The organism is Arthrobacter sp. NPDC057013 (genome assembly GCF_042674585.1).
Lineage (GTDB): Bacteria > Actinomycetota > Actinomycetes > Actinomycetales > Micrococcaceae > Arthrobacter.
On record NZ_JBHUSE010000019.1, the window covers coordinates 1 to 56,329 of the forward strand.

At 64.3% G+C, this 56,329-nt stretch carries 53 protein-coding genes and 3 pseudogenes (1 of these 56 cut by a window edge); 44 read left to right on the forward strand and 12 right to left on the reverse strand.

Annotated elements, in window-relative coordinates; genetic code table 11:
- From ACFTSA_RS19225 to ACFTSA_RS19250, 6 genes and pseudogenes are all read left to right on the forward strand, one after another.
- Positions 1–222 (forward strand): annotated as a pseudogene (locus tag ACFTSA_RS19225) (hypothetical protein); the annotation flags it as partial.
- A gap of 90 nt (positions 223–312) precedes the next feature.
- Positions 313–3,471 carry an FAD-binding and (Fe-S)-binding domain-containing protein gene (locus ACFTSA_RS19230; protein ID WP_377953302.1) on the forward strand — a complete coding sequence of 1,053 codons (3,159 nt, stop codon included), beginning with the start codon at positions 313–315 and terminating at the stop codon, positions 3,469–3,471.
- Entirely contained in the window at positions 3,468–4,961 is a 1,494-nt protein-coding gene (locus ACFTSA_RS19235) for an NAD-dependent succinate-semialdehyde dehydrogenase (RefSeq protein ID WP_377953303.1), read from the forward strand. Before ACFTSA_RS19230 ends, ACFTSA_RS19235 begins: the two co-directional genes overlap by 4 nt.
- 187 nt (positions 4,962–5,148) lie before the next feature.
- Positions 5,149–6,396, forward strand: a complete 1,248-nt coding sequence (locus ACFTSA_RS19240) for an MFS transporter (RefSeq protein ID WP_377953304.1) — start codon at positions 5,149–5,151, stop codon at positions 6,394–6,396.
- Positions 6,397–6,637: 241 nt separating this feature from the next.
- The gene (locus ACFTSA_RS19245) at positions 6,638–7,858 is read left to right on the forward strand and encodes a multidrug effflux MFS transporter (protein WP_377953305.1); all 1,221 of its coding nucleotides are present in this window, start codon (positions 6,638–6,640) and stop codon (positions 7,856–7,858) included.
- Positions 7,858–9,054, forward strand: coding sequence for an MFS transporter (locus ACFTSA_RS19250; protein WP_377953449.1), 1,197 nt, complete (start codon positions 7,858–7,860; stop codon positions 9,052–9,054). Before ACFTSA_RS19245 ends, ACFTSA_RS19250 begins: the two co-directional genes overlap by 1 nt.
- 580 nt (positions 9,055–9,634) lie before the next feature.
- Here the strand turns inward: ACFTSA_RS19250 and ACFTSA_RS19255 are convergent.
- Positions 9,635–11,071 carry an MmgE/PrpD family protein gene (locus ACFTSA_RS19255; protein WP_377922875.1) on the reverse strand — a complete coding sequence of 479 codons (1,437 nt, stop codon included), beginning with the start codon at positions 11,069–11,071 and terminating at the stop codon, positions 9,635–9,637.
- Between the two features lie 864 nt (positions 11,072–11,935).
- Between ACFTSA_RS19255 and ACFTSA_RS19260 the strand changes: the two genes are divergently transcribed.
- Both ACFTSA_RS19260 and ACFTSA_RS19265 read left to right on the forward strand, forming a co-directional pair.
- On the forward strand, positions 11,936–12,289 hold the full coding sequence (locus ACFTSA_RS19260) for a hypothetical protein (RefSeq protein WP_377953309.1): 354 nt from the start codon (positions 11,936–11,938) through the stop codon (positions 12,287–12,289).
- A 146-nt stretch (positions 12,290–12,435) separates the two neighbouring features.
- On the forward strand, positions 12,436–12,876 hold the full coding sequence (locus tag ACFTSA_RS19265) for a hypothetical protein (RefSeq protein ID WP_377953311.1): 441 nt from the start codon (positions 12,436–12,438) through the stop codon (positions 12,874–12,876).
- 245 nt (positions 12,877–13,121) lie between these two features.
- On the opposite strand, the gene ACFTSA_RS19270 is transcribed toward ACFTSA_RS19265, so the two are convergent.
- Together ACFTSA_RS19270 and ACFTSA_RS19275 are read right to left on the reverse strand one after the other, a co-directional pair.
- Positions 13,122–13,376, reverse strand: coding sequence for a hypothetical protein (locus ACFTSA_RS19270; protein WP_377953313.1), 255 nt, complete (start codon positions 13,374–13,376; stop codon positions 13,122–13,124).
- 183 nt (positions 13,377–13,559) lie between these two features.
- Entirely contained in the window at positions 13,560–14,423 is an 864-nt protein-coding gene (locus tag ACFTSA_RS19275) for a sugar phosphate isomerase/epimerase family protein (RefSeq protein ID WP_377953314.1), read from the reverse strand.
- Positions 14,424–14,667: 244 nt separating this feature from the next.
- Here ACFTSA_RS19275 and ACFTSA_RS19280 point away from each other — a divergent pair, with 244 nt between their 5' ends.
- From ACFTSA_RS19280 to ACFTSA_RS19365, 18 genes are all read left to right on the forward strand, one after another.
- Positions 14,668–15,663 (forward strand): substrate-binding domain-containing protein, encoded by a 996-nt coding sequence (locus ACFTSA_RS19280; protein ID WP_377953315.1) that lies wholly within the window; start codon positions 14,668–14,670, stop codon positions 15,661–15,663.
- 72 nt (positions 15,664–15,735) lie between these two features.
- Positions 15,736–16,785: an ABC transporter permease gene (locus ACFTSA_RS19285; RefSeq protein WP_377953321.1), complete on the forward strand. Its 1,050-nt coding sequence runs from the start codon at positions 15,736–15,738 to the stop codon at positions 16,783–16,785.
- An 11-nt stretch (positions 16,786–16,796) separates the two neighbouring features.
- The gene (locus ACFTSA_RS19290; protein WP_377953322.1) at positions 16,797–17,723 is read left to right on the forward strand and encodes an ATP-binding cassette domain-containing protein; all 927 of its coding nucleotides are present in this window, start codon (positions 16,797–16,799) and stop codon (positions 17,721–17,723) included.
- Between the two features lie 31 nt (positions 17,724–17,754).
- Positions 17,755–19,185: an aldehyde dehydrogenase family protein gene (locus ACFTSA_RS19295; protein WP_377953323.1), complete on the forward strand. Its 1,431-nt coding sequence runs from the start codon at positions 17,755–17,757 to the stop codon at positions 19,183–19,185.
- A gap of 24 nt (positions 19,186–19,209) precedes the next feature.
- Complete coding sequence (gene iolD, locus ACFTSA_RS19300; RefSeq protein ID WP_377953324.1) at positions 19,210–21,159, forward strand: 3D-(3,5/4)-trihydroxycyclohexane-1,2-dione acylhydrolase (decyclizing); 1,950 nt, start codon at positions 19,210–19,212, stop codon at positions 21,157–21,159.
- Positions 21,156–21,944 carry an HpcH/HpaI aldolase/citrate lyase family protein gene (locus ACFTSA_RS19305; protein WP_377953325.1) on the forward strand — a complete coding sequence of 263 codons (789 nt, stop codon included), beginning with the start codon at positions 21,156–21,158 and terminating at the stop codon, positions 21,942–21,944. The genes iolD and ACFTSA_RS19305 overlap by 4 nt, the downstream gene beginning before the upstream one ends.
- Before the next feature lie 26 nt (positions 21,945–21,970).
- Complete coding sequence (locus ACFTSA_RS19310; RefSeq protein ID WP_377953327.1) at positions 21,971–23,182, forward strand: Gfo/Idh/MocA family protein; 1,212 nt, start codon at positions 21,971–21,973, stop codon at positions 23,180–23,182.
- A gap of 2 nt (positions 23,183–23,184) precedes the next feature.
- Complete coding sequence (locus tag ACFTSA_RS19315; protein WP_377953328.1) at positions 23,185–24,210, forward strand: LacI family DNA-binding transcriptional regulator; 1,026 nt, start codon at positions 23,185–23,187, stop codon at positions 24,208–24,210.
- Positions 24,211–24,286: 76 nt separating this feature from the next.
- Positions 24,287–25,219 carry an NAD(P)-dependent oxidoreductase gene (locus ACFTSA_RS19320; protein WP_377953330.1) on the forward strand — a complete coding sequence of 311 codons (933 nt, stop codon included), beginning with the start codon at positions 24,287–24,289 and terminating at the stop codon, positions 25,217–25,219.
- Positions 25,220–25,315: 96 nt separating this feature from the next.
- Positions 25,316–26,329, forward strand: coding sequence for an inositol 2-dehydrogenase (gene iolG, locus ACFTSA_RS19325; protein WP_377953331.1), 1,014 nt, complete (start codon positions 25,316–25,318; stop codon positions 26,327–26,329).
- Positions 26,330–26,332: 3 nt separating this feature from the next.
- A complete protein-coding gene (locus ACFTSA_RS19330; protein ID WP_377953333.1) occupies positions 26,333–27,118 on the forward strand; it encodes an SDR family oxidoreductase in 786 nt (261 codons plus the stop codon).
- On the forward strand, positions 27,115–28,002 hold the full coding sequence (locus tag ACFTSA_RS19335) for a sugar phosphate isomerase/epimerase family protein (RefSeq protein ID WP_377953335.1): 888 nt from the start codon (positions 27,115–27,117) through the stop codon (positions 28,000–28,002). The genes ACFTSA_RS19330 and ACFTSA_RS19335 overlap by 4 nt, the downstream gene beginning before the upstream one ends.
- Positions 27,999–28,553 (forward strand): Gfo/Idh/MocA family protein, encoded by a 555-nt coding sequence (locus tag ACFTSA_RS19340; protein WP_377953337.1) that lies wholly within the window; start codon positions 27,999–28,001, stop codon positions 28,551–28,553. The genes ACFTSA_RS19335 and ACFTSA_RS19340 overlap by 4 nt, the downstream gene beginning before the upstream one ends.
- 8 nt (positions 28,554–28,561) lie before the next feature.
- The gene (locus ACFTSA_RS19345) at positions 28,562–29,020 is read left to right on the forward strand and encodes a hypothetical protein (RefSeq protein ID WP_377953338.1); all 459 of its coding nucleotides are present in this window, start codon (positions 28,562–28,564) and stop codon (positions 29,018–29,020) included.
- Between the two features lie 3 nt (positions 29,021–29,023).
- A complete protein-coding gene (locus ACFTSA_RS19350) occupies positions 29,024–30,517 on the forward strand; it encodes a CoA-acylating methylmalonate-semialdehyde dehydrogenase (RefSeq protein ID WP_377953339.1) in 1,494 nt (497 codons plus the stop codon).
- A gap of 730 nt (positions 30,518–31,247) precedes the next feature.
- A complete protein-coding gene (locus ACFTSA_RS19355; RefSeq protein ID WP_377953341.1) occupies positions 31,248–31,661 on the forward strand; it encodes a hypothetical protein in 414 nt (137 codons plus the stop codon).
- Positions 31,662–32,147: 486 nt separating this feature from the next.
- The gene (locus ACFTSA_RS19360; RefSeq protein ID WP_377953342.1) at positions 32,148–32,690 is read left to right on the forward strand and encodes a cation:proton antiporter; all 543 of its coding nucleotides are present in this window, start codon (positions 32,148–32,150) and stop codon (positions 32,688–32,690) included.
- Entirely contained in the window at positions 32,606–33,733 is a 1,128-nt protein-coding gene (locus ACFTSA_RS19365) for a cation:proton antiporter (protein WP_377953344.1), read from the forward strand. Before ACFTSA_RS19360 ends, ACFTSA_RS19365 begins: the two co-directional genes overlap by 85 nt.
- A 369-nt stretch (positions 33,734–34,102) precedes the next feature.
- Here ACFTSA_RS19365 and ACFTSA_RS19370 read toward each other — a convergent pair whose 3' ends face one another.
- Positions 34,103–34,597 carry a MarR family winged helix-turn-helix transcriptional regulator gene (locus ACFTSA_RS19370; protein ID WP_377953346.1) on the reverse strand — a complete coding sequence of 165 codons (495 nt, stop codon included), beginning with the start codon at positions 34,595–34,597 and terminating at the stop codon, positions 34,103–34,105.
- Between the two features lie 81 nt (positions 34,598–34,678).
- Here ACFTSA_RS19370 and ACFTSA_RS19375 point away from each other — a divergent pair, with 81 nt between their 5' ends.
- A complete protein-coding gene (locus tag ACFTSA_RS19375) occupies positions 34,679–35,251 on the forward strand; it encodes an NADPH-dependent FMN reductase (RefSeq protein ID WP_377953348.1) in 573 nt (190 codons plus the stop codon).
- A gap of 262 nt (positions 35,252–35,513) precedes the next feature.
- Positions 35,514–35,726 carry a hypothetical protein gene (locus ACFTSA_RS19380; RefSeq protein ID WP_377953350.1) on the forward strand — a complete coding sequence of 71 codons (213 nt, stop codon included), beginning with the start codon at positions 35,514–35,516 and terminating at the stop codon, positions 35,724–35,726.
- A gap of 40 nt (positions 35,727–35,766) precedes the next feature.
- Here ACFTSA_RS19380 and ACFTSA_RS19385 read toward each other — a convergent pair whose 3' ends face one another.
- Positions 35,767–36,102, reverse strand: coding sequence for an alpha/beta fold hydrolase (locus ACFTSA_RS19385; RefSeq protein ID WP_377953352.1), 336 nt, complete (start codon positions 36,100–36,102; stop codon positions 35,767–35,769).
- Between the two features lie 181 nt (positions 36,103–36,283).
- A pseudogene (locus ACFTSA_RS19390) lies at positions 36,284–36,543 on the reverse strand (aldehyde dehydrogenase family protein); the annotation flags it as partial.
- A 501-nt stretch (positions 36,544–37,044) separates the two neighbouring features.
- Here ACFTSA_RS19390 and ACFTSA_RS19395 point away from each other — a divergent pair.
- The 8 genes from ACFTSA_RS19395 (at position 37,045) to ACFTSA_RS19430 (ending at position 46,866) form a co-directional block, all read left to right on the forward strand.
- Positions 37,045–38,085 (forward strand): ABC transporter substrate-binding protein, encoded by a 1,041-nt coding sequence (locus ACFTSA_RS19395; protein WP_377953354.1) that lies wholly within the window; start codon positions 37,045–37,047, stop codon positions 38,083–38,085.
- Positions 38,082–38,984, forward strand: a complete 903-nt coding sequence (locus tag ACFTSA_RS19400; protein ID WP_377953356.1) for an ABC transporter ATP-binding protein — start codon at positions 38,082–38,084, stop codon at positions 38,982–38,984. Before ACFTSA_RS19395 ends, ACFTSA_RS19400 begins: the two co-directional genes overlap by 4 nt.
- Positions 38,984–39,895, forward strand: coding sequence for an ABC transporter permease (locus tag ACFTSA_RS19405; protein WP_377953357.1), 912 nt, complete (start codon positions 38,984–38,986; stop codon positions 39,893–39,895). Before ACFTSA_RS19400 ends, ACFTSA_RS19405 begins: the two co-directional genes overlap by 1 nt.
- A gap of 106 nt (positions 39,896–40,001) precedes the next feature.
- Positions 40,002–40,952, forward strand: a complete 951-nt coding sequence (locus ACFTSA_RS19410; RefSeq protein ID WP_377953359.1) for a TauD/TfdA dioxygenase family protein — start codon at positions 40,002–40,004, stop codon at positions 40,950–40,952.
- Entirely contained in the window at positions 40,949–42,292 is a 1,344-nt protein-coding gene (locus tag ACFTSA_RS19415; protein WP_377953361.1) for an LLM class flavin-dependent oxidoreductase, read from the forward strand. Before ACFTSA_RS19410 ends, ACFTSA_RS19415 begins: the two co-directional genes overlap by 4 nt.
- 98 nt (positions 42,293–42,390) lie before the next feature.
- The gene (locus ACFTSA_RS19420; protein ID WP_377953363.1) at positions 42,391–43,992 is read left to right on the forward strand and encodes an FAD-dependent oxidoreductase; all 1,602 of its coding nucleotides are present in this window, start codon (positions 42,391–42,393) and stop codon (positions 43,990–43,992) included.
- Positions 43,989–44,390: a 4Fe-4S binding protein gene (locus ACFTSA_RS19425; RefSeq protein ID WP_377953365.1), complete on the forward strand. Its 402-nt coding sequence runs from the start codon at positions 43,989–43,991 to the stop codon at positions 44,388–44,390. Before ACFTSA_RS19420 ends, ACFTSA_RS19425 begins: the two co-directional genes overlap by 4 nt.
- Before the next feature lie 139 nt (positions 44,391–44,529).
- Positions 44,530–46,866 (forward strand): arylsulfatase, encoded by a 2,337-nt coding sequence (locus ACFTSA_RS19430; protein ID WP_377953367.1) that lies wholly within the window; start codon positions 44,530–44,532, stop codon positions 46,864–46,866.
- Positions 46,867–47,673: 807 nt separating this feature from the next.
- Here ACFTSA_RS19430 and ACFTSA_RS19435 read toward each other — a convergent pair.
- Entirely contained in the window at positions 47,674–47,955 is a 282-nt protein-coding gene (locus ACFTSA_RS19435) for a hypothetical protein (RefSeq protein WP_377953369.1), read from the reverse strand.
- Between the two features lie 613 nt (positions 47,956–48,568).
- On the opposite strand from ACFTSA_RS19435, the gene ACFTSA_RS19440 reads away from it, so the two are divergent.
- The 4 genes from ACFTSA_RS19440 to ACFTSA_RS19455 all read left to right on the forward strand — a co-directional run bounded on the left by ACFTSA_RS19440 (position 48,569) and on the right by ACFTSA_RS19455 (position 51,770).
- On the forward strand, positions 48,569–49,639 hold the full coding sequence (locus ACFTSA_RS19440) for an IS110 family transposase (RefSeq protein ID WP_377953371.1): 1,071 nt from the start codon (positions 48,569–48,571) through the stop codon (positions 49,637–49,639).
- A 17-nt stretch (positions 49,640–49,656) separates the two neighbouring features.
- Complete coding sequence (locus ACFTSA_RS19445; RefSeq protein WP_377953373.1) at positions 49,657–49,851, forward strand: hypothetical protein; 195 nt, start codon at positions 49,657–49,659, stop codon at positions 49,849–49,851.
- Positions 49,852–50,008: 157 nt separating this feature from the next.
- Complete coding sequence (locus ACFTSA_RS19450; protein WP_377953375.1) at positions 50,009–50,269, forward strand: hypothetical protein; 261 nt, start codon at positions 50,009–50,011, stop codon at positions 50,267–50,269.
- 34 nt (positions 50,270–50,303) lie between these two features.
- Positions 50,304–51,770, forward strand: coding sequence for an aminotransferase class I/II-fold pyridoxal phosphate-dependent enzyme (locus ACFTSA_RS19455; protein WP_377953377.1), 1,467 nt, complete (start codon positions 50,304–50,306; stop codon positions 51,768–51,770).
- Between the two features lie 352 nt (positions 51,771–52,122).
- On the opposite strand, the pseudogene ACFTSA_RS19460 reads toward ACFTSA_RS19455, so the two are convergent.
- Positions 52,123–52,413: pseudogene (locus ACFTSA_RS19460) on the reverse strand (recombinase family protein); the annotation flags it as partial.
- 78 nt (positions 52,414–52,491) lie between these two features.
- Here ACFTSA_RS19460 and ACFTSA_RS19465 point away from each other — a divergent pair.
- Positions 52,492–52,638 carry a lmo0937 family membrane protein gene (locus tag ACFTSA_RS19465; RefSeq protein ID WP_377923045.1) on the forward strand — a complete coding sequence of 49 codons (147 nt, stop codon included), beginning with the start codon at positions 52,492–52,494 and terminating at the stop codon, positions 52,636–52,638.
- Between the two features lie 302 nt (positions 52,639–52,940).
- On the forward strand, positions 52,941–53,213 hold the full coding sequence (locus ACFTSA_RS19470) for a hypothetical protein (RefSeq protein WP_377953380.1): 273 nt from the start codon (positions 52,941–52,943) through the stop codon (positions 53,211–53,213).
- Positions 53,214–53,401: 188 nt separating this feature from the next.
- On the opposite strand, the gene ACFTSA_RS19475 is transcribed toward ACFTSA_RS19470, so the two are convergent.
- The gene (locus ACFTSA_RS19475; RefSeq protein ID WP_377953382.1) at positions 53,402–53,836 is read right to left on the reverse strand and encodes a hypothetical protein; all 435 of its coding nucleotides are present in this window, start codon (positions 53,834–53,836) and stop codon (positions 53,402–53,404) included.
- Complete coding sequence (locus ACFTSA_RS19480) at positions 53,836–54,090, reverse strand: hypothetical protein (RefSeq protein ID WP_377953384.1); 255 nt, start codon at positions 54,088–54,090, stop codon at positions 53,836–53,838. Before ACFTSA_RS19480 ends, ACFTSA_RS19475 begins: the two co-directional genes overlap by 1 nt.
- Positions 54,091–54,305: 215 nt before the next feature.
- On the opposite strand from ACFTSA_RS19480, the gene ACFTSA_RS19485 reads away from it, so the two are divergent.
- The gene (locus ACFTSA_RS19485) at positions 54,306–54,986 is read left to right on the forward strand and encodes a TetR/AcrR family transcriptional regulator C-terminal domain-containing protein (protein ID WP_377953385.1); all 681 of its coding nucleotides are present in this window, start codon (positions 54,306–54,308) and stop codon (positions 54,984–54,986) included.
- Between the two features lie 158 nt (positions 54,987–55,144).
- A complete protein-coding gene (locus tag ACFTSA_RS19490; protein WP_377953386.1) occupies positions 55,145–55,795 on the forward strand; it encodes a plasmid pRiA4b ORF-3 family protein in 651 nt (216 codons plus the stop codon).
- A gap of 31 nt (positions 55,796–55,826) precedes the next feature.
- Here ACFTSA_RS19490 and ACFTSA_RS19495 read toward each other — a convergent pair whose 3' ends face one another.
- Complete coding sequence (locus ACFTSA_RS19495) at positions 55,827–56,087, reverse strand: type II toxin-antitoxin system RelE/ParE family toxin (RefSeq protein WP_241710900.1); 261 nt, start codon at positions 56,085–56,087, stop codon at positions 55,827–55,829.
- Positions 56,084–56,329 carry the 3' portion of a type II toxin-antitoxin system Phd/YefM family antitoxin gene (locus ACFTSA_RS19500; RefSeq protein WP_377953388.1) on the reverse strand. The gene runs 21 nt beyond the window's last position, so the window shows 246 of its 267 coding nt (coding positions 22–267); the start codon falls outside the window, past its right edge; the stop codon is at positions 56,084–56,086. Before ACFTSA_RS19500 ends, ACFTSA_RS19495 begins: the two co-directional genes overlap by 4 nt.

A 56,329-nucleotide genomic window follows, 5' to 3' on the forward strand; every position in this document is an offset into this window, starting at 1 on the left:
AACTTCCGCATCGGCTTCCTGCGCCTGGATGCCGGCGCGACCTACCAGGCCGGCCAGTTCCCGTCCATCGAAATCCTGTTCCAGACCAAGGGCCAGGTCACCGCAGGCGGCGAAAAGTACGGACCCGAAACCGGCTACGAATTCCTACCCAACGAAGGCCCCACCCCCATCAAGGCCATCGAACCCACCGAATTCCTCCGCTTCGTCCTCCACACCTTCTAAAACCACACACGACAGGCAAAGATGGGGCAGCGCGTGCTTTTGCTGCCCCGTGGATACTTACCGGCCACCGCCGAGAAGGAGCTTCTGCCCATGACGGATTCCACCAGCCGCAGGGTGTCGCTCCACCCCGAAGTTGAACCGCTGCAGCATCTCAACGGCGACGAGGGCTTCGGGCGCAGATCGGGTGACGGTCTGGACGTGCAGATATCCGGGCCCGCGTCGGCGTTGTTCCGGGAACTCGTGGAGGCAGGGCTGGTGGTGGATGCGTCGACCCGTCGGCGCTCCGAGTATTCCTACGATGCGTCCAATTATCGTGTCGAACCGGTCGCTGTCGTGTTCCCACGTTCTGTCGACGATGTGCTGGCCACTGTCGCGGCGTGCCGGACAAGCTGCACGCCGATCATCCCCCGCGGTGGTGGAACGTCCATGGCCGGTAACGCGGTCGGCCCTGGTCTCGTGCTGGATTTCTCACGGCACATGGACCGGATCCTCAACATTGATGAGGAGGCTGGGACGGTCGACGTCGAACCCGGCGTCATCCTCTCAGCCCTGTCCCGCGAGGTGGAACGCGCCACGGACGGCCGTACCACTTTCGCACCCGACCCTTCGTCCAAAAATCGCGCCACGATTGGAGGATCGATCGGCAACGACGCATGCGGCAACCACTCCGTGCGCTATGGCCGCACGTCTGACCACGTAGCAGAGATTGACCTCGTCACCTCCGAAGGTGCGCGGCTGACCGCGACCGAGACAGGCCTGCGGGCCACCGATCCGAACGACTCCTTCTCTGTCACCCGTGCGGAGACCCTCACGGCGTCACTCGCGCGGCTCGCCCATGAGAACCTGAGCGCCCTCCGCCTCGAACTCGGCAACATTCCTCGGCAGGTTTCCGGTTATCACCTTGAAAATCTCCTGCCGGAAAAGAAGTTCAATGTCGCACGGGCCGTTGTCGGTTCCGAGGGAACATGGGCCATAGTCGTAGGAGCTCGAATGAAGCTGGTACCCAAGCCAGCGGCCGCGCTGCTCGTCTGCCTCGGCTATGACGACGTCGTCGACGCAGCACGGGACATCCCCACGATCCTGGAGTACTCGCCGGCCGCCGTCGAGGGTACCGACGAAGCGATCGTCGCCACCATGCGGCACCGACGTGGACCCGATTCCGTACAGGGCCTGCCTGAGGGGCGGGCTTGGCTTTTCGTGGACCTCGACGGCGACGACCTGGACACGGTGCGCACCCAAGCGGACCGGCTGCTCACGCGGCTGGCAGTAAACGGGCGACTCATCCAGGGCCGTGCCGCTGCGGACCCCGTCGAGCGCGCGTCGCTCTGGCGCGTCCGCGAAGATGGCGCGGGACTGTCCTCCCGCCTCGCATCGGGGGGCCAGTCCTGGCCTGGCTGGGAAGACTCCGCGGTCGCGCCTGAACGGCTTGCTGATTACCTTGCGGACCTCCGCGAACTTCTGGCCGAGCACGGGCTCACCGGAGCCATGTACGGGCACTTCGGGGCCGGATGCATGCACATCCGCATTACCTACGACCTGCGCAGCGAGAAAGGCCGTGAGATCTTCCGCACGTTCACGCGCCGTGCCGCCGAACTCGTAGTCAGCCACGGCGGATCGCTGTCCGGCGAACACGGCGACGGCCGCGCCCGATCCGAGCTCCTGCCCCTCATGTACTCATCCCAGGTGATGGCCGCATTCTCCAAGTCCCGCCGGATATGGGACCCGGAAGGCATCCTGAATCCTGGCTCCATGACCGATCCCGATCCCATGGACGCCAACCTCGCCCTCGCCGGCGTTCCGCAGCGGGAATGGCGCACGACCTTCGACCTGCGCCCAGTCGGATCGTCCGGGACAGACCCGTGGGTTGACGCCGTCAGCCCAGTCGGATCGTCCGGGACAGACCCGTGGGTTGACGCCGTCCAGAGCTGCATCGGAGTGGGCCGATGCCGATCAGACGCCGGCGGCGTCATGTGCCCGAGCTACCGGGCGACCAAGGATGAGAAAGACTCCACCCGTGGACGCTCCCGCGTTCTCCAGGACATGGTCCGCGGCGCCCGCTCCGTGGGGGAGGGCTGGAAATCAGAGGAAGTCAGGGAGGTGCTGGACCTCTGTCTGGCCTGCAAGGCCTGCTCCAGCGACTGCCCCACCGGCGTTGACATGGCCACCTACAAATCCGAATTCTTCTCGCACTATTACGAGGGAAAACTCCGGCCCCTCTCACACTTCTCGTTGGGCTGGCTGCCGCGTTGGCTTCAAATCACCGGACGTATTGCCCCGGTCGTCAACGCCGTCATGTCCACGCCCCTGGCCAAAGCGGCGTCCGTCCTGGGCGGGCTCACCACGAAGCGGACAATGCCTCGCTTCGCCGGATCCAACGATTGGCGACGCGAAATCGCTATGGCCGGCGTTGCTCCGGCTCGCAAGTTCATAGACCGCGCCATGAACGACCTCGCCGACATCGCGAAGGCTCCTGCTGCCGAACAGGCAGTCCTGTTCGTCGATACCTTCACCCGGGGGTTTCGCCCCGAGGTCGCCGCCGCAGCCGCCCGCGTTCTCGTCAGCATTGGCCCCACGGAGTGCTCTGCCGACGCCTGCTGTGGCTTGACGTGGATCTCTACCGGGCAGCTGGAAACGGCCAAGAAGGTCTTGGCCAAGGCCGCGGTTGCACTCGATGACGGGACTGACCGCCCGATCGTCGTCGTGGAACCGAGCTGCGCCGCCGCGCTCCGCAAGGACCTGCCGGAACTGGTTCATACAGACCAGGCGCGCAGGGTCGCTGCCAGAGTGCGGAGCTTTGCAGCACATATTGAAGAACTTGTGCGGTCAGGCTGGGCACCCGCCCCGGCAAACCCACTTCCCAAACAGGTAGTGCTCCAGACTCATTGCCACGAATACTCCGTCTTCGGCGCTGGCAGCCAGCGCTCGGTACTCGCTGCCGCGGGTATTCCAGACGTCGTGGACGCAACTGGTTGCTGCGGCGTGGCCGGGAACTTTGGCTTCGAAAAGGATCACTTCAACGTCAGCATGCTGGTCGCCGAACAGGCTCTGGCACCCGCCCTGCGGCAGACTGCGAGGGAATCCGCGGTTCTGACCGACGGATTTTCCTGCGCGATGCAGGTCCAACAGCTCGACAACTCCCGATCGGGCCGGCATCTGGCCCAGCTTCTGGACCCCGGCACACAGGCTCTCGCCTCCCCTAACAAACACGCGCAAGACCCTCAGCGCTCTGCAGATAAGGACCCCTCATGAGCATCCAGGCAACCATCAACCCCACGACCTCACAAAGGGCACTGGACGCCATCGCCAAAGTGAGCACCAACCTGTATATAGACGGTCACTGGACAGAGTCAACATCCGGAGCCCGTTTCAATGTCATTAACCCCGCCACGGAGGAAGTCGTCGCCACCGTGGCCGACGGAGGCCCGGAAGACGCCCGACGGGCCATTGAGACCGCGGGCCGAATCCAGAAACAGTGGGCCAAAACACCGCCCCGGGAGCGCAGCGAAATCCTGCGCCGCGCCTTCGAGCTGATCATGGCCCGACAGGACGAACTTGCCCTGATCATGACCACGGAAATGGGAAAGCCCCTTTGCGAAGCTAAGGGCGAGGTCGCCTACGCAGCCGAATTCTTCCGCTGGTTTTCAGAGGAAGCTGTCCGCATCGGCGGGGACCTGACCACTACCGGCGACGGAACAACACGCGTCCTCGTCTCCAAGGAGCCGGTGGGCCCCTGCGTGCTCGTGACGCCCTGGAATTTCCCCCTGGCCATGGGCACCCGCAAGATCGGCCCCGCCATCGCCGCCGGCTGCACCATGGTCTTCAAGCCCGCCAACCTCACGCCGCTGTCCTCGCTGGCACTGGTAGACATCCTCATCGAAGCCGGGTTGCCCAAGGGAGTGCTGAACGTCGTCACCACCACCAGGGCGTCCGACGTCGTCACCCCCTGGATGGAAAGCGGAGTCGCGCGAAAGGTCAGCTTCACCGGCTCCACAGGAGTAGGTATCCGGCTCCTGGAACAGGCCGCACGGAACGTCATGCGCTCCTCCATGGAACTTGGCGGCAATGCTCCTCTGATTGTGTTCGAGGATGCCGACCTGGACTGCGCCGTCGAAGGCACCGTCGCGGCAAAGATGCGGAACATGGGGGAGGCATGCACCGCAGCAAACCGTATCTTTGTGCAGCGCTCCGTGGCCGCCGACTTCTCCGCACGGCTCGCCAAGCGCTTAGGAGCGCTCAAAGTAGGCGACGGCACAGAGGAAGGCACCCAGGTTGGCCCGTTGGTGGAAGCAAAAGCACTGAACAAGGTCCAGCAGCTCGTGGATGATGCTGTTGCCAAGGGTGCCACAGTGGTCTGCGGCGGGTATCGTCCCAAGGGCAGCGGATTCTTCTACTCCCCAACAGTTCTTTCGGGCGTCAGCCAGGACGCCGCATTAATGAGCGAAGAGATCTTTGGCCCCGTGGCCCCGGTGATTCCCTTCGACACAGAAGAGGACGCAGTTCGCCTGGCCAATGACACACCTTTCGGTCTCGCCGGCTATCTATTCACCCAAAATGTGGAGCGCGCTTTTCGCGTGGGGGAGACCCTCGAAGTTGGGATGGTGGGCCTGAATACGGCCGCACTGGCCAACCCCTCCGCACCGTTTGGCGGCATAAAGGCATCGGGCTTGGGCCGAGAGGGCGGGCGAACCGGAATCGACGAGTTCCTCGAATACAAGTACACGGCGGTCCCGCGGATGTAACTTCCCAGCGTCGGCTCCGCCTTTGGTCCGGTTGCGGGCTAAACCGTCACCACTTCGAGTGGACGAAAAAGACAAGGAAATCGGAAGGAGTTCGGCGACCAGCTAAAAGTTCCTGCCAGTAGCACCAGCCGCGGTGACAGCAGGACGCTCGTAAGCCAATCTCACTCTTCCTGAAAGGGCCACTCCCATGGTTACCTCCACAGACAACACCGCCCGTAGTCCCGGAATCAGTCCGGGATTTACCCGACTGTTGGCCTTCACCGGTGGCGCCGCTGTCGGGAACCTGTATTGGGCGCAGCCACTCCTCGGAGACATTGCTGTGGCGCTGAGCGTCTCGCCCGATACGGCCGGGCTACTGGTGACGCTCAGTCAACTGGGCTACGCCCTCGGGATATTCCTCATCGTGCCACTCGGTGACACTTTGAACCGGAGACGCATGATCCCCACAATCATGTTCTTATGCTCCTTATCGTTGGGGGCCAGCGCCGTGGCGCCGAGCTTCGTCGTCCTACTGACCACTCTTGCCCTGGTGGGTTTCACCAACATCGCCGGACAACTCCTGATCCCGTTGGCCGGGGACCTCGCCACTGACGAACAGCGGGGGCGCGTGGTCGGGACAGTGGCATCCGGGTTCCTGGTTGGCATTCTGCTATCCCGGACAGTCAGCGGAATAGTGGCGGACACCTTCGGCTGGCGCATGATTTACGTTGCGGCCGCAGGCATGATGCTTGTCCTCGCAGTCATCATGAGCCGCGCGATACCGGTCCTGCCACCTCGAGACCACATACCCTACGGCAGGCTTTTGCGCTCGGTGCTCCAGGCATCCATACGGCACCGCCCCGTGAGAGTCATCCTGGTCTTTGGGGCCGCCCTGATGTGTGTCTTCACGGCTTTCTGGACGGGTCTGACGTTCCTGCTGGCAGAGATCCCGTTCTCCTTCACAGCCTTTCAGATCGGGCTCGTAAGCCTCCTCGGCGTGTTGGGAGTGATCGGGGCTCAATTCACCGGGCGAGTGTATGACCGCGGCTGGTCCATTCCCGCCATTGCTGCCGGACTCGCCATCACGCTGATTTCCCTCGTTATTTCCGGGCTCAGCGGGTCCTTAGTCGCCGGGGTGCTTGTAGCCGTCTCGCTGCTGTCCGTCGGCGTCCAGTCCGTGCTGGTACTCCTCCAGACCCTGATCGTCTCGATAGACCCCGCAGCGCGGAGCCGCCTCAATACAGCACTCATCGTTGCCAATTTCGTCGGCGGGGCCACGGGATCAACTGTTGCCGCTCTACTCTGGCCAATCGGCCGATGGACCGCCGTCATGGGCGCTACGGCCCTTATTGTCCTCTTCGCCCTCACCATCTGGTTCCTGCAGAGAAGACGCTCTCTCGCGGAGTTGACGAGCACCTCGCCTGCCCTCCCTGCTCCCGATGAAATTTCCCTCTAACAGAAATAAGCCGGTTTGGGAGCAGGGACAGGAACGGCTTAGTTGCACGTAACCGGACCGCAGCAACGAATGTGCGATATCCTACTTAGTGGGATTTATTTAATACGTATCCTTCGGTTGGCCGCGCTTCAGGTGGAGCGGCGGGACGAACGGGCAATCCGCGCGTGACCACGAACTGTCTGGGTCCAGAGTTGGATTTCTGGTGGTTTCTGCGGCGGCTATCAGCTAGGGAGCGGAGCACATGACCAGCACTGATAACGCCGTCACGGTGCGCCCTTCAACTGTTGGCCGCCCGGTGGCGATGGTCCTCGGTCTATTGACAATCTTTGGTCCAATTACGACCAACCTGTACCTGCCTGTCCTTCCCGCTCTTACAGCAAACTTCCAAAGCACCATATCGGCGGGGCAGCTGACTATCACGGCCTGCCTGCTCGGCCTGGCGGTTGGTCAGGTTATCGCCGGCTCGCTGTCGGACCGCTTTGGCCGCCGCCGACCACTATTGGTCGGGGCGATCGTCTATGTGGTCATGTCCGGTGTCTGTGCGGGCAGCCCGACGATCGGTACGCTCATTGCTGCCAGATTCGTCCAAGGTCTGGCCGCGGCAGTGGGTATTGTTACCGCCCAGGCAGCAGGCAGGGACCTGTATTCAGGCGGCAAGCTCACTCGGTACTGCGGGCGTCTGACGGTTCTGGGTGGGATGTCAGCAGTGATCGGTCCGGTTATCGGTGGGCAGCTCGCAGCATTCGGTGACTGGCGCGGGGTATTCATTTTCTTGGCAGTGGTCGGAGCATTCGTCCTTCTCACCTCCCTTGCGTTCTTCCCCGAGACACTACCGGCGAGGTGCCGTTCAAAGGGGGGCTTCTTCCACATTCTGCGGAACTACGGCAAGCTACTCACCGACCGCACGGTCGCGGGCGCGGTACTCATTACTGGTCTCACATACTCCGCCATTTACGCATACCTGAGTGGGGCCACCTTCGTCCTACAACGAATCTATGGGCTCTCACCCCAGGAGTATTCCTTTGCCTTCGGCTTGAATGCCGTAGGGGTCATGGTTTTTGGCTTTATTGGCGGACGCCTTTCCGAAAGGTCGTCCGAGAAAAGAACGATGGTCATAGGGCTCGGTATAGCTATGGCCGGGTCCTTGGGCTTGCTTGCAACCGCCTTCCTGCACCCGCCCCTGATCGGAATTCTCATGTCGCTATTCATGCTGGTCGGCGGCGTAGCCACTGCAAGTCCTCCCGCCACGGCCCTGGCCCTGAGGGACCACTCCGAGCTCGCCGGCACCGCTTCCTCACTGGTTGGGATGGCGCGGTTTGCTCTCGGCAGTATTGCTGCCCCTCTCGTCGGACTAGGCGGGCCAGACACTGCGGTCCCCTTCGGCATTGTCACAGCTGCGTCAATCTGCGCGGCGTTGGGATGTCTAGGCTTATTCGGCAAACGCCAGAAGCTTCGGCCATGATGGCGCGCTGGCGGTTGGCACTGAGTGTGCAGGCGGTCCTGTCACAGGCTGGCTGGGTGGGGATCCGGGTAATCATCGGATACCGGGCATTATCCGAAGGTGCCGACGCCGTCTTCCTGGGTCTCTTGGCCTCATGTTTCGCGCTGCCAGCGCTGTTAGCCGCCTTACCCTCGGGCCGTCTGGCCGATAGGTTCGGGGGTTCGATCATGGCCTTCGTGGGGTTAGTGACCGCAGCCGCGGGCACTGTAACCATGCTGGCATTCCCGGGACTCCCGGTCCTGCTGGCAGCCAGCGCACTCATCGGCTTGGGCAATCTCCTGGTGATAGTTGGGCAACAGGCATTCGTGGCGCACGTAAGCAGCACGGATTCACCTGACAGCGCCTTCGGCACGCTGGCTGCCGCTGCTTCAACCGGTCAGCTCATCGGCCCGCCTGCAGTGACCCTCCTCGCCTCGCTGGGGGTCCCGGCTGGAGGGCGGCCGGACACTACTATCGGGCTCTTCGTTTGCCTGTCATTTAGTGCCCTGGCCACCCCTGCTTTCTTTTTCCTTCGACGCACGGATTCTGGGATGCGGCGCGGGAGAACGGATGCAGCGGGGGACCCGCTCACAGCCGGCGAAGTCCTAAAGGCGCCAGGGCTGTGGCGCTCTCTGGTGGTCAGTGGCGCCGTGCTTGTGACGGTAGACCTGATGTACGCGTTTGTCCCCGTCTGGGCGACTGAGCAAAGTGTAAGCGCCGCTGCAGTAGGAATGCTCCTAGGGTTGCGCGCTGCCGTTTCCGTTCTCAGCAGGCTTGGCCTGACCCGGCTAATCTGCCGCTTCGGACGAAAGGCTATGCTCATTGTTTCCATCAGCGCCGCAGTCCTGTCGCTGGCACTCCTGCCGCTGGTTGGAGCTTGGGGTGCAATCGTCGTGATGGTCGGTCTCGGCCTCGGACTCGGCATTCCCCAGCCACTCACCATGGCCTGGGTAGTATCCCTTACGGCCGCGTCCAGCCACGGCGCGGCACTGGGACTCCGGCTGACAGTGAACCGGCTGGCGCAAATCACGCTACCCATCGCCGTCGGTAGCTTCGCCGCGCCCGCTGGCGTCCTGGGAATCTTCTGGGCAAATGCAGCGCTACTCGTCGGCGCCATTGCAGTAGTTGCCGGCGCAGACGCTGCGCCGGCAACAACGAGGAAGTCTGACGCGGATTAGACGTGGGACAAAGCTCCCAGGCACTTCTGACGGGCGGAAAGGCAGGTGTCCGGCATCGGCAGCCGTCCTCGACGAGCTTAGGAAAGCAAGCAGCAGCGCCCCACTACTGAATTCCGATTCCCAACCGGACCTGGGGACATCTGGTCATGACCGTGCCCTGCCCATCCGGGACTGACCAGAGTCAGGCCCGGATGGGCAGGGCACACGAGATGACTACCAGGGCATCCCGAATGGATCGCAATCAGGCCACGAGCTCACACCGCCTCGCATCGGAGTGCTGGCTGGCGACTCATACGCAGTTGCTTCGACCTGGGTCTTGGGCACCGTCCACCATGCAGAGTCGTTGCCGCCAAAAAACTCCAGGAAGCGTCGCATCACAGCTTTGGCTAAGAAACCCGAACCGTTCATGGCTAGGAAATTCCACCCCTTACTCCGGGATCTGAGCAGTCATCAATGACTCGAATTTTCAAAAAGTCCCGTGATGAAGGATAAGTAGAACAGTCTCGGCTGCATAGACAGAGCCGTTCCGACTTCACACGTACTCGAGGAAGTCACTTGACCCCAGTCTCTAGGCACACCACTACAGGGCGGAATCGCCCAACATCTCCATGAGTGTCGCGACGTCACCAAGATTTTCCAGGTCGAGGATGGTTTCCGCGGCGGCTGTCGCTACGTCGTCGGTCAGGACTCCCTGCGCACAGGCCTTGAACTTGGTGACCAGATCAGCGTCACTCGCGCGTGACTCAGGCACATCATTTGTCATCCAGCGGGCATAGTCTGTGCTGTGAACGAAGCTGGTGCCTCTCGCGAAGACCTCGACCTGTGCTGGTCGCCGCTTGAGATTCCGGCGACCGCTTACCACCAGGTCTTCATAACGGCAGACCTCACTCCGGTCATAGACCTCATGCGAGACGCGTTTGGCGAAGGCGCGGATGTCCTCCCGGTCCAGAGTTTCGAGTGCCTGCCACTGGGGCCCCCAAGGTACACGATGGGCCGCTACGGCGAAGTTGTAAGGCAGACTGGAAGCCGCCTCGACATGGTCCTCGATATCGGTGCTGTTGTACTTTGGAAGTCCGACCAGCCCCTCATTGCGCACCACTACCTTCTCGATTTCCTCCGGCTTCAGGTCGTGCTCCTTCAGAAGGGCATCAAAGCAATCCAGCGGCGCTTGGTGCGATCCACAGCAGGGCCAATACTTGTAGCCGATCGCCTCAAAACTCCAACTCTCTCCTAATCCGACAGTCAGCTTGTCCCAATCACAAGCAGGCGACCCATTCATGGCCCAGAACCCATACTCGCCGTCGAGCACTGTGCTGTCGCCCCGGTAGCCCTTTTCAGCGAGCCGTGCGGTTACGATCCCGGCTTGTGCCGTCCATCCCGACGGGCCGTATTTCGCCATTCCAACATGAATGGTGTGGTTGTACTTGACGTGGGACGCGACCGGGGCGTGATAGCCAGCAAGGCCTAGGGCATGGGCCATGCGATCGGTATTCAGACCCATGATCCGCCCGGCACCGGCCGTCGCGCCAAACTGCGTACAGCCAACACCGAAGCTTTTTAGAGGAAGGCCGCCCGGCGTCGCCCGCAAATTGCCGAGGGAATCCGCGACGCGGCAGCTTATTTCGTGCGCGACAGCCAGCGCGACGATAAGTTCCTTTCCGGGCGCGTGGCGGATCTCAGCCATGGTCAGTGCCGGAGGCACAACATATGGAGTTACGTGCGCTGGCGGCTGCAGGGCGCAGTAATCAAGGGCATTCATTAGTTCGCCGTTCACAAAGGCTGCCATGGACGCCGGCAGCTTGTCCCGGCAACCGACTACCGTTGCCTGCGGCGCCCCGCCTTCTTCCCGCGCGAACTCCAACGCGAGGCGTGCCTTGGCGAGAAGGTGCCCTCCCAGTCCGCACGCCACCGTGTCCAGCAGGAGGCGCTTCACCTCCTGCACAATGTGATCGGGAAGGTGCTCGAACTTGAGATTGGCGCTGAATTCCGCCATCCGCCTCGTGACACTCTCATCCATGATGCTTCCTTCCGACGCGTTTCGGGCACTGCGCGGATGCAGCTCTACGGTGCCACACTGTGAGACTCCTGCTTTCGAACGTGGCACTCCAGGAATCGCGATGTCTCAACACGCTAGTAACACTTCCTTCTTGTAGGAGAAGAGGTCTGGTGAGTTTTTCCAAGCCGCGTAGTTACGCGCTTCCACTAAGGGGACACGTATGGTGGACCCAAAGTGACGATATCCGGTAATATGGGATATCGTCAATAGTGCTTCGACTCGTGAACCCGCTCCTTGGATGGCCTCTTGCAGCATTTGCGCCGAACTTTACGGAAGCTGCCCTCGCCGGGCGCGCCATGATGAGGCACATCGCAGTGCCCGCTGCTCAGGAACAGGTTCGCACCCTTCTGGGTGTGGCTTGCCAGCCGACTTGGCGAGAGTGACAACCTAGTTGGCGAGCCGGGAGCCGCGCTGGTTCGGCGGCGGTTGAGGGCCGTTTGGCGTCCTGGCTGAACAGGCCGCGTGGGGCTTCAACGTTGCCAAGGGAGTTGGCGAAAAGTTCAATGGCAGCGACATTCAGGCTTGTCCTGCGCGCCAGGACCAAGCCCCAGTCCGGTCGAGCACGCACATGCGTACGGTTCGCTGACTCCCTGGCAGGATTCGCCAGCTCGTTTGGCAATTCGCCTACAAGGCTGGCGAGCCACACTGGGTCAATCGGTTCTCGCAGCTACTTCCACTCCCGTGGGTTTGAACGCCGATAATTGCGATTCCGTCATGTTGGAGGGCGCCAGGCCTTATGGCCGTCCGGTGCTTAATAGGTCCAGGTTCGGTCATGCCTCTTCTGTGATGTCCGCCCATGAGATGTTCGAAGGAGGTCGCAACGCTATGACGTTCATTGAACCCTTGTCGATGGCTTGCCCCGGACAGAAATGCACGGGCAAGATCGTGCGCGGGGCCTGGGTATCTCCGGACATCAGGCGCAGCGACCGCCCGCGTCCGTCACGGTTACTCCTCGCCCTCAAAACGCCGCAGATGCGCGTGGATGAGCGTCCAAAATGGCAAAAAGATGGTGTGCACATTGTGCACACCCTGGGCTTCGGATTCGGTTGTATCGGCGTCGGACTGGTTCGGATTGGGGATGTTTTCGGGGGGAGTGGCGGGTTTTCAAGGGTTGGCGCCTGGTTCGAGTCCCACCTTGGGCACGTGTTTTCCCTGTTCAGGGGCTTTTTTAGCCTCTGAGTGTGCACATTTTGTGTTGTGAAGGGCCCCTTCGGGGCCTTTCTTATTGGTGGCCGGTGGTGTGGCCGGTTGTCTCCTTGCCTGGTGCTTGTGCTTGAGTGTTTGGTCTTTGGTACCTGTTCATGGGCAGCTTGGGGTCGGCCGACATGATCTTTGAACGTTCGGCGGAAAATTTCTTTTCTGCTCGACGTTGGTTGTTCATCCCGCTCCTCCTCCTTTTCGGCTGTGGTGGACTGTTCTGCTTATTCATGGTCGGCCTGGGGTGGAACCGCATGACCATCTCCAGTTGCGGAGCCGGCTGTCCGGTGGTGTTGTCTGTTTCTGCCTTCACGACTGTTCATGGCAGGGCTTCCGGCTGGCTGCATGACTATCAGGGATTTTGTCCCGAGCTCTTCAGAGGCTCGCCGGGAAGCCACCATCGGATGCTGTCGCTTGCCAGCGCAGGGGCAGGAAGATTAGTAGCTGGCTGCTCTCACCAGAGCGGGGGTGTCCGGCTGTGCTGCGGCATGAACGGACCCCAGCAGATGACAGGGACGAGACTGATCACCTATATGAACGACCATTCATGCATCGGTTATGTCAGCTGAGGATCTCAGAATTCCCTGAGCCTCATCAGAAAACCAGAATCTCAAATCTATTCTGACGGCCCTTCGGCTACGTGCCGACATCGGGTTGGGGTGTACTTGAAGTGCATTGAAGTACAGTCGCGCCATGTCTGCTGACGACCCATGCCCTTGCGTATGGGTGAGCGGACCAATCTGTCATGGAATTCCCGCCGGTGCTTGCGTTCCAGGCTTTTTCTTGTTCAGTTGTTCGTTGCACTGGCTCACACTTATGGCCTTTGCTCGTGGTTGAGGCCCTTCGTGACTTCGTAGTGGAAGCCGGCGCGGTCCTCTGTTGCCCATGCCTCATAAGACTCGGCCTTCTCGAACAGTCTTCGGTTCTGCGCTGTCGGTCGCAGCCACAGGATGGTTCCGTCGTCAGTGACGGCGTCGACCTGTCCGCTGCAGACAGGACTACCCTGCTGCCGGATCTCGATTCTGGCCCCGGTGAGTAGTGTCCAGTCTGTGATGCGTCTGAGGTCCACGGTTCCGTCGTCCTTTCGGGTTGGATGGGTTGACGTCTCTTGGCTGTCTGCCCACGCGGGCTGAGGGCGGGGGAGACGGCATTTTGCTGGCTATCCAGGCGGTCCATCCCGTGGCCGGCAAGTCTTTTTCCTTATGCTGGCCACGGTTTCAGCTTCTCAGATGGGATTCCTGGAAGTACGGCTCTAGTTCGTTGGGAAGCAGGCGCTTGTTGTGAAGTGGGCAGTCAGCAGGGCTTCCTTGACGGGAAGCGCGCGGTGTTCGTTGGACAGGATTTCCACGCCCCAGGGACCATTGAAGCCGAGGGTTTTCAGGGCGCGGATGAACCCGGTGACGTTTTGGTCGCCTTGTCCGCACAGGCGGCGGTTGTCCCGTGTGTCTTCGAAGAGAGTGCCGTGGACTTCCGCCGCAGCGTCATTGAGTTCGACGCCGAAAATCTGGTCTGCGTCGAGGCTTGCTGACAGTTCGTCCAGCGTTGTTCCTGCCCGGAAGACGTGCCAGTAGTCCACCACCAGCCCGCACCCGGGCATGTCCACCTTCCGCATGAGGTCGGCGGCCGCCGGCACGCTGCCGACCATCGAAAACGGCATCGGTTCAAGAGCGATCCGGGTGCCCCGCAGTGCGGCCTCCGCCGTCAGGCGTCGGAGGGGTTCCACGAGGAAGTCGAGGTCATCCAGGGGTTCGCCGATGGATGTTCCCACCTTGATGAAGCGTGCACCGAGCGACTCCGCAGCTTCGAGGAGCAGATCGAACTTAGGCCGCCAGCCCGGGGATAGGCTCTCGTCCCACCAGTCGGTAAGAAGCTCAACTTCTACGTAGCGCAGGCCGGCGTCGTCGATGAGACCCCGCAACGCCGGAAAGCCCGGGGTAGCGCGCGCCTCGGCCAGATCGTCATGTGCCAGCCCGAAACCTGACCATCCAGTGGATGCGATGGCCCCGAGGCGCTCTGCAATGGGCACAGGACTGGTCTCGGGATTTTGCAGCGGCGCCGCATTGCCGGCGCTGGTCCAACACGATGCGACGAGTTCCGGGGTGCTGGTGGTGGTCATTGTTCTCCTTTGAAGCACAGGGGCCGGCCCGCCATGCGAGGGGGCATGAAAATATCAAACCACACATCGTTGGAACGGTCTATTGACTTCTGCAAGCCCTGCAATCTAAAGTTGGACCGTTCCACAAAGCGATGTGGATCACAATCGTTCAACACCAGCGACCTCCGCATCCAGCCCCACGCCACGGCGTGGGCCTGAAGCGTTCACGACGGTCGACAATGGCGCGAATCAAAGGAGATTTCACGTGGCAAAATTCACTTGGCACCGGGGCGTTATGGCTCTCGCCGTCGTTCCGCTTCTGGCGCTGGCGGCATGCTCAAGCGGCGGAAAGACCGAATCGGCAAGCGCCGGGGCCGCCGTCGGCGGGTCTGTAGCCGACACGCCGCCCCTCAAGATCGCGATGATCACCCACGCCGCAGCCGGGGACACGTTCTGGGACATCGTGCGCAAGGGCGCCGAAACCGCCGCAAAGAAGGACAACGTAGAGCTGCTCTACAGCGGAGACGGGGATGCCGGCCGCCAAGCGCAGCTTGTGCAGCAGGCGATCGACCAGAAGGTGGACGGCATCGCAGTGACGCTGGCGAAGCCGGATGCGTTGAAGGATGTCGTCAAGAAGGCTCTCGCTGCCGGGATTCCTGTGGTGAGCTTCAACGCGGGCGAGGACCAGTACAAAGCACTGGGAGTCATGGCCCACTTCGGACAGAGCGATAAGCTCGCCGGCGTTACGGTGGGCAAGCGCCTGGCCTCCGAGGGCGTCAAACACCCGATCTGTGTTATCCAGGAGCAGGGCCACGTGGGGCTTGAGAACCGTTGCGCCGGCATCAAGGAGAACATCCCCGGTACGGAAATCGTATACGTCAACGGTGCTGACATGACGTCCGTGTCCTCGACGGTTACGGCCAAGCTGCAGTCGACTCCGGATGCGGACGCGATCGTCGGTCTCGGCGCTCCGTTCACGTTGACCATTGTCAAGGCCGTCAAGGAGACGGGCAGCAAGGTCAAGGTTGCATCCTTTGACCTGAATGCCGATCTGGCCAAGGCGGTCGTGGACGGAAGCGTGGACTTCACAGTGGACCAGCAGCCCTATCTTCAGGGCTACGGCAGTGTTGACGCCATCTGGGCGCAGAAAGTCGGCGGTTTCACGGTCGGCGGCGGGCAGCAGGTCTACACCGGCCCCGCCGTCGTGGACAAGACCAACGCAACGGACGTCTCCAAATTCGCGCAGGCCGGCATCCGCTAGGCCACAGGCATACCTGGCTGCGGGAAGACCGGTCCCGGTTCTCCCGCAGCCAGAACAACAAGGAGTTTTTGTATGACACAGACGTTAGCAAAGCCGGCACCGCTGGCCGCGGATGAGCGGATTGGGCGCCGGAGCCCGCTTCAAAATCTGCTGGGACGACCGGAAGTTGGCGCCCTGGTCGGTGCCGTTGTCCTGTTCGTTTTCTTCTCACTCGTATCTACTACCTTTATCCAGCCGAACGCTTTTGCCACCGTCCTCTACGGCAGTTCCACGATCGGGATCATGGCCGTGGGGGTGTCGCTGCTGATGATCGGCGGCGAGTTTGACCTTTCCACCGGCGTGGCCGTGATCAGCTCGGCGCTAACAGCGTCAATGTTCAGCTGGTTCTTCAGCGTGAACGTCTGGGTGGGCGTGTTCCTGGCGCTGGCCATGTCCCTGGCCATCGGTTTCATCAACGGCTGGATCCTGATGAAGACCAAGCTGCCCAGCTTCATCGTCACGCTGGCGACCTTCCTGATGCTCACAGGCCTGAACCTGGGCCTGACCCGCCTGATCGGCGGCGGGGTCTCCTCCCCGTCAATCTCCGCCATGGACGGGTACAAGTCCGCGCAGGCCGTTTTCTCCTCCTCCGTGAACATCGGTGGTGTGGAGGTGAAGAACACCGTCTTCATCTGGATCGCTGTGGTGGCCGTCGCGTCCTGGGTGCTGCTACGCACCAAAGTGGGCAACTGGATCTTCGCCGTCGGCGGGGATGAGAACGCGGCCCGCGCTGTGGGTGTTCCAGTCAAAGCCACGAAGATCGGCCTGTTTATGGGCGTTGGCTTCTGCGGCTGGATTCTGGGCATGCACAACCTGTTCGCATTCGACGCGGTGCAATCCGGCGAGGGCGTGGGCAACGAGTTCCTCTACATCATCGCCGCGGTCATCGGCGGGTGCCTCCTCACCGGCGGCTACGGTTCGGCCGTCGGCGGCGCGATCGGTGCCTTCATCTTTGGCATGGCCAACAAGGGCATCGTCTACGCGCAGTGGAACCCGGACTGGTTCAAGTTCTTCCTGGGCCTGATGCTGCTCCTGGCCACCATCGTCAACCTCATCGTCAAGCGCCGCGCAGAGCTCAAGTAAGGGGCGGAGAAATGAATGCACACCAGATCGACCAACAGACCCTGCTCAAGGATGAAAAAGACCCGCTGACCCACACGCCTGTCCACCTGCTGTCCCTTGAAGGCGTGGGCAAGCACTACGGCAACATCGTGGCGCTCAGCGACGTCACCATGGCCGTGGACAACGGCCGGGTCACCTGCGTGCTGGGCGACAACGGAGCGGGCAAATCCACCCTGATCAAGATCATCGCCGGCCTGCACCAGCACGACGCCGGGATCCTGGACATCATGGGCGAGGAACGGAAGTTCAGCTCCCCCCGCGACGCGCTCGACGCCGGCATCGCCACCGTCTACCAGGACCTCGCCGTGGTGCCCCTGATGCCGATCTGGCGGAACTTCTTCCTCGGCTCAGAACTGACCACCGGCTTCGGTCCCTTCAAGAGCCTGGATGTCCAGCAGATGAAGGACATCACCAAGAAGGAACTCGCCGAGATGGGCATCGACCTGCGCGACGTCGAGCAGCCCATCGGCCAGCTCTCCGGCGGTGAACGCCAGTGCGTGGCGATCGCCCGCGCCGTGTACTTCGGGGCCAAGGTCCTGATCCTGGACGAGCCGACGGCCGCGCTCGGCGTCAAGCAGTCCGGCGTCGTGCTGCGCTACATCCTCCAGGCCCGCGACCGCGGCCTCGGCGTCATCTTCATCACCCACAACCCGCACCACGCCTTCCCCGTCGGCGACCGGTTCCTGCTGCTCAAGCGCGGCAAATCGATCGGCTATTACGACAAGCAGGACATCACCCTCGACGAACTCACGGCCCAGATGGCCGGCGGCGCCGAACTCGCCGAACTCGCCCACGAACTCGAACAGCTCGGCGGCCACAACGAGGCGCTCAAGGAAGTCCAGGCCGAAGTCGCCGAAGTCGCTGACGCAGCCCACGAAAGCACCACCAGGCGCCACTGAGCGCCACCGTACACAACCAGATGGAGCAACGATGCAGATGTTAATCGCCGGAACCTGGCGCGGTGCCGCCAACGGCAGGACGGAGGACGTCCGGTCACCCTTTGACGGCCGGATCATTGACACGGTTCCCGTCGCCACGGCCGAGGACGCCCAGGCCGCCCTGGACCAGGCCGAGATCGGCGCCCAATTGCAGCGGTCCACGCCGGCACACGTCAGGGTGGACATCCTCCTGCGCGCCGCTGCCCTGGCCGACGAGCGTGCCGAGGACATTGCCCAGGCCATCAGCGCGGAAACCGGGAAGCCGATCACGGAGGCCCGGGGAGAGGCCAGCAGGTCAGGAAACATCATCCGCCTTGCCGCATACGAGGGCAGCCAGCTTTACGGTTCCACCCTTCCGCTGGATGCCAACGCCGGCACCGGGCTGGACAAGATCGGCTTCACCCTGCGGCAGCCCGTGGGCATCGTTGTCGCCATCACACCGTTCAACTACCCCGCACTGCTGGTGCTGCACAAGATCGCACCGGCGCTGGCCGCCGGGAACGCCGTCGTCCTTAAACCCGCCCGTGCCACGCCGCTGACCGCATTGAAGCTGGCGGAGTGCTTTGTCGACGCCGGCCTGCCGCCGGAAGCGCTGTCCGTGCTAACCGGGCCCGGCAGCACCCTGGGCGATGTGCTCGTCACCGATCCCCGGGTACGGAAAGTCTCCTTCACCGGGTCCACCGCCACAGGCACGCGGATCAGCTCGATTGCCGGGGTCAAGAAACTGTCCCTGGAACTCGGCGCCTCGTGCCCCGTGATTATCCTGCCGGACGCTGACTTGGAACTCGCTTCCAGCGCCGTGGCGGCGGGCGGCTTCATCAACGCCGGCCAGGTCTGCATCTCGGTGCAGCGGGTCATCGTGGACCGCCGCGTCGAAGCGGACTTCCTGGACGCGCTTGTGCCGAAGGTGGAGGCCATCGCTGTGGGCAACCCGAAGGAGGCCGACACCCGGCTTGGGTCCCTGATCTCCGAGGAGGAAGCGATCCGTGTCCACTCCTCAATCGGTGAGGCCCGGCACTCCGGCGCAAAAGTGCTCACCGGAGGGGACCGCGACGGTGCCGTGGTCACCCCGGCCGTCGTGGCCGGCGTCGACCCCCGCTCCCCGCTGAGCCGCAACGAACTGTTCGGACCCGCAGTCGCCGTTTCCGCCGCAACGGACATCGAATCAGCGATTGCCATGGCCAACGACAACGATTACGGGCTCGGCGCCGGGATCTTCACCAGCGATGTCGCCGGCAGCATCCGGGCCATGCGGCAGATCGACGCCGGCAACATCCACATCAACTGGACGCCGCTGTGGCGGGCCGACCTGATGCCCTACGGCGGACTCAAGGGCAGCGGCATCGGCAAGGAAGGCGTCCGGTCCGCAGTGAATGAAATGACCGAGGAAAAAACCGTCGTTCTGCACGGACGCCCCTGGTAACCCACCACCTACTGGAATAAGGCAATGACCACTAACTCACAGACCATCAGGCTCACCACATCTCAGGCCGTCATCAAATACCTGTCGGTCCAGCACTCCGTCGCGGACGGCGTCCGGCGCCGCCTGATTCCTGCCGCACTGGGAATCTTCGGACACGGAAACGTCGCCGGCATGGGCCAGGCCTTTGACCAGCTGGCCGATGACATGCCGTTCATCCAGGGCCGCCACGAGCAGTACATCGCCCACATATCGACCGCCTTCGCCAAGGCGAGCCGGCGCCAGGCCGTCCTCGCCGTAACCGCATCCATCGGCCCGGGCGCCCTCAACCTCGTCACCGCCGCCGGCCTTGCCACAGTGAACAGGCTTCCCCTGCTCCTCCTGCCCGGAGACACGTATGCAACGCGGCACCAGGGCCCGGTCCTGCAGCAGCTGGAACACCCCATCGAGGCTGATGCCACCGTCAATGACGCGTTCCGGCCCGTTTCGCGCTTCTTCGACAGGATTACCCGCCCGGAGCAGCTCCTGACCGCCCTGCCGCAGGCCATGCGCGTGCTGACCAGCCCCACCGATACCGGTGCCGTGGTCATTTCGCTGCCGCAGGACGTACAGTCCCACGCATATGACTTCCCGGCTGAATTCTTCGAACCGCGGGACTGGAAGGTCCGGCGGCCGCTGCCGGACCCGGAAGAGGTCGACGACGTGGCCCGGCTCATCCGCTCGGCCCGCCGTCCGGTGATTATCGCCGGCGGCGGTATCCACTATTCGGATGCCCACGCTGCACTTGAGGCCCTGGCCGGGCAGGTCGGAATTCCCGTGGTGGAGACTTTCGGTGGCAAGGGCGCCGTGACCAAGGACGAGTGGTGGCAGGTGGGCGGTGTGGGCCTGGAGGGTAACTTTGCCTCCAACACCCTCGTCAAACAGGCTGACCTGGTCCTGAACGTCGGCACCCGCCTCACCGACTTCGCCACCGGTTCGCAGTCCATCTTCGAGAATCCGGATGTGCGGTTTGCGTCCTTGAACATTGTGGACGCCGATACCCGCAAGCAGGGTGCCACCGGGATCCTGGCCGACGCCCGTCTCGGACTCGAAGCCCTCGCCCGGGCACTGGAGGGCCACAGCACCAGCGAAGCCTGGCAGGACACGGTCCAGGCCGAGAAGGCCGGCTGGGCGCCCATCCGGCTCAAGTGGCTCGATGCCGACACCGCCTATAACCCTGCAGACCACCCCGACGCGCCCGTCACCGAAGCCGTCCTCACCCAGTCGCAGCTGATCGGGCTCATGCAGGAGCATGCACGCTCCGGCGACACGGTTATCGCCGCTGCCGGCGGGGCCCCCGGGGACCTGCAAAAGGTGTGGGACGCGACCGGTAACCGGCACTGCCACCTGGAATTCGGGTTCTCCTGCATGGGCTACGAAATCGCGGCCGGCATGGGCGTCCGGCTGGCCGAAGGCAACAACGACAACCGGGTGGTCACCTTCATCGGTGACGGCACGTTCCTGATGGCACCCACCGAGATCCTCACCGCGGCGCAGGAAGGGCTGAACGTCACGATCATCGTTTCCGAGAACCACGGCTACCAGGTCATCCACCGCCTGCAGATGAACCGGACAGGCAAGGAATTCGGCAACGAGTTCCGCTACCGCACCACCGGGGGCAGCGTCGCGGCCGCCGATGCCCCCAAGGCCCGGCTCGACGGCGACTACCTCAAGGTGGACCTGCGGCAGATCGCCGAAGGCCTCGGCGCCCTGGCCATCCGCGCCACCTCGGCGGCCGAGGTCCGGGAAGCCCTGTCCTCGACCAGGGACACCCAGGGCCCGGTAGTCATCGTGGTGCCCACCGTGCCCCACGTTGACCTGCCCGGCGGCGACGTCTGGTGGGACGTCGCACCCGCAGAGGTTTCCGACCAGGAATGGGTCCGCACCCTCCGCGCCGATTACGAGAAGGCACGCGGCAGCCAGCGGTGGTTCGGATGAGCGCCGAACCAATGAATCCAGGACCACTGAACGCAGGACGGCTGCGCCGGCGGCTTGCCGGGGGCGACGTCACGATCGGCACCTTCGTAGGATTGTCATCGGCAACCGCGGCCGAAGTGTGCGCAGCGGCGGGCGCCGACTGGATCCTGATCGATCTTGAACACGGCTCCGGAGGCGAGGACTCGGTCCGCGACGGCGTCATTGCCGCCGGCAGCTACGGCGTCCCCACCATCGTCCGGGTCGAGTCCGGAGACCGCATCCGCATCGGCCGGGTCCTCGACCAAGGCGCTGCCGGGATCATGATTCCCCGGTTGAACACCGTGGACCAGGCCGCCGAATCGGTCCGGCACATGCTGTATCCGCCCCATGGAGACCGGGGTGTGGCCACCTACAACCGATCCTGCCGCTGGGGCATGGACCGCCGGACGCTCACCGCGCCGGACCAGGAAACCCTCGGTGTCATCCAGATCGAAACCCTGGAAGCATTGGAGTCAGTCGAGGAGATCGCGGCCCAGGACGGCGTCGACGTAATCTTCGTTGGGCCCCTCGATCTTTCCTACGCCCTCGGTGTCCCGCTCCAACTGGACAGCAACGTCTTCCAGGAAGCCCTGCAACGAGTTGTCTCAGCGGCGCAGCTGCACAACAAGGCGGCAGGAATACTCGCCGTGGACGGCATGGGGGCTGCGAAGTACGTCCGCCAGGGCTTCCGGTTCGTCGCCATCGGTTCAGACTCCACCATCATGGCCGCGGCCTTCCGCGACGCCTTTGATACCGCCCGCAATTGATCACGAAACAACGGAAAGACAAGAACGTGAACGCAGAATCTCGCACCATCGGCGTCGGTCTCATCAGCGTCGGATGGATGGGAAAGCTCCACTCCAGGGCCTACCAGACCGTCCCATATGCCTACCCGGACCTTGGCCTTAAGACAAAGCTCGTCATTGCCGCCGACACGGCACCGGACCGCGTCGAGTATGCCCGCGATGTCCTCGGCTTCGCCGAAGGCAGCACCGACTACCACGACGTCCTGAACCATCCGGACGTGGACGTCGTCTCCATCTGCGCCCCCAACTTCCTCCACGCTGAAATCGGCATCGCTGCCGCCAAAGCCGGAAAGCACTTCTGGATCGAAAAGCCTGTTGGACGCGGCTACCAGGAAACCGCCGCCGTGCAGGAAGCCGCCGTGGAGGCCGGCGTCGTCACCTCCATCGGCTACAACTACCGCCACGCCCCGGCCGTGGAGCACGCGCGGAAGCTGATTGCCGAGGGCCGCCTTGGCAGGATCACCAACGTCCGCGCCGTGTTTTTCTCCGGGTACGCCTCCGAGCCCAACGGCGCCCTTTCATGGCGCTTCGACCGAAAACTCGCCGGGACCGGCGTCCTGGCGGACCTGTTCAGCCATGCAACGGACCTGTGCCAGTATGTAGTCGGACCCATCGCTGAGGTGACCGCGCTGACCAGCACCGTCTACACGCAGCGGCCCAAGCTGGCGATGGGATCCGGCACGCACTTCGCAGTGATTGAAAACGGTGAAATGGGGGAGGTCGAGAATGAAGACTACGCTGCAGCGCTGGTCCGCTTCGGCCCGTCCGCTGTCGGCGCAGGCGCCGTCGGCACCATCGAATCGTCCCGCGTTGCCGTGGGCCCCGAGTGCGGTTACCAGATTGAGGTCTACGGCACTGAAGGCTCCCTCAAGTGGGACTTTGAGCGCATGAACGAGCTCAAAGTCTGCCTGGGACGCAACAACGAGGAGCAGGGCTACACCACGGTGAACGCCAGCCCGCGGCACGGCGACTACGCGTACTTCCAGCCCGGACCCGGCAACAGCATGGGTTTTGATGACCTCAAGGTGATCGAGGCGAAGAAGTTCCTCGTCGCCGTCGCGGGCGGAGCCCGGGAAAACTCCAACATCCACGATGCCGCCTCCGCGGCCGCGATCGTCAGTGCCGCCGAAACATCCTCGTCGTCCGGCCAGTGGCAGAAGATCGAGGAAATCCACGGCACCACGGCAGCACGGGTGTAGCGATGACCACTGCATCCGCCCGTCGGCCCACAATCAAGGACGTCGCCGAACGCGCCGGCGTCTCCAAGTCCTTGGTTTCCCTCGTCCTGCGCGATTCACCGCGCGTCAGCGACGAACGCCGTAAGCGGGTGCTCGAAGTTGTCGAGGAGATGGGCTATGAGCTGAACCTCGCAGCCCGCTCCCTGGCTACCCGGGACAACGGAACCATCGGCGTCCTGGTCAGCGACATGCACAACCCGTGGGCGTTCGACGTGGCCGACGCCGCCCGGACCGTGCTCGAAGAAGCCGGACACACCGTCCTCTTCAGTGCAGTCACGGCGCCCGGCAGGGGAGTGGATCAGTCCATCCTCCAGGCCTTCAGGGATTTGCGCGTGGCCGGCCTGCTGGTCGTGGGGACGGTACCCGACAAGGCACCGTTCAACCGGGCGGTTTCGGGCGGCGCGGTCGTCTTTGCCGGCGGCGGACCAGACTACATCGACACCGCCGATGTGGTCCGCAGCGACGATACCCTCGGTATGAGCATGGTCGTTGAACACCTGATCGCCCAGGGACACGAGAACATCGCCCACCTGGGCGGCCTGGGCGGCTCCGTGGGCCGGGCCCGCGTGGACGGATATTCCGCCGCCATGGAAGAACACGGCCTAGCCCGTCACATCCACATTGTCGATGCCGACTTCTTCCAGGAATCCGGCTACATCGCCGCCCAACGGGCGCTGGGCTCCTCGCGGTCCAGGCACCAGCGCCCCACGGCCCTGGCGTGCATCAACGACCTCGCCGCACTCGGTGCCATGACAGCTGCCGATGAACGCGGCGTCGAAGTGGCCATCACCGGGTACGACAACATCGCATTGGGTGCCATGCCCCGCCTGGGACTGACCACCGTCGACCCGGACAGCTCCGGCATCGGCGTCGCCGGGGCGAAAACGCTCCTCCAACGCATCCAGGACCGCGATTTTGGTGGCGGCTTCGTCCACCAGGCCATCGTCCCTGAACTGGTCATCCGCAAGTCCAGCCTGCTCGGCCTTTAACCTCCCACCCACACCGTCACCCCGCGGGCTTCCTTAGCCCTTCCGGGAGTGCACCCCCACATCATCAAGGATGACGATGGCTTCTATAACCACACCCCAAATACTCGTAGCTCTAGGCGGCGTCGAGGCCGGACTGGTGGAACCGGAACTCGCTCCGCACCAGCAAATCATCCACAACCCCACCGAGGCAGACCTTGCCCGGGCCGACGCCGCCATTGTCCGCGCGGCCTACCGTGTGGACCGGGAACTCCTTGACCGCATGCCCGCGCTGAAGGTCATCGCCAGAACCGGCGTCGGCACCGACCTCGTGGACGTCGCGGAGGCGAACCGCCGCGGCATCCCCGTGGTCATCACGCCCGGGAGCAACACGGCCTCCGTCGCCGAAGGCGTGTTCTCCCACCTGCTGGCACTGGTCAAGAAGCTGTCGACACTAACGTCCCTGGTGCGGGACGGCCGCTGGGAGGAACGCTCCGGGGCGGCCGTCGGGGACCTGGAGGGCTTCACCCTGGGCATCATCGGCTATGGGCGCATCGGGCGCCGCGTGGCCCGGATCGCCGAGGCCTTCGACCTCAAGGTCCTGGCCTTCGATCCGTTCGCAGACGTCCCCGCCGGAATCCGCTGCGAAACGGTCGAGGAACTGCTGGGCCGCAGCGACTTCGTCACCCTGCATGTGCCCCTGACGCCGGAAAACCACAACCTCATCAACGCCGAACGCCTCGCGCTAATGCCACCGGGAGCCATTCTCGTCAACTGCAGCAGGGGCGGACTCGTGGACCTGGACGCCGCCCACCAAGCCCTTCTCTCCGGGCAGCTGGGCGGCCTCGGTTTGGACGTCTACGATCCTGAGCCGCCAGCGCACCACGCGGTCTTTGACCACGGCAACGTCGTTCTGACACCCCACCTGATGGGGTTCACCCGGCAGGGTATGGCCCACACGGTCCGCGATGCTGCCAAAGGCGCCGTCGACGTCCTCGCCGGGCGCTCCCCGGCGGCAGTGGCCGCCCCGTGACGGACGGCCGCCACCCAACCCTCACCACACTCAATCAAGCCCAACTAACCGCAGGCGGCTCATCCGCCGGTGGGAAACAGGAAAGGACCCATCCCCATGTCCAGTGAACGACCGCTCAAGGTTGCACTCTTCGGATCCGGCCGCATCGGCCAGGTTCACGCCCGGAACATCGCCGATCACCCTGACCTGGAACTGGCCTGGATCGCTGACCCGTTTATCAAGGGCGCACAGGCCCTGGCCGCCACCACAGGGGCGTTGGCCGTCGAAACCGCGGATGAGGTTTTCGCCAACTCTGACCTGGACGCCATCATCATCGGTTCGCCAACGAGCACGCACGTGGACCTGATCTCCCGGGCAGCAGCCGCCGGCGTCGCGGCCCTCTGCGAAAAGCCCATCGACCTGGACATCGACCGGGTCCGCGAATGCCGGGACCAGATCCGCGGAACCACCAGCCCGCTGATGCTCGGTTTCAACCGCCGCTTCGACCCGAACTTCGCCTCGCTCCGCTCACGGGTTGATGCCGGCGAAATCGGGCGCCTGGAGCAGCTGACCATCATCAGCCGGGACCCGGCCCCCGCGCCCAAGGCTTACATCGAAACTTCCGGCGGGATCTTCCGCGACCAAAGCATCCACGACCTGGACATGGCCCGGTTCTTCGTCCCCGACATCGTCGAAGTCTCGGCCACCGGTTCAAACCTGTTCTGCGACTACATCGAAGAGGCCGGCGACTTCGACTCCGTGGTCATCAACCTGCGCGGACGCGGCGGCGAGCAGATCACGATCATCAATTCCCGGCACAGCGCTTACGGCCACGACCAGCGGCTGGAAGCCTTCGGCAGCGAGGGCTTGCTGACCGCCGGCAACATGGCCCCCACAACCGTGCGAAAGTACAGCGCCGCGGGTACCGAAGAGTCCGACGTCTACCTGCCGTTCTTCCTGGAACGCTACGGCCAGGCCTACCGCAATGAACTGGACAGCTTCGTCACAGCCATCCGGGGAGGAACCAGCTGCAGCCCCGGCTTCGACGACGGCGTGATGGCCCTCGTGCTGGCCAACGCCGCCGAAGAATCCGCCAGGTCCGGCCGCGTCGTGACCATCGGAAAGGAGTAGGAAATGAACAGCCCGCTCCTGGCAGACAAGGTGGTCCTTGTCAGCGGCGGCACCCAGGGCCTGGGCGCCGGCATTGCCCGCCGGGCGGCGGCCGAAGGCGCCGCCGGAGTGGCCGTCACCGGCCGCAACGCCGGCTCGGGCGAAAGGCTCGCCGCCGAACTGGAGGAAACCGGAGTTAAAGCCCGCTTCATCAAAACCGACCTCGCCGACGTAGACCAGGCCAGGAACTCGGTGCTCGAAACCATCTCCGTATTCGGGCGGGTGGACTGCGCCGTGAATGCCGCCGGCCTGACTACGCGCGGAACCATGCTGGACACCACACCGGAACTGTTCGATGCGCACATCGCCGTCAACCTGAAGTCGCCGTTCTTCATCATGGCCGAAACCATCAGACACCTCCGGGAGCGGGGAGCTCCCGGCAGCATCCTGAACATCATTTCCATCGCCGAGCTCGGCGGCCAGCCCTACCTCGCGCCCTACGTGGCGGCGAAGGCCGGGCTGGCCGGGGCCACCCGGAACGCCGCGCATGCGCACCGCTGGGACAAGATCAGGATCAACGGCCTGGACATCGGCTGGACTGCCACCGACGGAGAAGAAGCGACCCAAAGGAAATTCCATGGCGCAGGAGACGACTGGCTGGAAAAAGCCAATGCCTCGGTACCCATGGGCAAGCTCGGACAAGTGGACGAGATCGCCGAATTTGCAGTTTTTCTCCTCTCCAGCAGGAGCGGAGTGGTCACCGGCTCGGTCATTGACTGGGATCAGAACGTACTTGGAGGATCAGATTGAGCATCATCACCAGCCGCCTTGCCGCCGCCCCCATTTCCTGGGGCGTGTGCGAAGTCCCCGGATGGGGGCACCAACTTGAAGCGGACCGCGTCCTGTCCGAGATGACAGCCTTGGGCATCACCGCCACCGAATTCGGCCCGGCAGGCTTCCTGCCCGAGGAAGCAACTGCGCGCGCCGAAGTGCTGCAGAGGCACAACCTGCAGGCCATCGGCGGATTCTTCCCGATCATCCTGCACGATGCCTCCAAGGACCCGCTCAAAGCGGTTTCGGCGGAACTGAACGCCTACCAGGCTGCAGGGGCCAGCATCATGGTGCTCGCCGCGGAAACCGGCGTCGCCGGGTACGATCAGCGCCACGAGCTCGACGCCGATGGCTGGCACCTGTTCGGCCGGAATCTGGACACCATCGTCAAGGCAGCCGCCGATCAGGGCATCCAGGCGGTGGTGCACCCGCACGTGGGCACCATGATCGAGACGACGTCGGACGTCAACCGCGTCCTGAACGACACCGCCGCGAACCTTTGCATGGACACCGGCCACCTTCTCATCGGCGGCACGGACCCCGGCCAGCTCGCTCGGGACTACGCCGCACGCATCGGCCACACGCACCTCAAAGACGTGCGCAAGGCTGTCGCCGAGCGGGTCCAGAAGGGTGAAATCTCCTACACCGACGGCGTCAAGACCGGGATGTACGTCCCGCTCGGCCAAGGGGACGCCGGAATCGCCGACATCGTCCTGCACCTGATAGGGGCTGGTTACGGCGGTTGGTTCACGATGGAACAGGACACCATCCTGGACGCCGCACGGGCAGGGGACGGCCCCGTCCGGGACGTGCGGCAGTCAGTGGCGTTCCTCCGGGACCTGGAAGCCGGGCTCGCCCAATGAGCGCGGTGCGCTGGGGCGTTCTCACCACTGCCCGCATCGCCCAGGACCGGTTCCTGCCGGCCATGCAAAAGGCTCGTAACGCCACCGCCTCGGCGATCAGCAGCCCCAACGGGCGCGCCGCCGAGGTCGCTGCCCGCTTCGGCATCCCGGCCGTCTATTCATCGCATGAGGAACTGCTGGCTGATCCGGCCATCGAGGCCGTCTACCTGCCGTTTCCCAACGGCCTGCACGCCGAATGGATCATCGCGGCGGCCGAGGCCGGCAAAGACATTCTGTGCGAGAAACCGCTGGTGGGCAGCCTCGAAGACTATGCCCGCGTCGTCGAGGCCTGCGGGCGCAACGGGGTGAGCCTGATGGAAGCCTTCATGTACCGGTTCCACCCGCAACACCAAAAAGTCCGGGAGTTCATCGACGCCGGCCGGATCGGACAGATTGTCTCGATGCATGCGCGCTTCCACTTTGTGATGGACCGCAGCCCGGGCGAGGTCCGGCTGCAGACGGGACTGGAGGGAGGCGCCGTCAATGAGGATGCTACGCCGTCGACATCATGAACATGGTGATGGGACGCACCCCCGCCACCGTCTACGCCAAGGGAACCAGCCCGGCGGACCCGGTGGAGACCAGCGTCGCCGCGATCCTGGATTACGACGGCGTTATCGGAACCCTGGACTGCGGCTTCGAAGGACCCCGCGTGAACACGTTCCAGATCATCGGCACCAAGGGGCAGATCACGCTGGACAACGCCTTTGACCCGATTCCGGGGGAGGCGGCCCGCGTGACCGTTTCGCTCCGAGACGGCAGCACCGAGATCTTCGATGTCATCGAGGACCCGTTCAAGGTCGAAATTGAACGGTTCAGCATCTGGGCCCGCAACGCCGGGCAAGAGGTTGTCCATCAGGAACTGACCGAGCAAAACCTGGCTGTCCGCCTCGCCCTTCATGAATCCCTCGCCGCAGGACTCCCACGGAACGTCGAACCGGTCCACGCCGTGGAACACCACTTACTACAGGAGCAGTAACCCATGACTTTCATCAACCATTTCATCAGCGGATCCGAGGCCGCAGGGTCCGGAACCGACACCAAGCCTGTCTACAACCCGGCCACCGGCGCCGTCACCGCAGAGCTGCGCCTGGCGAACCGGGCGGACCTTGAGGCGACCGTCGCGGCCGCTAAAGCCGCCGCCCGTACATGGGGCGATATTTCCCTGGCCAAACGCACCGCGGTGCTGTTCAAGTTCCGCGAACTGGTCGCCGCCCACGTCGACGAACTCGCACAACTGATCACCGCCGAGCACGGAAAGGTCCTCTCCGACGCGAAGGGCGAGATCGGCCGCGGCCTGGAAGTCATCGAGTTCGCGTGCGGCATCCCGCAGCTGCTCAAGGGCGAGTACTCGGACCAGGTCTCCACCGGGATCGACGTGTTCTCCTTCCGTGAGCCGATCGGCGTCGTTGCCGGCATCACCCCGTTCAACTTCCCCGTCATGGTGCCGCTGTGGATGGCACCGATGGCCATCGCCACAGGCAACGCCTTCATCCTCAAGCCCTCCCACCGGGTCCCGTCCGCGGCAATGCTGCTGGCTGACCTCTTCAAGCAGGCGGGACTGCCCGACGGCGTGTTCCAGGTCCTGCACGGCGACCGTGAAGTTGTCTCCGGCCTCCTCACCCACCCGGATGTGGACGGCATCTCCTTCGTGGGCTCCACCCCGGTGGCAAAGCACATCAACGAAGTGGCAACGGCCCACGGCAAGCGGGTCCAGGCTCTGGGCGGGGCGAAGAATCACGCCATCGTGCTGCCGGACGCCGACCTGGACAACGCCGCCGACCACCTCGCCGCCGCCGCGTTCGGTTCCGCAGGCCAGCGCTGCATGGCCATCTCGGTCGCGGTCGCCGTCGGAGACGCCGCCGACCTGCTGGTGAAGAAGGTCGAGGAGCGCGCCGTGGCCGTCAAGGTCAAGAATGGCACGGAACCGGACGCTGACATGGGCCCGGTCATCAGTGCGGACTCCAAGAACTTCATCGTCAGGACCATCAGCGAAGCAGAAGCCGCGGGAGCTGCGATGGTAGTGGACGGCCGTGACCTGGTGGTCCCCGGCCATGAGGAAGGTTTCTGGGTTGGTCCCACGGTTATCGACCACGTCAAGACCGAGATGAGCGCCTACACCGAGGAGATCTTCGGACCGGTTCTCGTAGTGGTCCGCGTCGAGGACCTCGACGCCGGGATCGCCCTCATCAACGCCAACCCCTACGGCAACGGCACGGCCATCTTCACCTCCTCCGGGGCCGCAGCCCGAAAGTTCCAGCGGTCCGTGGATGTCGGAATGATCGGCATCAACGTGCCCCTGCCGGTCCCGGTCGCCTACTACTCCTTCGGCGGCTGGAAGGCTTCCCTGTTCGGCGACAAGCACATCTACGGTCCCGAAGGCGTCTCCTTCTACACTCGCGGCAAGGTCATAACGTCCCGCTGGCCCGAGGCAAGCCACGCCTCCGGCGCTTCGTACAACTTCCCCGCCAATTGAGGCCCCGCCGGACTTCGGCAAGCTCAACCACCCGTGGGTTGAGCTTGCCGAAGTCCGGCAAAATAACCCCGCGGGCCCAATGGTTCAGTCGACGAAGTCCAGCGAGGGATACCCGCACGAGACTGTGGTCCTAAGACAGGAGTCCTGATGGCCATTGGTGGCCCAGTCCCCGACGCACTCGGAGAAGTCATTATCGCGGCAAACATCGCTGCCTCCATATGCCGGAAACGTAAATCGCGGGGGATTGGTAATCGGTTTGGTCAACGCTGCCTTTGGTCATACCTCGCGCTGTCCGGGCACATCACGATTCTCGTCGCGGTGCACCGCGCCTTGGCCAAAATCGGTGCTCTTCCCGTCCGTCAGCGGCCGGGGACAGGGCAGGGATGAACCCGTTCCGCATGTGACTTCACGTACCAACCAGTGACGCTTAGCCCTATGCCGCGGCACGTAAAAGCTCAGGTCAGCAGCAGTGGCAGGTTAGGGTATGCCCCGGGAGACACCAGATTCCGCGTCTCAGTGACTGCGTGATTGGAAATCAGCCTCTAGGTACTGGCGCCCGCCACCAAGCGCCACTGATACTGCCGTCCGGACGCTGTCGGACCCTTTGGCAGGTTCGCACTGCGGCCCTCACAGCCGGTTCACAGTGGCCGGAAGGAGGCCGCACAGGGCGGGGTTCAAGTATTGGGTCATAGCCTTCGAACAGTCGGAGCGGAACCTTAGGAGCACAGACATGAACCAGGTCAAGAAGATCGCTGCAGGCGCCACGCTGATCGGGGCCCTGTTAGGTGGCGGGGTTCTGGCCGTTACGGCCCTGCCTGCCAACGCGGCCACGAATACGACCACGACAGCGTCCAGTTCGGCGTCGGGGACTGATGCCTCCCAGGCGGCACGCGATGAGTCCAAGGGTGGGCACGTGGGAGCCAACGGCGTAACCGAGGCCCTCCTGACCGGGGATACCGCGGCGAAAGTGAAGGCAGCGGCCCTTGCTGCCAACCCGGGAGCAAGCGTCGAACGCGTGGAAAACGACGCTGAGGGTGCCAACTACGAAGCCCACATCGTCAAGGCCGACGGCACTAGCGCCACGGTGAAGCTGGACGGCTCCTTCACGGTGACCGCCACCGAAACCGGCGGCCCTGGACACTGACCCCCACGCTGACGTCCACGTCGTTGACGGGGCCCGGGTCGCCGTTGGCACCCGGGCCCCGTGTCGAAACCAGAGGTCCCGGCGCGGAGTGTCAACAATCAGGCAAGCTGCGGAGATCACGATGGACGTCGCCGGGTCCTGCAGCAAAGCGGCCTGGCCGAGGCGCATGCAAGTCCTCTCGGCAGACCGAAGGCATGTGACGACGGGGGCGAAAGTCTCCGCGTCAAGAGTGAGACGCAGGAGCGCCACCGGCCCGGCGCAGCGGGCGGGCGCGGGGCCGGGCTCGGCGCCCTGGCCAGGAGAACGTCGCTCGTCCGGCCGGACGCTCAAGGCTTTCAGGCGCACCTTGGGCAATCCCGATGAACCTAATGACCAGTTGCGGGTCAGGAAATTCTGCTGGGCTGCCGGTACCGGGTGGGCACATTATGAATGAGAGGGTTCGGGACCCCCGGGTTGGTCTGCAGGTTGTCAGACAGGAGGCTTGTCGTGCTGGGACTTGAGCTTGTCGTGATCCTGGGCGCGGCGGTACTGGTGTGCTATGTCATTGGACAGCGCGTCCGGATCGCCCCGCCTGTACTTCTGCTCGGCTGCGGCGTGGCGCTGGGATTTCTCCCCTCACTTCGCGCAGTGCAGTTGCCACCGGAGGTCGTGCTGCTGACTTTCCTGCCGGTGCTCCTTTACTGGGAGAGTCTGACCACGTCGCTGCGGGAGATCAGGAGCAATCTGCGCGACATTGTCTTGATGGGCACGCTGCTGGTGTTCGCCACGGCCGGGGCCGTGGCGGTCCTGGCTCACGCGGTCGGGGTGGCGTGGGGGCCGGCCTGGGTGCTCGGAGCGGCCGTCGCTCCGACCGACGCCACCGCTGTCGGTGTGCTCGCCCGGGCGCTGCCGCACCGGGATGTGACCGTGTTGCGCGCCGAAAGCCTGATAAAGATGGGACCGCTTTGGTCATTTACGGCCTGGCCGTCGGTATCACGGTCGGGGAGGAGGTCCTCAGCGCGCCTGAGGTGTCGTGGCTGTTCCTCGTAGGTTACGGCGGCGGGGCATTGGCCGGCGCGGTGACCGCCTGGGTCGGGGTGCAGATCCGGCGCCGCCTGGACGACGCCCTGCTGGCGAACGTTGTGACCGTCCTGACCCCCTTTACGGCGGTCCTGCTCGCCGGGGCGATCCAAGCCTCCGGCGTGCTCGCGGTCGTGGTCAGCGGCCTGATGCTGAGCCGGACGGGCCCCCGGGTTGTCCGGGCCGACACCCGCCGGCAAGCCCAGGCGTTCTTGTCGCTTTCCACGTTCCTGCTCAACGGCGCACTGTTCGTGCTCGTCGGGCTGGAGTTGCACTCGGCAGTCAGCGGCCTGCCCGGCTTCGACCTCACGCGTGGACTGATACTCGTCGTGGGCGTCTCGGCCGTCGTCATCGGCCTGCGCTTCGTCTTTTTGTTTGCCTCTGCTTACCTGATCCGCCTTTTGAACCGGCGCCCGCAGCAGCGCCTGCGCCGAGTCAGCAACCGGGCACGGGTGGTCAGTGGCGTCGCGGGCTTCCGGGGCGCAGTCTCGCTCGCCGCGGCCCTGGCCGTGCCGCACACGGTTGCTTCCGGAGGCGCCTTCCCGGCCCGCCACATGATCATCTTCGTGACCGCCGGGGTCATCGTGGTCACCCTCGTTATACAGGCGCTTCTGCTTCCGGGGGTCGTGCGCTGGGTACGGCTGCCCAGCGACACCCACATCGAGCAGGAACGCCACCTCGCCGAAACGGCCGCCGCGCAGGAGGCGCTGCGCGCGATGCCGCAGATCGCTGCAGGACTCAGCACTGACCCGGACGTTATCGAGCGGATGCGCCACGAGTACGAGGAACACCTGATGGTCCTACGCGCGAACCACGCCGGTGCCAACGACGACCTGGCATTGCGGCACGACCGGCACTACACGGCGTTGCGCCTGGCACTGCTTGCCCATAAGCGCGGCACCCTGATCAGGCTCCGCGACGAACAGCGCATCGACGATACCGTGCTCCGCCAGGTACAGGCCGCACTCGACACCGAGGAGATATACCTCTCCGGGCGCGAAGTCCCCGATTGAGGCCCGCGCTGACGCTGTCACCATCGGAGCTAAACAGCTCCCCAAAATTGAAGCGGGGCCATGATCGGCTAGGAGCGCTGCACCGGGTACCGAAGCGGGTTGTGCCCATTGCAGGCAGGTGGATGAGTATGTCCACGCGATTCAGGACCGTCTCTTGCCATCCCGACGGTGTGAGTACCGGCCATAGCACCAACGCTGCGTCAGCCATCCGTTATCTCCTTGGATGGGCCACTACCGCCTCATGGTCCAGCGCCGCATTTCGTTCCTTAATTATCCCGCGTTCGGCTGTTCGCCCATTCCCGGATGGCGGGGGCCGGCGTCGAGGCGTTCCCAGAGTTTTACGGCGGACACGGCGACGGGCGGCTCAGTTCAGTCCCGCGGCTCGGCAGTTTGGTGATCAGCGGCGAATTGCTCGAAGGCGGCGGTGATGGATGGGAGGTCAATGGAGTCCAGGTGGTTGAATACGTGGCGGCGGACGCTCGCCAGATGCGCCGGCCAGGCCTCGCGCAGGCGCTGAAGACCGGTGTCGGTGAGCACAGCATTGAAGCCCCGGGCGTCTGTCGCGCACCGCTCCCGCCGCACCAGGCCTTGGCCCTCCAGCCGGTTTACGATCCGGGTCATGCCGCTGAGGGACAGCGAAGAGGTGGTGGCCAGATCACTCATCCGCAGCCGCCGATCGGAGGCCTCGGACAGGTGCATCAGCGCGGCATACTCGCTCATGGACATGTTCTGCTCGCGCAGCAGGTCGGCGTCGAAGGCCCGCGGCACGGTGATGATGGCCCGCCCCAGAGCGCGCATGAATGCTTCTTCCGCCGCGCTCAGCGGAACGAGGGGTTCAGGCAGCTGGTCTTTCACAGTGCCCATAATACTTGCTTGACAAAGCAACCGGACAGGAGTTTGCTTGACGTAGCAAATAGATACCTGGATATAGACAAGAGGATTGACATGACCAGGATCGGTATTATTCTCGGGAGCACCCGTCCCAACCGTAACGGCGAACAGGTAGCCCGCTGGGTACTGGACATCGCCTCGCGCCGCGCGGACGCCGGATTCGAACTGATCGACCTGCGCGACCACCCGCTCCCGCATCTGGACGAACCGATGCCGCCATCATTCGGCCAGTACCAGCATGAGCACACCAGGCGGTGGTCCGAAACAATTGCCGCTTTCGACGGGTTCATCATCGTCACCCCGGAGTACAACCACGGCATACCCGGCGTGCTCAAAAACGCCCTTGACTACCTATACGCCGAATGGAACAACAAGGCTATCGGTTTCGTATCCTACGGCGCGGCAGGGGGAGCCCGCGCGGTCGAGCACCTGCGCCAGGTCGCGGCCGAACTCCAGATGGCCGACGTCCGCCAGCAAGTGGTGCTCTCGCTGATCACGGAGTTTGAAAACTTCCGTGATTTCCGCCCCGGCGACTACAACCTTCGAGCACTGACCACGATGCTCGACCAGGTCATCGCCTGGAGCTCGGCACTGGCACCGCTGCGGGAGACCCTAAAAGCTGCCTGAGGCACACCGCTCTTTGGTCGTGGTTCGGGTCGCTACCCGACGGAGTTCAGGCACCACCTCCCGTATTCCGGTCCACTGCATTTCCTCTCGGCCCACGGGCCGGGCCACCGGACAAGCTGCTGCCCGCGCGGCTGGCCCCCGGTCCACCAACACGCGGGGCTGATGGGCCCGATCGTTTCCGTGCCGGCGGCCGGTTCCGGCCGAGGCGTCCCCGGGCCTTTCGGCCGGTATCGGGGGCTCGGCGAACTGGAGGAGAGCGACCATGCCAAAGGCGGTTCGGGACGACGAGTTCGGCAGTATCGATGTGTTGCGGGTCGAAGAGGTGGAGCGCCCGGTGCCCTCGGACGGTCAGGTCCTCGTGCGCGTGAAAGCGGCGGGCATTAATTTCAGTGAGGCGGTCATCCGCACCGGAGCACTCGCGGAGCTTTTCCCGTCGTCGTTCATTGTTCCGTATCCGAGGCGGTTGACGGTGTAGCGATCACCGAGGGAGAACGTCCTGGCGTCCGCGGCCGTAGTCATGCGTGGCCCTCCACGTCCCGGAAGGACAACACGTCGCGAGCGAATTCCTCGTGGTGCTGGAACAGGAATCCGTGCGCGGCATCTGGATAGATCTTCAGCTTCGCGCCCGGGATCAGGCCAGCGAGCAGATATGGGTAGTGCGGCAGGATCATCGGGTCGCTGTCGCCGTTCGCGATAAGCACGGGTGTGCGGACAGCCGCGAGCCGCTCGAGCGCTGCGTGGTTGGGGATGCGCCAGTCACAGACAGCGGCGTATTGGTGGTTGCGCGTCGCCCACGTCGTCTGGGCATCCCGGTCCTCCGTGCGCGCATACATGCGGCCGAGAGCCTGCATGTCGGCGGTCTTGCCACCCGTGCATCCCTGCAGCGCCGCGCGGTGCGGAGCTGGCCAGGACAACTCGCCCCAGACTGTCGGGAACGGTGAGGAGGAACTCTTGAGCGAGGAAGCTGCCGCTGGCGCCCTCCAGTTACGGCGTTCTGGGCCGCCAGGTGTCCTGTCTCGGTTTTGTTGGCACAAATCCGGGGCCGTCCAGGGGCGACCCGCCGGTGACGGCGGTGGCTCCGGCGTTGACGGCGGCAGTTACCAGGCGTGCACGTTGTCGCGGGCGCCGGCGTCGATGAGCGGGCCTACCTGGGTGGTGGTTTCAGTGCGGCGGCCGGTGGTCAGGGCGGCCATGGCGGCGGCGAACTTCCGTGTGAATTCCCGGGCGACGGATTGGTGGACGAGAAAGCGGTTCGCGGCGGTGCAGGCTGCGCCCATGTTCCGCATTTTCGCGCCGTGGCCGTGGCCTTGGCTGGGGACGGCTAAATTTTTGCGCGAGCCCACAGCGGGGCAGAGGTGGCGGATCGGCACGCTGTAACAATTCAGGCTGACATTGGGAAATTTTCCGGCCCGCGATTGCCCTCTACCTGCGTGCGACGGTCACGAAGCGCGACCGGGTCCGTGCCGCGGCGTCACATTTCACAGGCGCAGCCGTGCTACCGGTTGTTGCCGGGGGTTTTCGGACGATAGTTGACGCCGTGTGACCGCGTACCTGTAGGTAGGTTTCGTTGCGTTGCCTTGAATGGCCCTGAATTTCTCTACTTTCCGCAGCATTTCCTTGAGCGTCCACGTTGCTCTGTGCGACGCCGCGCGGAGCGCCAGTTACGCCCGGTTTCTCTGCATGAACACCGCTCTTCTGCGGCAGTTTCATCTCTGCTCTCATGGTGGACACCGGCCGATCCGGCCAGGGCTTACCCCACAAAAATTCCCCTTAAGCGCGTAGAAAGTCCCTCAATGAAAAACCCGCACATATCCCGAAGAACCTTCTCCGTCCTTGGCGTGGCCGCGGCCATGTCCGTCTCCTTGGTGGTGTCCGGCTGTGGGGGCCCGGCCACTGCTCAGGGCGGTTCGGGAGCGCCCGAGGTTACGGAATTGCGCTATGAAGGATCAGCCAACAGTGTCAGTCTCGCCGAGCTCGCCGAGGACCTTGGCTACCTGGGCAATGTGAAGCTGAAGTGGGTGGGAAACACCATCAGCGGTCCGGCCAGCATCCAGTCCGCCGCGACCGGAGCCACCGATTTCGGCGGCGCATTTGCCGGCGCGGTCGTGAAGCTCGTCGAGGCGGGCGCCCCTGTCACGGCCGTCATCAACTATTACGGGGAGGATGAGAAGACCTTCAACGGCTTCTACGTCAAGGACGACAGCCCTATCCGTACGCCCCGGGATCTGATCGGCAAAAAGGTGGCCGTCAACACCCTGGGCGCGCACTTTGACGCGGTCCTGAACAGTTACTTGAAGAAAAACGGGTTCAGCCAGGAAGAGATCAAGCAGGTCCAACTGGTCGTCGTTCCACCCAACGACACCGAGGAAGCCATCCGCCGCGGCCAGGTGGACGTCGGGGTCCTGGGCGGAGTGCTGCAGGACAACGCCGTCGCCAAGGGCGGCCTCCGTTCCCTGTTCAACGACTTTGAGCTGTTCGGAACATTCGCCGGAGGCCAGTACGTTCTGCGCAAAGACTTCATCCAGCAGAACCCGGAGACCACGAAGATCTTTACCACCGGCGTCGCCAAGGCCATCGAATGGGAGCGCACCACTCCCCGGGAAGAGGTCATTGCCCGCTTCACGAGCATCATCGAAAAGCGCCAGCGTAATGAAAGCACCGCGACGTTGAAGTACTGGAAGAGCGTCGGCGTGCCGGCCAAGGGAGAGATCAAGGACCAGGATTTCAGTCGCTGGTCTGCGTGGCTGAAGGACACCGGCATCGTCACCGGGGACATCACTCCGTCCAAGTACTACACCAACGAATACAACGGATTGCTAAAGGCCTCATCATGACGCACGCCTACGTGCCCAAGATCAGCCTGCAGAACGTGGGGAAGTCTTTCACCGTCAGGCCCACCAAAGACCAGCCGTTTGGTTCCACGTTGACGGCATTGGACGGGATCACGCTCGATGTCGCCGCGGGGGAATTCATCACCCTGGTTGGTCCCAGCGGTTCGGGTAAGACGACCCTTCTGGACCTCCTGGCCGGACTTACCCGCCCCGACACCGGAAAGGTCCTGCTGGACGGCAAAGAGGTGACCGGGCCGGGCAAGGACCGGGCCGTAGTCTTCCAGCAGTACGCATTGTTTCCCTGGCGCACGGCCTCCGCCAACGTCTCTTTCGGGCTCGAAGGTCCGGGGAAAGACGGCAAACGGCTCAGCCGAAGGGAGCGCACGGAAAAAGCACGCACCTACCTGGACCTCGTGGGCCTGGCGGGCTTTGAAGACCGCTATCCGCATGAACTGTCCGGCGGTATGAAGCAGCGCGTGGCGATCGCCAGAAGCCTGGCCTATGAGCCGGACGTTCTGCTGATGGACGAGCCGTTCGCGGCCCTGGATGCCCAGACGCGTGAACAGCTGCAGGAGGAGCTGCTGCGGATCTGGCGGACCACCGGGAAGACCATCATCTTCATCACCCACGGCATTGATGAAGCGGTCTACCTGGGCCAGCGGGTCGCCGTGCTCAGCTCCCGCCCGGGCCGGCTCAAGGAAATCGTGCCGATCGATCTCGGTGACCGGACCGGTGACGGAGACGTCCGGTCCAACCCGGCGTTCGTGGAACACAGGCACAAGGTCTGGGCGCTCCTTCACGACGAAGTCCTCAAGGCCCAGCAGGCAGGTCATGCCAAGATCCTCCCGGATGGCACCGCACCAGATGAAGCGCTGAAACCCGTCACCGGAAGGGCAGCCTGATGACGGCACCATCGCTGACAAAAGAAGGGCACGCATCCGTTGAAGCTCCTGCCGCGCCGGGGGCTGGCACCGACTCTGCTCTCCAGACACCCAACGGTCCGGCCGCGGGTCTTTCCCCGGTCAGGCGCGGGGTGCTGAACACCGGCCGGGTTCTCTGGAGGGCCGGTGCGATCCTGCTGTTCCTCCTTCTGTGGGAACTCGGACCCCTTTACCTCGCTCCGGCCTCCACCCGGGTGTTCCTGCCGCCGCTGCACGATGTCCTGGGCGCGCTGGGCACCCTGATCACCAAAGGCCAGCTGCAGGACCACCTCGCGGCCAGCCTCAGCCGGTCGGCCAGCGGATTCGGCATCGCGGTCGTTTCGGCCGTCGTGCTGGGCCTCCTGGTCGCCTGGTACGGCGCCCTTGACCGGTTCCTGAACCCGCTGCTGGAAGTCTTCCGGAACACCGCCGCGCTGGCCCTGCTCCCGGTGTTCACGCTGCTGCTGGGCATCGGCGAAACGTCGAAGATCAGCATCGTGGCCTACGCGGCGTTCTTCCCGGTGCTGCTGAACACCATTGCCGGGGTTCGGACCGTGGATCCGTTGCTGATCCGGGCGGCCCGCTCGCTCGGATTGTCGAACTTTACGCTGTTCCAGAAAGTCATCCTGCCATCGGCGGTTCCCACCATTTTCACCGGCATCCGCATGGCGGGGACCGCATCGATCCTGGTACTCATCGCCGCCGAAATGGTCGGCGCGAAGGCCGGCCTCGGCTACCTCATCGTCAACTCGCAAAGCAGCTTCCTCATCCCGGACATGTACGCCGGCATCCTGACCGTGTCACTGCTCGGCCTGCTGGTCAACTACCTGCTGGTCGGCGTCGAACGCCATTTCTCCCGCTGGCGCACCGCAGTCGGCTCCGGGAACGGCTAACAACTGCCGGCAAGCATCGTCCACTGAACTGCACCCCCTTAACCGCGCCCTTACTGGACTGCAACACACCGAACTGCAACGTACTGAACTGTGAAGGAAACCAATCATGTCCGTCATTACTGAAACCAAGCTTGAATTCACCAAACTGGGATCCCGCATCGGCGCGGAAATCCGCGGCCTGGATCTCAGCGCCGATCTCAGCGACGACACGATCGCCCAGATCCGCGAGGCCCTGAACGTGCACAAGGCCCTCGTGTTCCGGGAAGCAAACGTGCTCGACGACGACGCCCAGGTCCGCTTCGCCAGCCGCTTCGGCCCGCTCACCAACGCCCACCCCACGGTCGCGTCCGTGGACGGGAAGCCCTCGGTCCTGCCGGTGGACAGCGAAAACGGCAGCGCCAACAACTGGCACACCGACGTCACCTTTGTGGTCAACCCGCCCCAGGCCTCCACCCTGCGCAGCGTCACACTGCCGGCGTACGGCGGGGAAACCCTCATTGCTTCCTCTGCTGGCGCGTACCGGGACCTTCCGGACGAGCTGCGGAACTTCGCGGACACGCTCTGGGCCATCCACACCAACGACTACGACTACTCCGTCCCTAAGAACCTCGAGCACGCGAACGCGGAGGAACGGCGCAGGGAGTTCACCCGCATTCACTTCGAAACCGCCCACCCCGTGGTCCGCGTCCATCCGTTGACGGGGGAGCGTGGGCTGTTCATCGGCGGGTTCGCCCAGCGGCTGCGGATCGTCGGGCTGTCCAACACCGAATCCAAGGACATCCTCCGGCTCCTCCAGGCCTACATCACCCGCCCCGAAAACGTGGTCCGGGTGAACTGGGAACCGAACCAACTGGTCCTCTTCGACAACCGGATCACCCAGCACTACGCCCCGGACAACTACGACGGCCAGCCACGCAAGCTGAACCGCGTCACCGTCGCCGGCGATATCCCCGTGGGCGTGGACGGCCGCAGCAGCACGGCCATCAAGGGCGATTCGTCCACCTACTCCGAAACAGTTGTCCTCGACGCGTCCGCATCCGCAGGGGTTCAGCGATGACCGCCGGGCAGAGGCAGCTTCACCTCAACGCGTTCCTGATGAGTACGGGCCACCATGAGGCATCGTGGCGGCTTCCGGAAAGCAACAGCCATGCCGGGACCGATGTGGCGCATTTCCAGCGGCTGGCGCAGACGGCCGAGCGGGGAAAGCTGGATTCTATTTTCTTCGCGGACTCCCCGGTCCTGCATGGGGACGTCACTCAGCGGCCCTATGGGGGCCTGGAACCCACGGTGCTGCTTGCCGCGATAGCGGCCGTCACCGAGCGGATCGGGCTGATCGCTACGGCGTCAACGACGTACAACGAACCGTATAACTTGGCGCGGCGCTTCGCTTCGGTGGATCAGATCAGCGGCGGCCGGGCGGGGTGGAACGTCGTGACGACGGCGGGGGATGCGGCGGCGAAGAACTTCTCCCGCACGGGACAGCCTGCGCATTCCGAGCGTTACGAGCGGGCCGCGGAGTTCCTGGACGTCGCCCAGAAGCTCTGGAACAGCTGGGAGGATGACGCCATCGTGGCGGACAAGGCTGCTGGCATCTGGGGTGACAATACCCGCGTGCACCAGGCCAACCACGTCGGCCGGCACTTCCAGGTCGAGGGCGCCCTGGACGTGCCAAGGTCCGCTCAGGGACATCCCGTGATCGTCCAGGCCGGCTCTTCGGAGAACGGCAAGGACTTTGCCGCACGGTATGCCGAAGCGGTCTTCACCGCTCACCAGACCCTGGGTGATGCGCAGGCCTTCTACGCTGACCTGAAGCAGCGCACGGCAGCAGCCGGGCGGGACCCGGAAGGGATCAAGATCCTGCCAGGCATTGTCCCCGTGATCGCGTCAACACAGGAGGAGGCGCGTCGGCTCGAGCAGGAACTCGATGACCTGATCCTGCCCGAGTACGCCCGCAATCAACTTGCCGGGGTATTGCGTGTTCCCGCCGAATCTTTGGAGCTGGATGCCCAGTTGCCGGCCGAACTGCCCTCGGAGGACCAGATCGAAGGGGCCAAGAGCAGGTACACGCTCATCGTGAACCTCGGCCGGAGGGAGCACCTCACCGTACGGCAGCTGATCGGACGGCTCGGCGGCGGGCGAGGGCACCGCACTTTCGCCGGCACACCCGACCAAGTTGCCGACGCGATCCAGGAATGGTTCGAAGCCGGCGCCGCGGACGGGTTCAACATCATGCCACCTGTGCTGCCCTCCGGGCTGGATGTCTTCGTTGACCAGGTCGTTCCCATCCTGCAGGCCCGCGGACTCTTCCGCCACGAGTACACGGGGCGAACCCTCCGGGAACACTTTGGACTAGCCAAACCCGCAAGTTCATCCAACAGGGTGCCGCTACCGGTCTAGAACAAAGGAAGAGAACAACGCCCCGCCGCGTGAGCCAACCCAAAATCCTAAACCGCCCACCTCGTCGTGGGACTCGATCTTCCCACTCTGGAGTCCGCATGAATACCGACATCCTGAATCTCACCGCTGACGTCCTGGTGATCGGCGGTGGCCCGGCCGGGACATGGGCCGCGATCAAGGCTGCCCGCGCCGGAGCGGACGTGATCCTGGCAGACAAGGGTTACTGCGGCACGTCCGGCCCGACCGCCTCCGGCGGCACGGGGGTCTGGTACGTGCCGCCTTCAGAGGAGGCCCGGGAGGCGGCGATGGACAGCCGTGACAAGCTGGGCGGATTTCTCGCCGACCGGGGCTGGATGCGGCGCGTGCTGAACCAGACCTGGGACAACATGAACGAGCTCGCCGATGAGGGCCGGTACCCTTTCCCCGTTGGGCCGGATGGGCAGCAGATGCGCAGAGGTGTGCAGGGCCCGGAATACATGCGGATCCAACGCCGCCGGACGACCCGGGCCGGTGTCCGGATCCTTGATCACAGCCCGGCGCTCGAACTGCTTACCGACGCGAACGGGGCTGTCGCCGGCGCCCGCGGGTACCGCCGCCAGGAGGGGACGCACTACACGGTGCGGGCCGGAGCGGTGGTGCTCGCGACCGGCGGGTGTGCGTTTCTGTCCAAGGCGCTGGGGACGAACGTCAACACCGGCGACGGTGCCCTGATGGCGGCCGAGGTCGGTGCGGAACTCTCAGGCATGGAGTTCTCGACGGCGTACGCGATCGCCCCGGAGTTCAGCACGGTCACGAAGACGGCCTACTACAGCTTCGCGACGTTCTACCGCGAGGACGGCTCGGTGCTCGAGGGCGCTGGCAGCCAGGGTGGGCGTTCGGTGATCGCCCGCGAATTGCTCACCAGCCGGGTCTTCTGCACCCTGGACGGTGCTTCGCCGGATGACCAGACCGCCATGCGGCTCGGGCAGGTCAACTTCTTCCTGCCGTTCGACCGCGCGGGCATCAACCCGTTCAGGGACCGCTTCCCCGTGACGCTGCTGCTCGAGGGCACTGTCCGCGGCACCGGCGGCGTGCACGTTGCGGGCGACAACGGCGAGACGTCGGTGCCCGGCCTGTACGTGGCAGGCGATGCCGCGACCCGCGAGTTGATCTGCGGCGGCTTCACCGGCGGCGGCTCGCACAACGCGGCCTGGGCGATGTCCTCGGGGGTGTGGGCCGGACGCGCGGCCGCGATTCACGCCTCGGGCCTCGGTGCCCGTGCCAGGGACCGTGCGGTATCCGGGGCGGGTGGGGCCGCGCTGCGACCCACCGGGTCGCCCGGTCGTCCCGATGGGTACCAGGATGTGCTGCGCGTCGTCCGCGAGCAGGTCCACCCGTACGAGAAGAACTACCTGCGCCATGCCGACCGGCTCACCCCCGCCCTCGCGGCTCTGAACGACACGTGGGACCAGCTGCGCTCCTCTCTCTACGCCGAGGACGGCGACGCCGTCCGTGCCCGCTCGGCGGCGGCGATGATCGCGCACGCCCGCTGGATGTACACCTCTGCACTGGCGCGCACCGAAAGCCGCGGCATGCACAAACGGCAGGACTACCAGGGCATCGACGCTGCCCAGCACCACCGCCTGCTCGTCGGCGGCCTGGATGCTCTGTGGACCGCACCGAGCACGTGGACCCGCGACCTTGCGAGTGTGGCGTCATGATCGAGCTCGTGTCGCCGGACAAGTGCATCAGCTGCAACAAGTGTGTCCAGGTCTGCCCGACCAACGTGTTCGACAGCGGAGCGGACGGCCTGCCGGTCATCGCACGGCAGGACGACTGCCAGACATGCTTCATGTGTGAGGCGTACTGCCCCGTCGACGCCCTGTTCGTGGCGCCAAACGCCGAGCCGCTGCCCGCCGACAGCCCACTCCACGACGAAGAGCATCTGGACACCACCGGCCTGCTCGGCAGCTACCGCAAAGGCATCGGTTGGGGCCACGGACGCACGCCCGGCGCCCGCCTCGCTGTCGGACCGGCGCTTCCACCAGCGCGCATCTCCACCAAGGAGAACGCCGGCATGCCCGTGGCGGCACCCATCTCGGATCCATTGACCGCCTGATCCCGATCGCCCCCCGCGGCCCGGCGCCGAAACCACCCACCACGAAGGCCAATCCCTTTGTGCCCGTATTCGGCTGCCAGCTGGGTGCCTCCCATGAATTCGATAACCGATACAACCAGATTTTCTTCGAGGAGAATAAGTGACGCAGGAACCGATTCCCCCGTATGCGCGGGGCTATGAGACCTTCGAAGGAAGCATCGGCAGGACCGTCGCTGAATCCCGCCGGGCATGGCCGGCCGAGAAGCGGGCCCCCGAGGGTGCCCCCAACATCGTCGTGATTCTGCTTGACGATATGGGCTACAGCGACATCGGTCCCTTCGGCTCCGAAATCGAAACCCCCCATCTGGATCACCTCGCACAGACCGGCGTGGCTCTGACCAATTACCACACGACGCCTGTCTGCTCACCCGCACGTGCTGCGCTGCTGACCGGCCTCAACCCCCATCGCGCCGGTTTCGCGAGCGTTGCCAACTCTGATCCGGGCTTCCCCGGGCTCCGCCTCGAGCTGGATGAAGACGTTGTCTCGCTGCCCGAAATCCTGCAGGGTCACGGTTATGCGACCTTCGGCGTGGGTAAGTGGCACCTCACCCGCGATGCCCTGATCAACGAGGGAGCCTCCAAGTCCACCTGGCCCATCCAGCGCGGATTCGACCACTATTACGGGTCGCTGGAAGGCTTCAACTCGTTTTTCCACCCCAACCAGATCGTCCGCGACAACACCGTGGAACTGCGGGAGGAAACCCCCGAGGGCTACTACATCACCGATGACTACACTGACCAGGCGCTGTCGATGATCAAGGCCCTGCGCGCCAGTGACTCACGGAAACCGTTCTTCCTCTATTTCGCCCACACCGCAATGCACGGACCGCTGGGGGCCAAACGCGTCGACATCGACAAATACCGCGGAAAATACCATCACGGATGGGACGAAGTGCGGGTGCAGCGCCACGCCCGGCAGGTAGCAGCCGGCATCATCCCCGAGGGAACACCGCTGCCGGACCGCAACTACAAAAACGGGGCCGGTGTCCCCGCGTGGGAGAGCCTGCCCGAGGAGACCCGGGACCTCTACGCGCGCTACATGGAGGTCTACGCCGCCATGGTGGACAACGTCGACCAAAACCTGGGCCGGCTGCTGGACTTACTGGAACAACTCGGTGAACGGGAAAACACCATCGTCGTCTTTACTTCCGACAACGGCGGAACCGGCGAAGGCGGCCCCGAAGGCACCAGATCCTACTTCAGCCGCTTCAACCACACCCCGGGGCTGCCCGCCGACTGGCAGCCCGACGTCGAACGGGATCCCGACCTTATCGGCGGACCCCAGGCGATGGTGCACTACCCGCAAGGCTGGGGTATGGCCTCCAACACCCCCTTCCGCTTCTACAAAGGCCAGACCTACGCTGGCGGCGTCCGCGTTCCCCTGATCCTCTCCTGGCCCCAGGGACTCCAAACATCCGCCCAGAAATCACCGATCCGCCCGCAGTACCAGTACGTCACCGACCTGACCCCCACGCTCCTGGACCTGGCCGGACTGGAGCATCCCGGACACCGGCACAACCTGCCGGCCCAGGAGATTGACGGGGTCAGTTTCGCAGCGATCCTGCGGGACGCCAAACACCCGAGCACGCACCGGGAACAGTACGCCGAGTTCGGCGGCAACAGAGGCTACTACCGCGACGGCTGGAAGATTGTCGCTGACCACCAGCCCGGAACCCCCATCCATGACGGCGAGTGGGAGCTCTACCACGTTGAAAGCGATCCCAACGAGCTGCACAACGTGGCCGCGGACCACCCCGAATTGCTCCAGGAACTTGCCCTCGCGTGGGAAAAGGCCGCTTGGGAAAACACCGTTTTCCCGCTGCAGGATGGGCGCGGAGGAGGGGACTTGGACATCCGCCGCCCGGCCGAAGAGGAACTCGCCAAGCCGGTCATCCTGCTGCCTGGCACTCCGAAGCTTGAACGGTATCGGTCCAGTAAGCTCATCGCCCTCCGCAACTTCACCATTGAGATAGATGTGACCTTCGAGCCGGGGTACCAGGGAGTACTCGTGTCCCACGGCGATCAGGGCGGCGGCTACTCGGTCTACATCGAGGATGGCCAGCTCAATTTTGCCCTCAACGAGTACGGCAAGCTCCATGTCATCAACGGAGGAACGTTGGCGGCCGGACGCCAAAAGATCCACGTCTCAGCCATAGCGGGCGAGGACTTCCGCGTCACCTACCTGCTGTCAGTAAACGGCGTCCAACGGGCGACACTTCAAGATGTTTGGGCATTTGTTGGAATGGCACCTTTCAGCGGCATTGACGTCGGAGTAAACCGAGGAGGGCCCGTCCACTGGGACCTGTATATACGCCACGGATCATTCCGCTACACCGGTAACCTCCACAGCATCCACTACGAACCCGGAAACCGCGCGCCCTACGACCCACTGGTTTTGGCCGAGCTGGAGCTGGAAGTCGCACTCACGTACGACTGAAAGCACTGTCAGGTGTAACGGAACGGTGTCACTCATCACTTCCACGTCCATGTTTAGTGACCGGGCGCTGAACATGCCCGCGTCCGGAAACGGCGGGTAGAGGCACCGTCAGATGCTGCTGCGGTCCGTGCGCGCCTGAGCCGTCCCTGGCGGGATCGTCAGACAGGGCGCCGGCCACCATAAGTCCGGTCGTTCTAATCGTACGGAAGACGTCACTCCCCGGAAACGCCGGTGCAACCTGCGGCCCCTACCCTGAATAGACGGGGGTCCGCCCTGCTGGCTGGGAATGAAGGAGGGGGTCGTGACGGGAGATCAAGCGGAAGGTATCGTGCGGGAGCTGGGGAGCTCGCCGTGGGGGATGTGATTGAGGCCTGGCATGAGGGACGACGTTACAACCGCGGGAAAGTACTCCAAACAATTCCGTCCATGGGAATGTTCTGGATCCTGGACGCCGGCAGCGGAACCCGGAAACTGGTGGACTTCGAAGCCCTGCTCATCCGGCGTGTCCCGGAACAGCACACCCAGAACGCGCCGTTTGTGGCCTGACCTATGCCAGGGGCACGGAAGTGCGGCTGAACTGTACTATTTGGGGATCCTCGTCACCAAAGGACCTCGGGGAGCTCAGGCCGAAGCGGACTGGCGGGGTACCGGTTTCCGGCCGGGTGCGAGGACCTGGTTTTGTCTGATGTAGGGCCGTGGCGGTTCCGCATTCAACGTGGTCTGGAGAATCCGTCAGATGGACTCGGCTCCCGGGCCGTGCAGGGACTCGCGGGAATCCTATGCCCCTCCAAAAGTGCTGCCCCGGCATCACTGGACGGGCCCCGACGCCTCGGGGAGGATGGCGGCACCGGGGTAGGTAAAGCGATCCGCCGCATCTAACACTTCCAGTGCAGTCATGTGTGCGGCAGAGGCCACGTCCTTGATAGTGGCTCCGTGGTTTACCGCCCTCGCGACGGCAACTTGCAGCTCGGGAGCCGAGTGCTCGTGCTCGAAATCCAGGGCCGCGCTTCGTGTGGCAACCTCTTGGACTGCCCTGATGTCCTCAACAGTCACCGGTCCGGCTGCAGGGGGCGGTTGATTGCCTCGCATGATGTCTCCTCCGGCGCCGCGCCGTGTAGAAATGGGGCGCTGCCAGGGTCCAGGGCAACAGTGCAATGCTAGGCGAGGCCCTTGAACTTGAACAGGCCTGAACTGATACGCCACGTGCTACAGACGCAGAGTCCCATCAATGATTTGCGTCGCCGTGTCGTGGAGGTTTTAGTTGTCGCGTGCGTACGTGCGCAACCCCCAGCAGAGAAGCCACAGGCTTGGGTAAAGTCAGGAGAGCCAACCAGGCTGCCAATTCCTTCATGCACGGGGTTCTCGCAGCTGCTTCAATACCCGCTACCTTAACGCCTGTGAGGATTGGGGTGGCTGGTCTGGGATTGGCTGGCAGAGTAGGCGCAGGCTGTTCCACCCGGCGGTCGTGACTCATTAAACGCTTGGCCCCGTCCCAGGGTGTCCTGTTATCGACATGTCCGTCTGCTGGGTGGGCGGCCGGCACCTGCCCGGCCCACCTCGGTGACTTGATCAGAAGATTGTCCGCCCCCGTGCGGGGCGTGGCTCGTCACAGTGCTGTTCCGAAGTGACCTCTACCCGGGCTGGTACCGGCCCGTAACGGCCTGACCATTGTCCGCGAAATGAGGAAGGTGCCAGAACCGCTATGACTATCGTTGCGCATTGCCATCCGTTTGTCGTGGGTGTCGACACCCACGCCCGGAAGCACGTCTTCGCCATCATCGCCGCGGCAAACGGCGAACGGATCGACAACCGGGATTTCCCAACGACTGGTGCCGGGATCAACCGCGCCATTGCTTGGGTCGCGCGTCGCACCGAAGCCGATCTGGCCACTCTATGGGTGATCGAGGGCGCCGCTTCCTATGGTGCCGTGTTGGCCGGTGCTGTCGCAGCTGCCGGTTACCAGGTCGCCGAAGCCACCCGCATGGACGCGCTGCCGCGTCGTGGGATTGGCAAATCGGATCCGCTGGACGCGCACCGAATCGCTTCTGCCGTCCTTGCCTTGGAAGAGGATAAGTTGCGCCGGCCACGGCTGAACGAAGGCGTCCGCGCGGCCTTGCGGGTCCTAGTCAGTGCGCGTCATTCAATGACCACCGACCGGACCAGGACCGTGAACGCGTTGACCGCCCTGCTCCGGACGAATGATTTGGGTTTCGATGCGCGCAGCTCGTTGACCGGGAGCCAGATACTTGAGGTGTCCCGGTGGCGGGCCCGTGAAGAACCTCTTGCAGTGTCGGTAGCCCGCTCCGAAGCCGTCAGACTGGCCAAGCGCATCGGTGACCTTGACGCTGAAATCAAGGCAAACGGCTCCCGGATCACCGAACTGGTTGAGGTAAGCGAAGCCGCGCCGCTGCTGCAGGAAGCCGGCTTCGGACCAGTCACGACAGCCATTTGTCTCACCGCTTGGTCTCATCAGGGCCGAGTACGTTCCGAGGCAGCTTTCGCCTCCCTGGCCGGAGTCAACCCCATTCCCGCTTCATCCGGAAATACCGTCCGTCATCGGCTCAACCGCGGCGGCGACAGGACTCTCAATAAAGCACTGCACATGATTGCTCTAACAAGGATGGCATTCGATCCAGAAACCATCGCATACGTAGCAAAACGGAAGGCAGAAGGTCTAACCAAAAAGGAGATCCGTCGGTGCGTGAAACGGTACCTCGCCCGACGGATCTACCGCACCCTCAATGCCAACTGCCTCAAGCCATCGCTACGTTGACAACCATAGAAGAGTCTGTGAAACGAAAGGGCGAGCGGCACGGTTCGGCTGTGGCTGGAGCGTTGATGACCTACCCGGGCTTTGTGCTGATCGGCGACGTGCGACCCGTTCCTTCTGCGGCCCTGATGAACACCGGGCCGGGTCAAGTCTTCCATCAGGGGTGGTTGGCGAAGTACGCGCGTTTGCTGCGGCAGCAGGACCTGTCGCGTTGAGAGGGTGCCGGCCTGGCCGCCTACTTCAGGCGCAACAGATGGACCTGAGTCCATGCTGAATGTGTTCTCCCAGCTTCGTGCCCTACCATGGCCTAGGAATCCTAAGTTTGCTTAGCAGTTGGGCGGCTTAGTGGCGATACTGAGCGGAGAAGACTGCATGAGCAAGGCCGAAACTGCCAGGCTGCCCAGGAATGATGACCAAACCGGGCGCAGCGGCAGGCAGAAGTCCCTCCTGCGCCGCTTTGCGGCATTTCTGGGTCCCTGGATGGTGACCGGGGCAGCGGACGACGGTCCGTCGGGAATTGCACCTGTTCCAAGGCGGGCGCCACCTTCTCCAACGGCCCCCGGCTGGTTCACGGCCGCCGTCATGGTGGTGGCCGGCAGCATCGGCGTCTGGACAACCCTGACCGGGTCCTGAGGTTACCCATCGCTCCAACGAAAGGAAGAACGACGTGGATCACAACGAGGCTCCCCTCCTGGAGGCGCTGGACCGGTACCACGAGGTGGACCGCTACGGCTTCACCCCGCCAGCCCACCGGCAGGGGCGCGGCGCGGACCCCCGGGTCCGGCGCATCCTGGGCGCCGACACCTTCCGCTCGGACGTCCTGGCGTCGGGTGGTCTGGATGACCGCTCCTCCTCCGGCGCATACTTGAAGAAGGCCGAGCAGCTGATGGCGGATGCCGTCGGCGCCGAACAGGCGTTCTTCTCCACCTGCGGCAGCTCCCTCTCCGTTAAGGCGGCCGTCCTGGCCGTTGCGGCGGGCAAAGGCGACCTGCTGGTGAGCAGGGACGCCCACAAGTCCATCACCGCCGGGCTGGTGTTTTCCGGGATCCAGCCACGGTGGATCCGGCCCAACTGGGACTCCAAACTGCACCTGGCACACCCGCCGTCGGCCGGGGACGTGGAAGAGATGTGGGAACGGTACCCGGACGCAGCCGGTGCCCTCATCGTCAGCCCCACCCCCTACGGCACCTGCGCTGACATCGCGGCAATCGCAGAGGTGTGCCACAAACGGGGAAAGCCCCTCATCGTTGACGAGGCGTGGGGCGCCCACCTGCCCTTCCACGCGGACCTTCCCACCTGGGCGATGAGTGCCGGCGCGGACGTCTGCGTCGTCTCGGTACACAAGATGGGCGCCGGCTTTGAGCAGGGTTCTGTCTACCACCTCCAGGGGGACCTGGTGGATGCCGCCCACCTGTCCGAGTGCGCGGACCTCCTGATGACCACCAGCCCCAACGTCATCCTGTACTCGGCCATGGACGGCTGGCGCCGGCAAATGGTCCAGCACGGGACCGAGCTCCTGGACAACGCCCTGGGCCTGGCCCGGAGGCTGCGCCGGGACATCGAGGACCTCCCAGGGATCCATGTGCTTGAGGACGAGCTCCTGGCTGCCGAGTCCTCGCACGATTTAGACCGCCTCCAAGTGTTGATGGACGTCTCGGGGCTCGGCATCAGCGGCTACCAGGCCGCCGACTGGCTGCGGGAAAACCGCCACGTTGACATGGGACTGAGCGACCACCGCCGCATCATGGCCACCCTGTCGATGGCCGATGACGACGCCACAGCCCAGCGGCTCCTTGACGCCCTAGAAGCTCTCATCGAGGCCGCTCCGGCGCTTCCGGCCCCTGCCCCGGTGGACCTACCCGCGCCCTCGGGTCTGGAACTGGAAACCGTAATGCTTCCACGCGACGCCTTCTTCGGCCCGCGGGAAGATGTTCCGGTCAAGGAAGCGGCAGGCCGCATCGCAGCCGAGCAAATCACCCCCTACCCACCAGGCATTCCGGTGATCCTGCCGGGGGAGCGGATCAGTGAGGCCGTCATCGAGTACCTGGAGTCCGGCCTGAAGGCGGGCATGGTCCTGCCCGACCCCGCAAACCCGTCGCTGGACACCATCCGGGTGGTCCGGGAGCAGCAGTGAGCCGGAGTCCGGCGGACGGCGGTGTGCAGTGCACGGCATGCCCCACCTGCCGCCATACCTCACCGCAACCGCCGACTACCAAAAGCAATTCCGCTGCTTGAGGGACTGCTGGCCGGCGCGCATATGGTGACCATGGCCTGCCGGTGAAGCTCCGCGGCATCCCGCAGTGCGAAACGCGGCTGATGCGCGGTCCCGCTGGCGCCGGGAAAGTTCTGCCCCTATCCGGAGTAGGGCGAAGCTGAGGTGCTGGCGCGCTTCGGCCGGGTGGCCACGGGGGAGACCCGTTCGGCGTTCCCACGCGGGCAGCGCTCGATCCCGAACGGCGGATCGATCGGAGTGGTGGGAGAGGGGCTCAGGAAAGTTTGGCTTGGCGAAGGTGCTGGTACACCGTTTCCCGGCTGATTCCGTAGTCGCTGGCCAGGGCTGATTTTGGGACGCCGCTAGCCGCCCGCTGGACCAGTTCGGCCGCCGGTTCCGGAGTGAGAGTTTTCTTCCGCCCGTGGTCGGCGCCTCGCTGCTTGGCCAGGGCGATGCCTTCCCGCTGCCGTTCCCTGATCAGGGACCTTTCGAACTCCGCAAAGGCGCCCATGACGGAGAGCATGAGGTTGGCCGTGGGGGAGTCCTCCCCGGTGAACACCACGCGGCAATACTAAGCATGGTTAGTATTGGGCCGTAAGTGATTCAATGCGCGAAGTCGCGCAAACCCGCAAAGGAGACTCTCATGTTGCTTTGGATAGCCATCATTATCGCGGTTCTGTGGCTTCTTGGACTGCTTGCCAACGTTGGCGGTGGACTCATTCACATCCTTTTGGTCGTCGCGGTGGGCGTCCTGATCTTCCACTTCCTCCGCGGCAGATCACGCGTTTAGTACCCGGCCATTGGTCCGTTACCGGTAAAGGTGGCAGCCGCCACCCTTCCCGCGCGGCCAACGGGCAGGGTCAGTGAGGGCCTACCGGAACGGGTGACCTGGTTCAGTAGGAGCTGGGCGGAGAGCGGCCGGCGTGCTTCAGCCGGGTGCTCTCCGCCCAGTCACGCGGGCGTGGGTGCTGCTATTCGGCGAGTTTCGCGACGGAGTGCGCACAGAGGAAGAGGAGCTGGCCGCTGACGCATTTGCGCGTCGAGTACTGTTGCGGGCCGGGCGGACTTTCCTCGCGCCGTGTCCGTTTCGTCGTGCCGTCACAACGCAACAGCTATCAGCCCATTGCGGACGCCATGGTCAAGAACAACGAAGTCCCGGCATTCGAGAAGGTCGCGACGCGCCATCAGTCCCGCAAAGACGCCTGGCTGCGACGAAACGCAGTCACGGCACCCGTGGACCTCTCGGAACCCGTCGTGGACACGCTGTTAGCGGTGATCGCCCGGTCATGGAAAGCCCGCGGACACGGCCCATCCTGGGGTGAAGCCCCTGTTGTCGGCGCAGCAGCCGGCCAAGGAGCGAATTGAGGGATCCGTTAGTTGAGGTGATGATTTATCGAATTGTGCAAACACGTCTGCACAATTCGGTGTCTCCCGCCCGGGCCCTCCTGTTCTCATGGACCGGATCGCGGCCACGGGGTGATGTGCGGCCAGCAGGCAACAGCGCGGCGGGGTCCATCACGCGGGACTTGGCTCAACGCGGCTTACGGTTGGGGTTAGTGGGGTGGTTCCATCTGGAAGCGGCACCGGCAGCGCAGGACGCGGGTTTGAAGGTAGGCGCCCAGGAAGTCGCCCGGGCCGGGTTGGGTGCTGACGGGTCGTTGCAGTTGGCGGCGTACAGGGTCCATCGGGGCCATCGGTTCTCCGCAGTGGATGTAGTCCCTGCCCAGGTGAACGACGGCCTCGTCCGAGGGGGTGGAGCGGGACAGGACGGGGGCGAGGCATTCTGGCGTGGTGGCCAGCACGCGTGAACCGCGGCGGGAGGAGCAGGTGACAGCGACTGCCAGGGAACCGCTGAGCTGGTCCAGGACGGTGACGGATTCGGCGAGCAGGTACTGGTCGGTGCCGCATGTGGTGCACCAAGGGCGCAGGCCGCAGGGCTGTTCCCGGTCGGCAGGGTAGTAGGTGCCGGACGGGAGCATCTCCCGCATCAGACCAGCGTGGGGTAGCTGGAGAGGTAGTAGTCCGCGGCGGCTGGCCCCGTCATGCGCAGGCTGTTGTGGTCGGCATCGATCCGTTGCTGTATGCCTCTCCAGAAGGACTTTTCGCCGCGGGGCCGGGCATGGGTCACCGTGCACCAGCTGATGTAGAGCCCGTAGAGCGGGTCGCGTCCGAGCGTGCCCTCTGAATCCGGGTCGATGATGGTGGCGTCGTGAAGGAACTGGTCGAACTGTGAAACGGCCATGGCTGGCTCTCTTCGTTCCGGTGCATTGCAGGGCCGCCATGAGACTACAGCAGCCGGGCTTCGGCGCTCTGCACGTGGCGCTGAAGCTGTTCACCGGACCGCCGCTACACGGCCGGCCGGGCTCACACCCGTTCTCTACATTGTAGACTGTGAGTGTAGAGAACGTAAGAGGCGCCGTCCCGCGGTGCTGCCCGCGCGAGGGGAAGGATGCCGCCATGGGGAACGGCAACGCTGCCGGCCGGAAACCCCGGCTCAGCCGCGAAACTGTGCTTTCCGCTGCCCTGGAGCTGGTGGACGAGGAGGGGCTCGAAGCGCTCACCATGCGCCGGCTCGGGCAGAGGCTGGGCCGTGACCCGATGGGCCTGTACCGTTACGCCGAGAACCGGGCCGCGCTCCTGGACGGGCTGACCGAACTCGTCCTGGACCAGCTGGCTGTCCCGGAGGGCATGGACTGGCAGGCCACCCTGCGCGGCGTCGCGCACGACCTACGCCGGCTCGCGCTCCGGCACCCGCACGTCGTGCCGCTGCTGGTGACCCGGCCGCTGTCCACCCCGCTGGGCCTGCGCCCGCCTGGAACGGTCAGGCCGCTGGAGCAGATTCTCGGGCTGCTGATCGGCGCCGGGTTCACGCCCGCGGATGCCCTGCACGTCTACCGGGCCTACCATGCCTTCCTCTACGGTCACCTGCTCAACGAACTCCAGGAATTCGTAGTTGACCCGGACGAAACTGAAGCGGTCCTGCGCCTGGGCCTGCACCACCTCCCGGCCAAGCAGTTCCCGCAGCTGCGGGCACTGGCCCCGGTGCTGGCCGACTATGACGGGGCCGAGGAACTGGACCAGGGGCTGGGCATTCTCCTCTCCGGGCTCGCCGCGCGGCTCCCATCCAGGGCGGGGTAGCCGCCTGCGGGAGTTCAAGGACCTGGTTCGAGCCCTTTACCGACTCACACGTTCCGGACTCCGTCCACTGACACCCCGGCCCGGCCTTCGGTCAGGCAGGGTGCCCTGGAGACCGGGGCGTGGCGTTGTGTCGGCCGCCCGGTTGAGAGAATGCCTGTATGGAAGACCCTGCAGCGGCGACGGCGGACGCCGCGAACTCGCTTCTGGAGATCCGGGTACGTCTGCCCGAATGCGATCCCGAGATCTGGCGCCTGCTGGAGCTGGCCGGTTCGTTGTCGTTGGGGCAGGTCCACGAGGTCCTGCAGGCCGCGTTCGGGTGGGAGGATACACACCTGCACCGGTTTACCGCCGGCGATCCCTTCGCGCGCCTGGACCCGGTTGACGGGGAAATCATCGAGCCCCCGCAGTGGCTTCCCGCAGAATGGTGCGAGGAACCTACCGACCTGGCCGAGGAGGACTGCTCCCCGGACCAGCTCCTGGCCGCCGGGGCCGGGGGCGCGTTCTACGAGTACGACTTCGGGGACAGCTGGCTTCACCGGCTTGAGGTGGTGACCCGCCGTCCCCGGAATGACACCAATCCGCCGGCGCGACTGGTTGATGGCGCCAGGCGCGGCGCGCTGGAAGATTCGGGTGGTTTCCCGGGGTATGGGGAGATCCTGGACGTCCTCGCCGATCCTTCCCACCCCGATCACGCCGACGTGGCGGACTGGGTCGCCGAGGTCACCGGCACCGGCGACCCGTACGATCCCGACGTCCTGGACGTCGCTGCGGTGAACCGGGCCCTTGACGCCTGCTTCAGGGCAGCCTGAGGAGGCTCGGCGTGCCGGTGTTGGCCCTCGCCTAGTGCTGGTAGATGTCCCGGCGATGGCCCATGGCGACAACCAGGACGATCAGCTCGGCGTCCCGGATTTCGTAGATGATCCGGTAATCCCCGGTGCGGACGCGCCAGTCGCCGCTGCTGCCGGCGAGCTTCTTCGCCCCCGGCGGCCGCGGTGTTTCGGCGAGGAGTTCGATGGCGGCCTGGATCCGCCGGCGGGCGTCGGGCGGGAGCTTGCGCAACTGCCGCAGCGCCGCCGGCGCGACCTGCACGGCATAGCTCACGCCAGGCCCAGCTCCGCCTTGACTTCCTCCCAGGGCACCGGACCCTCGCCGGTGTCGGCCATTTCGGTGCGCGCCGCGTTCGCTGCCCGGAGGTCGTCCAGGTCTTCGGCGGCCTCAATCAGCGTGGCGAGATCCTCGGCGTCGATCAGCGCCGCGACGCGGCGTCCGCGCCGCAGCAGGTACACCGGTTCGTGGCTCACCCGGGCGGTATCGACCGCCTCCGAGAGCCGGCTCCGCGCATC

Bases quoted from the DNA above. Each gene is read 5' to 3' on its own strand.
- ACFTSA_RS19230 (WP_377953302.1), top strand. From the start codon at position 313: ATGACGGATTCCACCAGCCGCAGGGTGTCGCTCCACCCCGAAGTTGAA.
- ACFTSA_RS19235 (WP_377953303.1), top strand. From the start codon at position 3,468: ATGAGCATCCAGGCAACCATCAACCCCACGACCTCACAAAGGGCACTG.
- ACFTSA_RS19240 (WP_377953304.1), top strand. From the start codon at position 5,149: ATGGTTACCTCCACAGACAACACCGCCCGTAGTCCCGGAATCAGTCCG.
- ACFTSA_RS19245 (WP_377953305.1), top strand. From the start codon at position 6,638: ATGACCAGCACTGATAACGCCGTCACGGTGCGCCCTTCAACTGTTGGC.
- ACFTSA_RS19250 (WP_377953449.1), top strand. From the start codon at position 7,858: ATGGCGCGCTGGCGGTTGGCACTGAGTGTGCAGGCGGTCCTGTCACAG.
- ACFTSA_RS19255 (WP_377922875.1), bottom strand. From the start codon at position 11,071: ATGGATGAGAGTGTCACGAGGCGGATGGCGGAATTCAGCGCCAATCTC.
- ACFTSA_RS19260 (WP_377953309.1), top strand. From the start codon at position 11,936: ATGACGTTCATTGAACCCTTGTCGATGGCTTGCCCCGGACAGAAATGC.
- ACFTSA_RS19265 (WP_377953311.1), top strand. From the start codon at position 12,436: ATGATCTTTGAACGTTCGGCGGAAAATTTCTTTTCTGCTCGACGTTGG.
- ACFTSA_RS19275 (WP_377953314.1), bottom strand. From the start codon at position 14,423: ATGACCACCACCAGCACCCCGGAACTCGTCGCATCGTGTTGGACCAGC.
- ACFTSA_RS19285 (WP_377953321.1), top strand. From the start codon at position 15,736: ATGACACAGACGTTAGCAAAGCCGGCACCGCTGGCCGCGGATGAGCGG.
- ACFTSA_RS19290 (WP_377953322.1), top strand. From the start codon at position 16,797: ATGAATGCACACCAGATCGACCAACAGACCCTGCTCAAGGATGAAAAA.
- ACFTSA_RS19295 (WP_377953323.1), top strand. From the start codon at position 17,755: ATGCAGATGTTAATCGCCGGAACCTGGCGCGGTGCCGCCAACGGCAGG.
- iolD (WP_377953324.1), top strand. From the start codon at position 19,210: ATGACCACTAACTCACAGACCATCAGGCTCACCACATCTCAGGCCGTC.
- ACFTSA_RS19305 (WP_377953325.1), top strand. From the start codon at position 21,156: ATGAGCGCCGAACCAATGAATCCAGGACCACTGAACGCAGGACGGCTG.
- ACFTSA_RS19315 (WP_377953328.1), top strand. From the start codon at position 23,185: ATGACCACTGCATCCGCCCGTCGGCCCACAATCAAGGACGTCGCCGAA.
- ACFTSA_RS19320 (WP_377953330.1), top strand. From the start codon at position 24,287: ATGGCTTCTATAACCACACCCCAAATACTCGTAGCTCTAGGCGGCGTC.
- iolG (WP_377953331.1), top strand. From the start codon at position 25,316: ATGTCCAGTGAACGACCGCTCAAGGTTGCACTCTTCGGATCCGGCCGC.
- ACFTSA_RS19330 (WP_377953333.1), top strand. From the start codon at position 26,333: ATGAACAGCCCGCTCCTGGCAGACAAGGTGGTCCTTGTCAGCGGCGGC.
- ACFTSA_RS19340 (WP_377953337.1), top strand. From the start codon at position 27,999: ATGAGCGCGGTGCGCTGGGGCGTTCTCACCACTGCCCGCATCGCCCAG.
- ACFTSA_RS19345 (WP_377953338.1), top strand. From the start codon at position 28,562: ATGGGACGCACCCCCGCCACCGTCTACGCCAAGGGAACCAGCCCGGCG.
- ACFTSA_RS19350 (WP_377953339.1), top strand. From the start codon at position 29,024: ATGACTTTCATCAACCATTTCATCAGCGGATCCGAGGCCGCAGGGTCC.
- ACFTSA_RS19355 (WP_377953341.1), top strand. From the start codon at position 31,248: ATGAACCAGGTCAAGAAGATCGCTGCAGGCGCCACGCTGATCGGGGCC.
- ACFTSA_RS19370 (WP_377953346.1), bottom strand. From the start codon at position 34,597: ATGGGCACTGTGAAAGACCAGCTGCCTGAACCCCTCGTTCCGCTGAGC.
- ACFTSA_RS19375 (WP_377953348.1), top strand. From the start codon at position 34,679: ATGACCAGGATCGGTATTATTCTCGGGAGCACCCGTCCCAACCGTAAC.
- ACFTSA_RS19380 (WP_377953350.1), top strand. From the start codon at position 35,514: ATGCCAAAGGCGGTTCGGGACGACGAGTTCGGCAGTATCGATGTGTTG.
- ACFTSA_RS19385 (WP_377953352.1), bottom strand. From the start codon at position 36,102: ATGCAGGCTCTCGGCCGCATGTATGCGCGCACGGAGGACCGGGATGCC.
- ACFTSA_RS19395 (WP_377953354.1), top strand. From the start codon at position 37,045: ATGAAAAACCCGCACATATCCCGAAGAACCTTCTCCGTCCTTGGCGTG.
- ACFTSA_RS19400 (WP_377953356.1), top strand. From the start codon at position 38,082: ATGACGCACGCCTACGTGCCCAAGATCAGCCTGCAGAACGTGGGGAAG.
- ACFTSA_RS19405 (WP_377953357.1), top strand. From the start codon at position 38,984: ATGACGGCACCATCGCTGACAAAAGAAGGGCACGCATCCGTTGAAGCT.
- ACFTSA_RS19410 (WP_377953359.1), top strand. From the start codon at position 40,002: ATGTCCGTCATTACTGAAACCAAGCTTGAATTCACCAAACTGGGATCC.
- ACFTSA_RS19415 (WP_377953361.1), top strand. From the start codon at position 40,949: ATGACCGCCGGGCAGAGGCAGCTTCACCTCAACGCGTTCCTGATGAGT.
- ACFTSA_RS19420 (WP_377953363.1), top strand. From the start codon at position 42,391: ATGAATACCGACATCCTGAATCTCACCGCTGACGTCCTGGTGATCGGC.
- ACFTSA_RS19425 (WP_377953365.1), top strand. From the start codon at position 43,989: ATGATCGAGCTCGTGTCGCCGGACAAGTGCATCAGCTGCAACAAGTGT.
- ACFTSA_RS19435 (WP_377953369.1), bottom strand. From the start codon at position 47,955: ATGCGAGGCAATCAACCGCCCCCTGCAGCCGGACCGGTGACTGTTGAG.
- ACFTSA_RS19440 (WP_377953371.1), top strand. From the start codon at position 48,569: ATGACTATCGTTGCGCATTGCCATCCGTTTGTCGTGGGTGTCGACACC.
- ACFTSA_RS19450 (WP_377953375.1), top strand. From the start codon at position 50,009: ATGAGCAAGGCCGAAACTGCCAGGCTGCCCAGGAATGATGACCAAACC.
- ACFTSA_RS19465 (WP_377923045.1), top strand. From the start codon at position 52,492: ATGTTGCTTTGGATAGCCATCATTATCGCGGTTCTGTGGCTTCTTGGA.
- ACFTSA_RS19475 (WP_377953382.1), bottom strand. From the start codon at position 53,836: ATGCGGGAGATGCTCCCGTCCGGCACCTACTACCCTGCCGACCGGGAA.
- ACFTSA_RS19480 (WP_377953384.1), bottom strand. From the start codon at position 54,090: ATGGCCGTTTCACAGTTCGACCAGTTCCTTCACGACGCCACCATCATC.
- ACFTSA_RS19485 (WP_377953385.1), top strand. From the start codon at position 54,306: ATGGGGAACGGCAACGCTGCCGGCCGGAAACCCCGGCTCAGCCGCGAA.
- ACFTSA_RS19490 (WP_377953386.1), top strand. From the start codon at position 55,145: ATGGAAGACCCTGCAGCGGCGACGGCGGACGCCGCGAACTCGCTTCTG.